48 protein-coding genes, 1 tRNA gene and 1 pseudogene (2 of these 50 running past the window's edge) are annotated in these 57,671 nt (G+C 71.3%); 41 read left to right on the top strand and 9 right to left on the bottom strand.

Translation table 11 applies throughout. The features are described from left to right. Window positions 1-259 carry the 3' portion of an NUDIX hydrolase gene (locus IE250_RS00745; protein ID WP_189667371.1) on the top strand. 215 nt of this gene lie to the left of the window's left edge, so the window shows 259 of its 474 coding nt (coding positions 216-474); the start codon falls outside the window, past its left edge; it ends in the stop codon at window positions 257-259. Here IE250_RS00745 and IE250_RS00740 read toward each other — a convergent pair. Together IE250_RS00740 and IE250_RS00735 are read right to left on the bottom strand one after the other, a co-directional pair. Then, complete coding sequence (locus tag IE250_RS00740) at window positions 252-815, bottom strand: HD domain-containing protein (RefSeq protein ID WP_189667370.1); 564 nt, start codon at window positions 813-815, stop codon at window positions 252-254. The genes IE250_RS00745 and IE250_RS00740 overlap by 8 nt on opposite strands. Before the next feature lie 125 nt (window positions 816-940). Next, on the bottom strand, window positions 941-1,339 hold the full coding sequence (locus IE250_RS00735; protein ID WP_189667369.1) for a hypothetical protein: 399 nt from the start codon (window positions 1,337-1,339) through the stop codon (window positions 941-943). 221 nt (window positions 1,340-1,560) lie between these two features. Here IE250_RS00735 and IE250_RS00730 point away from each other — a divergent pair, with 221 nt between their 5' ends. Both IE250_RS00730 and IE250_RS00725 read left to right on the top strand, forming a co-directional pair. After that, a complete protein-coding gene (locus IE250_RS00730) occupies window positions 1,561-2,103 on the top strand; it encodes a hypothetical protein (RefSeq protein ID WP_189667368.1) in 543 nt (180 codons plus the stop codon). A 67-nt stretch (window positions 2,104-2,170) separates the two neighbouring features. After that, a complete protein-coding gene (locus tag IE250_RS00725) occupies window positions 2,171-2,860 on the top strand; it encodes an HAD family hydrolase (protein ID WP_229872026.1) in 690 nt (229 codons plus the stop codon). A 13-nt stretch (window positions 2,861-2,873) separates the two neighbouring features. Here IE250_RS00725 and IE250_RS00720 read toward each other — a convergent pair whose 3' ends face one another. Continuing rightward, window positions 2,874-3,791, bottom strand: coding sequence for a RecB family exonuclease (locus IE250_RS00720; protein ID WP_189667366.1), 918 nt, complete (start codon window positions 3,789-3,791; stop codon window positions 2,874-2,876). Window positions 3,792-3,884: 93 nt separating this feature from the next. Between IE250_RS00720 and IE250_RS00715 the strand changes: the two genes are divergently transcribed. The 26 genes and pseudogenes from IE250_RS00715 (at window position 3,885) to IE250_RS00590 (ending at window position 36,681) form a co-directional block, all read left to right on the top strand. Continuing rightward, window positions 3,885-5,078 carry a site-2 protease family protein gene (locus IE250_RS00715; RefSeq protein WP_189667365.1) on the top strand — a complete coding sequence of 398 codons (1,194 nt, stop codon included), beginning with the start codon at window positions 3,885-3,887 and terminating at the stop codon, window positions 5,076-5,078. Between the two features lie 59 nt (window positions 5,079-5,137). Beyond that, on the top strand, window positions 5,138-6,151 hold the full coding sequence (locus IE250_RS00710) for a tRNA (adenine-N1)-methyltransferase (RefSeq protein WP_229872025.1): 1,014 nt from the start codon (window positions 5,138-5,140) through the stop codon (window positions 6,149-6,151). Between the two features lie 141 nt (window positions 6,152-6,292). Then, window positions 6,293-7,954 (top strand): proteasome ATPase, encoded by a 1,662-nt coding sequence (gene arc / locus IE250_RS00705; protein ID WP_189667364.1) that lies wholly within the window; start codon window positions 6,293-6,295, stop codon window positions 7,952-7,954. A 100-nt stretch (window positions 7,955-8,054) separates the two neighbouring features. Then, on the top strand, window positions 8,055-9,716 hold the full coding sequence (dop, locus tag IE250_RS00700) for a depupylase/deamidase Dop (protein WP_189668255.1): 1,662 nt from the start codon (window positions 8,055-8,057) through the stop codon (window positions 9,714-9,716). 96 nt (window positions 9,717-9,812) lie between these two features. Then, window positions 9,813-10,010, top strand: a complete 198-nt coding sequence (locus IE250_RS00695; RefSeq protein ID WP_189667363.1) for a ubiquitin-like protein Pup — start codon at window positions 9,813-9,815, stop codon at window positions 10,008-10,010. Further along, window positions 10,000-10,845: a proteasome subunit beta gene (gene prcB / locus IE250_RS00690; protein ID WP_373301545.1), complete on the top strand. Its 846-nt coding sequence runs from the start codon at window positions 10,000-10,002 to the stop codon at window positions 10,843-10,845. The genes IE250_RS00695 and prcB overlap by 11 nt, the downstream gene beginning before the upstream one ends. Then, window positions 10,842-11,783 (top strand): proteasome subunit alpha, encoded by a 942-nt coding sequence (prcA, locus tag IE250_RS00685; protein WP_189667362.1) that lies wholly within the window; start codon window positions 10,842-10,844, stop codon window positions 11,781-11,783. The genes prcB and prcA overlap by 4 nt, the downstream gene beginning before the upstream one ends. Before the next feature lie 32 nt (window positions 11,784-11,815). Beyond that, a complete protein-coding gene (gene pafA / locus IE250_RS00680; protein WP_189667361.1) occupies window positions 11,816-13,177 on the top strand; it encodes a Pup--protein ligase in 1,362 nt (453 codons plus the stop codon). An 89-nt stretch (window positions 13,178-13,266) separates the two neighbouring features. Further along, on the top strand, window positions 13,267-14,208 hold the full coding sequence (locus IE250_RS00675) for an FKBP-type peptidyl-prolyl cis-trans isomerase (protein WP_229872024.1): 942 nt from the start codon (window positions 13,267-13,269) through the stop codon (window positions 14,206-14,208). Further along, window positions 14,208-14,978 carry an imidazole glycerol phosphate synthase subunit HisF gene (hisF, locus tag IE250_RS00670; protein ID WP_189667360.1) on the top strand — a complete coding sequence of 257 codons (771 nt, stop codon included), beginning with the start codon at window positions 14,208-14,210 and terminating at the stop codon, window positions 14,976-14,978. Before IE250_RS00675 ends, hisF begins: the two co-directional genes overlap by 1 nt. Before the next feature lie 228 nt (window positions 14,979-15,206). Then, window positions 15,207-17,177: an ABC transporter ATP-binding protein gene (locus tag IE250_RS00665; RefSeq protein ID WP_189668252.1), complete on the top strand. Its 1,971-nt coding sequence runs from the start codon at window positions 15,207-15,209 to the stop codon at window positions 17,175-17,177. After that, window positions 17,174-19,111 (top strand): ABC transporter ATP-binding protein, encoded by a 1,938-nt coding sequence (locus tag IE250_RS00660; RefSeq protein WP_229872023.1) that lies wholly within the window; start codon window positions 17,174-17,176, stop codon window positions 19,109-19,111. The genes IE250_RS00665 and IE250_RS00660 overlap by 4 nt, the downstream gene beginning before the upstream one ends. A 124-nt stretch (window positions 19,112-19,235) precedes the next feature. After that, window positions 19,236-19,652, top strand: a pseudogene (gene hisI / locus IE250_RS00655) (phosphoribosyl-AMP cyclohydrolase); the annotation flags it as partial. A 95-nt stretch (window positions 19,653-19,747) separates the two neighbouring features. Next, entirely contained in the window at window positions 19,748-21,355 is a 1,608-nt protein-coding gene (locus IE250_RS00650; protein ID WP_268247760.1) for an anthranilate synthase component I, read from the top strand. After that, window positions 21,352-22,011 carry a Trp biosynthesis-associated membrane protein gene (locus IE250_RS00645; protein WP_189667359.1) on the top strand — a complete coding sequence of 220 codons (660 nt, stop codon included), beginning with the start codon at window positions 21,352-21,354 and terminating at the stop codon, window positions 22,009-22,011. The genes IE250_RS00650 and IE250_RS00645 overlap by 4 nt, the downstream gene beginning before the upstream one ends. Window positions 22,012-22,072: 61 nt before the next feature. Continuing rightward, complete coding sequence (locus IE250_RS00640) at window positions 22,073-22,345, top strand: HGxxPAAW family protein (protein WP_189667358.1); 273 nt, start codon at window positions 22,073-22,075, stop codon at window positions 22,343-22,345. Then, entirely contained in the window at window positions 22,342-22,497 is a 156-nt protein-coding gene (locus IE250_RS00635) for a hypothetical protein (protein ID WP_189667357.1), read from the top strand. The genes IE250_RS00640 and IE250_RS00635 overlap by 4 nt, the downstream gene beginning before the upstream one ends. A 1-nt stretch (window position 22,498) precedes the next feature. After that, on the top strand, window positions 22,499-22,915 hold the full coding sequence (locus tag IE250_RS00630) for a DUF2752 domain-containing protein (protein WP_229872022.1): 417 nt from the start codon (window positions 22,499-22,501) through the stop codon (window positions 22,913-22,915). A 206-nt stretch (window positions 22,916-23,121) separates the two neighbouring features. After that, window positions 23,122-23,937 carry an indole-3-glycerol phosphate synthase TrpC gene (trpC, locus tag IE250_RS00625; protein ID WP_189667355.1) on the top strand — a complete coding sequence of 272 codons (816 nt, stop codon included), beginning with the start codon at window positions 23,122-23,124 and terminating at the stop codon, window positions 23,935-23,937. A gap of 11 nt (window positions 23,938-23,948) precedes the next feature. Next, the gene (trpB, locus tag IE250_RS00620) at window positions 23,949-25,223 is read left to right on the top strand and encodes a tryptophan synthase subunit beta (protein ID WP_189667354.1); all 1,275 of its coding nucleotides are present in this window, start codon (window positions 23,949-23,951) and stop codon (window positions 25,221-25,223) included. Continuing rightward, a complete protein-coding gene (gene trpA / locus IE250_RS00615) occupies window positions 25,220-26,152 on the top strand; it encodes a tryptophan synthase subunit alpha (RefSeq protein ID WP_189667353.1) in 933 nt (310 codons plus the stop codon). Before trpB ends, trpA begins: the two co-directional genes overlap by 4 nt. Further along, complete coding sequence (gene lgt, locus IE250_RS00610; RefSeq protein WP_189667352.1) at window positions 26,149-27,210, top strand: prolipoprotein diacylglyceryl transferase; 1,062 nt, start codon at window positions 26,149-26,151, stop codon at window positions 27,208-27,210. The genes trpA and lgt overlap by 4 nt, the downstream gene beginning before the upstream one ends. A 114-nt stretch (window positions 27,211-27,324) precedes the next feature. Then, a complete protein-coding gene (gene gltB / locus IE250_RS00605) occupies window positions 27,325-31,896 on the top strand; it encodes a glutamate synthase large subunit (RefSeq protein ID WP_189667351.1) in 4,572 nt (1,523 codons plus the stop codon). Further along, window positions 31,889-33,367, top strand: coding sequence for a glutamate synthase subunit beta (locus IE250_RS00600; RefSeq protein WP_189667350.1), 1,479 nt, complete (start codon window positions 31,889-31,891; stop codon window positions 33,365-33,367). Before gltB ends, IE250_RS00600 begins: the two co-directional genes overlap by 8 nt. Window positions 33,368-33,438: 71 nt before the next feature. Next, on the top strand, window positions 33,439-34,875 hold the full coding sequence (pyk, locus tag IE250_RS00595) for a pyruvate kinase (protein WP_189667349.1): 1,437 nt from the start codon (window positions 33,439-33,441) through the stop codon (window positions 34,873-34,875). Between the two features lie 132 nt (window positions 34,876-35,007). Next, window positions 35,008-36,681, top strand: coding sequence for a RyR domain-containing protein (locus IE250_RS00590; protein WP_189667348.1), 1,674 nt, complete (start codon window positions 35,008-35,010; stop codon window positions 36,679-36,681). 28 nt (window positions 36,682-36,709) lie between these two features. Here the strand turns inward: IE250_RS00590 and IE250_RS00585 are convergent. Next, window positions 36,710-36,793: transfer RNA gene (locus tag IE250_RS00585), tRNA-Leu, on the bottom strand. Window positions 36,794-36,927: 134 nt separating this feature from the next. Here IE250_RS00585 and IE250_RS00580 point away from each other — a divergent pair. Further along, window positions 36,928-37,536 (top strand): ANTAR domain-containing response regulator, encoded by a 609-nt coding sequence (locus IE250_RS00580; protein WP_229872167.1) that lies wholly within the window; start codon window positions 36,928-36,930, stop codon window positions 37,534-37,536. Between the two features lie 126 nt (window positions 37,537-37,662). Beyond that, on the top strand, window positions 37,663-38,313 hold the full coding sequence (locus tag IE250_RS00575) for a GNAT family N-acetyltransferase (protein WP_189667346.1): 651 nt from the start codon (window positions 37,663-37,665) through the stop codon (window positions 38,311-38,313). Window positions 38,314-38,406: 93 nt separating this feature from the next. Here the strand turns inward: IE250_RS00575 and IE250_RS00570 are convergent, their stop codons facing one another. Continuing rightward, window positions 38,407-38,844, bottom strand: a complete 438-nt coding sequence (locus IE250_RS00570; RefSeq protein WP_373301542.1) for a PaaI family thioesterase — start codon at window positions 38,842-38,844, stop codon at window positions 38,407-38,409. Between the two features lie 7 nt (window positions 38,845-38,851). Between IE250_RS00570 and polA the strand changes: the two genes are divergently transcribed. Then, entirely contained in the window at window positions 38,852-41,581 is a 2,730-nt protein-coding gene (polA, locus tag IE250_RS00565; RefSeq protein WP_268247759.1) for a DNA polymerase I, read from the top strand. Between the two features lie 9 nt (window positions 41,582-41,590). Here the strand turns inward: polA and IE250_RS00560 are convergent, their stop codons facing one another. Further along, window positions 41,591-42,394: a class I SAM-dependent methyltransferase gene (locus IE250_RS00560; protein WP_189667345.1), complete on the bottom strand. Its 804-nt coding sequence runs from the start codon at window positions 42,392-42,394 to the stop codon at window positions 41,591-41,593. A 205-nt stretch (window positions 42,395-42,599) separates the two neighbouring features. On the opposite strand from IE250_RS00560, the gene IE250_RS00555 reads away from it, so the two are divergent. From IE250_RS00555 to rpsA, 5 genes are all read left to right on the top strand, one after another. Further along, the gene (locus IE250_RS00555; RefSeq protein ID WP_189667344.1) at window positions 42,600-44,243 is read left to right on the top strand and encodes an ABC transporter substrate-binding protein; all 1,644 of its coding nucleotides are present in this window, start codon (window positions 42,600-42,602) and stop codon (window positions 44,241-44,243) included. 123 nt (window positions 44,244-44,366) lie between these two features. After that, window positions 44,367-45,374, top strand: coding sequence for an ABC transporter permease (locus IE250_RS00550; protein ID WP_189667343.1), 1,008 nt, complete (start codon window positions 44,367-44,369; stop codon window positions 45,372-45,374). A gap of 56 nt (window positions 45,375-45,430) precedes the next feature. Next, entirely contained in the window at window positions 45,431-46,333 is a 903-nt protein-coding gene (locus IE250_RS00545; protein WP_229872164.1) for an ABC transporter permease, read from the top strand. Continuing rightward, window positions 46,330-48,096: a dipeptide ABC transporter ATP-binding protein gene (locus IE250_RS00540; protein WP_229872021.1), complete on the top strand. Its 1,767-nt coding sequence runs from the start codon at window positions 46,330-46,332 to the stop codon at window positions 48,094-48,096. Before IE250_RS00545 ends, IE250_RS00540 begins: the two co-directional genes overlap by 4 nt. Before the next feature lie 237 nt (window positions 48,097-48,333). After that, complete coding sequence (gene rpsA / locus IE250_RS00535) at window positions 48,334-49,806, top strand: 30S ribosomal protein S1 (protein WP_189667342.1); 1,473 nt, start codon at window positions 48,334-48,336, stop codon at window positions 49,804-49,806. Window positions 49,807-49,865: 59 nt separating this feature from the next. Here rpsA and IE250_RS00530 read toward each other — a convergent pair whose 3' ends face one another. The 3 genes from IE250_RS00530 to IE250_RS00520 form a co-directional block, all read right to left on the bottom strand. Then, window positions 49,866-50,786, bottom strand: a complete 921-nt coding sequence (locus IE250_RS00530; RefSeq protein WP_189667341.1) for a cation diffusion facilitator family transporter — start codon at window positions 50,784-50,786, stop codon at window positions 49,866-49,868. 201 nt (window positions 50,787-50,987) lie between these two features. Then, a complete protein-coding gene (locus IE250_RS00525; protein WP_189667340.1) occupies window positions 50,988-51,167 on the bottom strand; it encodes a hypothetical protein in 180 nt (59 codons plus the stop codon). Between the two features lie 96 nt (window positions 51,168-51,263). After that, window positions 51,264-53,153 (bottom strand): ABC transporter ATP-binding protein, encoded by a 1,890-nt coding sequence (locus IE250_RS00520; protein WP_229872163.1) that lies wholly within the window; start codon window positions 53,151-53,153, stop codon window positions 51,264-51,266. Window positions 53,154-53,419: 266 nt separating this feature from the next. On the opposite strand from IE250_RS00520, the gene IE250_RS00515 reads away from it, so the two are divergent. The 4 genes from IE250_RS00515 to uvrB all read left to right on the top strand — a co-directional run. Then, window positions 53,420-54,616, top strand: a complete 1,197-nt coding sequence (locus IE250_RS00515; RefSeq protein ID WP_229872020.1) for a cytochrome P450 — start codon at window positions 53,420-53,422, stop codon at window positions 54,614-54,616. Window positions 54,617-54,683: 67 nt separating this feature from the next. Beyond that, complete coding sequence (gene coaE / locus IE250_RS00510) at window positions 54,684-55,313, top strand: dephospho-CoA kinase (RefSeq protein ID WP_189667338.1); 630 nt, start codon at window positions 54,684-54,686, stop codon at window positions 55,311-55,313. Window positions 55,314-55,356: 43 nt separating this feature from the next. Continuing rightward, window positions 55,357-56,043 (top strand): pyroglutamyl-peptidase I, encoded by a 687-nt coding sequence (pcp, locus tag IE250_RS00505; RefSeq protein ID WP_189667337.1) that lies wholly within the window; start codon window positions 55,357-55,359, stop codon window positions 56,041-56,043. A gap of 48 nt (window positions 56,044-56,091) precedes the next feature. Then, a protein-coding gene (uvrB, locus tag IE250_RS00500; protein ID WP_189667336.1) for an excinuclease ABC subunit UvrB crosses the window boundary here: on the top strand, window positions 56,092-57,671 show its 5' portion. 535 nt of this gene lie beyond the right edge of the window; the window shows 1,580 of its 2,115 coding nt (coding positions 1-1,580); the start codon lies at window positions 56,092-56,094; the stop codon falls past the right edge of the window.

Raw genomic sequence — 57,671 nt, 5'->3', positions numbered from 1 at the left:
CGTGGGGATCACGGGCCTGGTCGGGATCTACACCGATCCCCGGCACGTGATCGTGTACTCGGACGGCGAGGTCCGGGCGCAGTTCTCCATCTGCATGCGCGGCGTGGTCACCGGCGGAACCGCGCGGACCTCGGGTGAGTCGAGCGAGGTCGTCTGGCAGCCGGTAGACCGGCTCGACGAGCTGGACATCCACCCCTCGATGCGGCTGCGCATCGATCATGCGGTGGACTCGTCGAGGACCCAGCCCTATCTCACGTGAGCTTGAGCCGCTCCTCGACGGCGGACACGACCCGCCGCAGGTGCGGCTCGGCGCGGCGCATGCTGCGTGACACGAGGTGGCCGGGCGGGTAGCGGTCGTAGATGCAGCCGAACCGCTCGTCCACGGTGACGGGCTTGCCCTGGGACGAGGTGGTCATGTCGCAGTAGGTGAGCAGGTCCAGCAGCTCGCTGTCCGACGGCGGAGCGAACTCGCCCCGCAGCTGCGCGTCGAGACCCCGGGCCGCGGCCTCGACGATCGCCTCCGTGTGGTGCGCGACGAGGCTCGTCAGGTCGTCCGGAGCGCCGAGGAGGCGCAGGTAGCGCGCGCCGTCGAGCTGGTGCAGCCCGGTGTCGCATGCGGGCGCTGCGTAGCCGACGTCGTGCAGGTACGCGGCGGAGACGAGCAGGCCTGGCCGGTCCAGCGCCTTCGCTACGTACTCCGCTCGCTGCCCGACGCCGAGCGAGTGGGCGAGACGGTCGGCGCCGGGCTCGAAGAGCTCGGTCAGCAGTGCCTGCGCGCCCGCGGGTTCGAGTTCCCGCGGGGTGATTTCGTACATCGGTTCACCGTAGAGCGCCGGGGCGTGTGTGGCGCGGCGGGCCGGATGAGGAGCGGTCAGAGAAGGTGTGCTGGTCTGCATCCTGGCTCTCCGTCGTCGTCAGAGCTGTCGTCTAAGAGGCGTCGTCAGAGCTCCGGGCGGCCGTTGACTATCCACTCGCGGACCATCGCTGTCGCGCGGTTGTGGCCGGCCAGCGCGGCCTCCCGCGTGGCGTGCATCTCCGCGTACTGCTCGGTGCAGTCGAGGCGGTCGTCCGCGGAGAGCACGCCGTCCGGGTCGAGTCGCTCGACGAAGACCATGGTCTCGTAGATCAGCGGCGTGTGGTCGCGGTCGTCCTCGCGCGGGGTGGTGTCGGTCCCGGTCCAGATGGTGGACACGTGGTAGATCCCGATGTGGTCGCGCGCGACGTGAGCGCCGCCGGCCCCGAGACGCAGCACCGACCACTGGTCCTGACTGATCGGGTTGCCGTCGAGGTCGTAGTACGTCCGCTGCGAGAGTCGCTCGAAGAAATCGGGTCCGAACACGGTCTGTTTCCCTTCGGTCGGTGCTGCGAGGGGCTGGCGAGGCCGGCCGAGGGCCAGCATCGCGCAGTACGTCGCGGCGCGCGCGGCGGGGCTGTGGGTTGCGCCGGGCCGGGGCGACCAGCCTGCTTCGAGCCCGAAATAAGCGCATATGCCCGATAGCTCCCCCACGGATCACACCATTCGCCATGCCGAGCACCCCTGGTTCGGGTGACTATGAACCAATGCTCAACCTGCGAAATCGCCAGGCCATGCTCTCCGTCGTCGGAGCGTTCCTCGTCGCCGGCGCCGGCAGCGGCATCGCCTGGTCCCAGGCCGAGCGCGCCGGCGAGCCCGCTGACGTGCTGCTCGACGCCGTGGAGGACAGCGAGTCGACGATGCGCGACTACATCGACGAGGTCAGCGGCCGGTTCGACGAGATCGAGGCCACGTCCGACGCCGAGGCGAAGGAAGAGCTCGCCGCGGCGCTCATGACGGACGTGCCCGACCTCGCCGAAGAGGCACGCACCGGAGTCCTTGCCGCCAAGGACAACGCCAACGCGGTGCCGCTGTCCGACGGCGACGCGCTCGACCAGGCACGCGACGCCTACGTGGCGCACATCGACGCCTGGATCGCCGAGTACGAGCAGGCCATCCTCGCCCCTGAGGGTGTCGTCGACATCGAGCCGACGGTAAACCGGACGTTCGACAAGGCTGTTGCCGCGTTCGACCGGCTCGACCTGGACGCCGACCAGAAGGACCGCGCGGAGGAGCTCCTTGCCGACTAGGTCGACGTGCAGCAAGGGTGCACCCGCTCGTTACCGGCGGTACAACGTCGGCACCTAGCATGTGCGGGTGCCCCGCGACTCATCCGCTGCCCTGCCCGCCGCCGTCCTGTTCGACATGGACGGCACCCTCGTGGACTCCGAGCCCTACTGGATGCGCGCCGAGCGCGAGATCGTCGCAGAGCACGGGGCGACGTGGACGCACGAGGACGAGCTCGGCGCGGTCGGGCAGGCCCTCCTCACCACCGGCAGCATGCTGCGCGACGCCGGCGTCCCGCTGGAGCCCGCCGAGATCGTGACCTGGCTCGTGTCCCGGGTGAACGAGCAGCTGCGCGAGACGGTGCCGTGGCGTCCCGGCGTACTGGAGCTGCTCGAGGACCTGCGCGCGGCGAGCATCCCGTGCGCGATCGTGACCATGTCGTACCGCAGCCAGGCCCAGGTCGTCGCCGACGGCGCCCCCGCCGGCACCTTCGTCCACCTCGTCACCGGCGACGAGGTGGTGCACGGCAAGCCGCACCCCGAGCCGTACCTGGTGGCCGCCGGCCTGCTGGGCGTGCCGCCCGAGCAGTGCGTGGCGATCGAGGACTCCGGTCCCGGCATCACGTCCGCGCTCGCGTCCGGGGCGCGCACGCTCGGCGTGCCCGCGGAGGTGCCGGTGCCGCCCCGTCCCGGCCTGAGCCGGGCGGCGTCGCTCAAGCAGATCGACCTCGAGGTACTCGGGCAGATCGCGTCGGGCGAGGTCGTGGACCTGCTCGCCTGATGCCCTGACCGGCTCAGACGGCGATGCCCAGCCGCAGCGGGATGGCGCCGTCCGGGATCTCCGGGGGTGTGCCGCCGAACTCCGGGCACATCGCCTGGTGGGCGCACCAGCCACACAGCTTGGACTTGCGGGGCTTCCACTCGCCGGTCCGGGCCGCGTCCTCGATGGCCGACCAGATGGCGCGGATCTTCTGCTCCGTGTGCTCCAGATGGCCGGTCGTCGGCTCGCCGCGCAGCACCTGGCCGTCGCCCAGGTACACGAGCTGCAGCATCTTCGGCAGCACCCCGCGCTCGCGCCACAGCACCAGCCCGTAGAAGCGCATCTGGAACACCGCTGACGACTCGTACCCCGGTCGCGGGGAGCGGCCCGTCTTGTAGTCGACCACGCGCACGGCGCCGTCGGGCGCGACGTCAAGCCGGTCCACGATGCCGCGCAACAACGGACCACCCTCGAGCTGCGACTCGACGAGCAGCTCGCGTTCGGCCGGCTCCAGCCGGTTCGGGTCCTCCAGCGTGAAGTACGTGCCCAGCAGCGCACTTGCGCCACCAAGCCAGCCCGCGCGGTCCTGCCCGTCCGGGCCGATGCCGTCGGTGAACAGCGACGTGTACCGGTCGTCCGCCTCCAGCAGACGGTCCCACTCGCCAGGCAGCAGGTCGTGCGCCGCGGCCAGCGTCCGCTCGCCCAGCGGGGCGTCGTACAGCCGCTCCAGCACCGCGTGCACGAGGGTGCCGCGCGCCGCTGCGGCCGACGGCGGCTCCGGCAGCCGGTCCACCGTGCGGAACCGGAACAGCAGGGGGCACTGCATGAAGTCGTTCGCACGCGACGGCGACAGGGCGGGCGGCCGTGAGGACGCGCGCAGGGCCGACACTGCGTCATCAGCAGCCTCCGCCACGTCCAGCACCGGCTCCTCGGCAGTCTCCGTCGTTGTCATGTCCTCAACCCTAGGGGCGGCCACTGACATCCCCCGGGAGTTGTCCACAGCGCGCCGTGACCCCCGGACCGACAGGCCGGATAGGTTGGTCCGGTGACCACCTCGGAGCCCGCCTCCACGCCCGCACCCCCGTCCCCACCGGCCCCGCCGCTCTCGAAGGGGTTCGTGGTCGGGCGTGTAGCCGGAGCGCCCGTCATCATCACGCGGTCCTGGTTCCTCGCCGCCGTCGTGCTGACGATCCTGTTCGTACCCAACGTGCAGGCGATCGCACCGCACCTCGGCGCGAGCGCCTACCTCGTCGCGTTCGCGTTCGTGCTGCTCCTGTTCGGGTCCGTGTTCCTGCACGAGACCGCGCACGCCCTCGTCGCAAGGGCGCGCGGCCAGCAGGTGACCGAGCTCGCCGTCACGCTCTGGGGCGGTCACACCGCCTACACCGGCGGCCTGGGCCGGCCGCTCGACGGCTTCCTCGTCGCTGTCGTCGGGCCCCTGACGAACCTGGTGCTCGCCGCCGTGTTCTGGTTCGCGTACGTTGCTGCGCCGGTGCAGAACGTGCCCACGCTGCTGCTCTACGCGGCTGCGGTCTCGAACGCGTTCGTAGGCGCGTTCAACCTGCTCCCGGGCCTGCCGCTCGACGGAGGCCAGATTCTCGAGTCCCTGGTCTGGGCCGTCACGGGGAAGCGCACGACCGGCACCGTCGTGGCCGGCTGGGTGGGCCGCGTCGTCGCCGTCGGCGTCCTGGTCTGGGCCCTTGTGGTTCCGCTGCTCGAGGGCACCTCACCGAGCATCACCACCGTCCTCTGGTCGGCGCTGATCGGCGCGTTCCTCTGGGCAGGCGCCGGGGCGGCGATCACCAACGGCCGACGCCGCGAGAGGATCGCGGGGCTGTCCGTGAGCGGGCTCGCGGCCCCCGCGCTCCCGGTACCGCTAGGCTCCACGGTCGCCGAGGCGCTGAGCGCCAGGGTGACGGCGGTCGCCGACGACGCGCCGCCGTCGGCGTCGTACCGCCTGGTCGTGGTGGGGCCCGACGGCGTACCGGTCGCCGTGCTCGACGACGACGCCGTCGCCGCGGTGCCCGCCGCCGCCCAGCACCTGACCCAGGTCGACGCCGTGGCCTTGCCGTTCGTGCCGGGATCCGAGGTCGACCCGGGCATGTCGGGCTCGGATCTGCTCAAGCACCTGGCCCAGACGTCGCGCGGTTCCCGGCTGGTCCCGGTGGTCTTCGCCGGCCGCGTCACCGGCGTGCTCGACCTCGCCGACGTCGCCCGGGCGGTCCGCGCCAGGGCGTGACCTCCTTCCGCCCCGCAGGCGCACGCGAGGCACCGGCGCTGCACCTAGACTGGTCGGTCGTGACCACTCCCACCAGTACCCCGACCGCCACCGGCGCCGAGCTGCGCCGCGGCCCGTTCCGCGTGGGCGACAAGGTCCAGCTGACCGACCCCAAGGGTCGCCTGCACACGATCACGCTGCAGCCCGGCGGGACCTTCCACACGCACAAGGGCTACTTCAAGCACGAGCAGATCATCGGGCAGCCCGAGGGCTCGGTGATCGTCAACACCGCCGAGATCGAGTACCTGGCACTGCGCCCCCTGCTGGCCGACTATGTCCTGTCGATGCCGCGGGGCGCCGCCGTCGTCTACCCGAAGGACGCCGCACAGATCGTCGCCATGGCCGACATCTACCCGGGTGCCCGGGTCGTCGAGGCCGGCGTCGGCTCCGGCGCGCTGACCATGTCTTTGCTCCGCGCCGTCGGCGACGCCGGCCACGTGCACTCGATCGAGCGGCGCGAGGACTTCGCCGCGATCGCGCAGGGCAACGTGGAGACCTTCTTCGGCGGACCGCACCCGGCCTGGGACCTGTCGGTGGGCGATCTCGCCGATGTCCTGCCAGTGGTCATGGAGCCGGGCTCGGTCGACCGGGTGGTCCTGGACATGCTCGCGCCGTGGGAGAACGTCGACGCGGTCGGATCCGCGCTCGCACCCGGCGGGGTCCTCATCTGCTACGTGGCCACCACGACACAGCTTTCGCGCACAGCAGAAGATCTCCGCGCCGACGGACGGTTCGCCGAGCCGTCCGCCTTCGAGACGATGATCCGCGGGTGGCACCTGGAGGGCCTCGCGGTCCGTCCTGAGCACCGGATGATCGGCCACACGGGCTTCCTCATCACCACCCGCCGGCTGGCCGACGGCGTCACCCCGCCCGAGCGGAAACGGCGTCCTGCCAAGGGTGCGTACCCCGTGACCCCCGAAGCGGAGTGGACGCCGGAGGAGCTCGGGGAGCGAGCCGTGTCGGACAAGAAGGTCCGCAAGGTGCGACGTGACCTAGGCGTTGCGCCGGAGGCCGGTAACACCCCCCTCGCGTGAACGGGCTGTAACGATCGGGTACCCCGCACGTCTCAAACTGGTGTTCTTACTCCCGGTATGTCAGTGACTGTGCTTAGAGTGCTGTTCTCGGAGGCGATTGCGTCGTAGGGTCGCCTCCCGGGCCCTAAGAGAGGGGATGTCATGACCGAGAACACGTCAGGATACAACCATCCCGAGCACGAGCCTTTGCCAAGTCGCGACTACGAGCGCCAGATTGCCCTCCTCTCAGCAAAGAACGAGCGCCTCGCAGAGGCGCTCCGTGCGGCGCGCGATCAGATAGTCGAGCTGAAGAAACAGCTCGACGACCTGGCCAAGCCGCCGGGCACGTACGCCGTCTTCCTGGGGGCGCACGCCGACGGATCGGTGGACATCTCGTCCGCCGGCCGCAAGATGCACGTGTCCGCGAGCCCGAGCCTGGACGTCACCCGGCTGAGCCCCGGCCAGGAGGTCAAGCTCAACGAGGCCATGACGGTGGTCGGCGCCGGTGAGTACGAGCGCACGGGCGAGCTGGTGACCGTCAAGGAGATGCTGGGTGGTGACCGCGTGCTCGTGGTCGGCCGCGCGGACGAGGAGCGCGTGGTGCGCCTCGCCGGCTCGGTGATGGACGTCCCGCTCCGGGTCGGGGACTCGCTCACGGTCGACACACGCAGCGGGTTCGTGTTCGAGATCGTGCCCAAGTCCGAGGTCGAGGAGCTGGTCCTCGAAGAGGTCCCGGACATCGAGTACGAGGACATCGGTGGGCTCGGCCCGCAGATCGAGGCGATCCGGGACGCGGTGGAGCTGCCGTTCGCGCACCCCGACCTGTTCCGCGAGCACGGGCTGCGTCCGCCCAAGGGCGTGCTCCTGTACGGCCCGCCCGGCTGTGGCAAGACGCTCATCGCCAAGGCGGTGGCCCACTCCCTCGCCGGGATGGTGGCCCGCGCCAACGGGGGCAACCCCGAGGTGAAGAGCTTCTTCCTCAACGTCAAGGGTCCGGAGCTGCTCAACAAGTACGTCGGCGAGACGGAACGGCACATCCGCCTGATCTTCGCCCGGGCCCGGGAGAAGGCCAGCCAGGGCATGCCCGTCGTCGTGTTCTTCGACGAGATGGAGTCGCTGTTCCGCACCCGCGGCACCGGCCTCTCCTCGGACGTCGAGACCACGATCGTGCCGCAGCTCCTCGCGGAGATCGACGGCGTGGAGCGGCTCGACAACGTCATCGTCATCGGTGCCTCCAACCGCGAGGACATGATCGACCCGGCCATCCTGCGCCCGGGGCGTCTCGACGTGAAGATCAAGATCGAGCGTCCCGACGCCGAGGGTGCCAAGGAGATCTTCGGCAAGTACCTCACCAAGGACCTGCCGATCCACTCGGACGACCTGGACGAGTACGGGAACAACATGGCCGAGGCCCTCGACGGCATGATCACCTCGGTGGTCGAGCGGATGTACTCGGAGGACGAGGAGAACCAGTTCCTCGAGGTCACGTACGCGTCCGGGGACAAGGAGACCCTCTTCTTCAAGGACTTCAACTCGGGCGCCATGATCCAGAACGTGGTGGACCGGGCCAAGAAGAACGCGATCAAGGACTTCCTGGCCTCGGGGCAGAAGGGCATCCGCGTGGAGCACCTGCTGACCGCGTGCGTCGACGAGTTCAAGGAGAACGAGGACCTCCCCAACACGACGAACCCGGACGACTGGGCCCGCATCAGTGGCAAGAAGGGCGAGCGCATCGTCTTCATCCGCACCATCGTCCAGAAGAAGGGCGAGGGCGCGACGCCCCGCACCATCGACACAGTCCAGAACACCGGCCAGTACCTCTGACCGCATACCAGGCAGGTCCGCGTCCGTCCAGCGGGCGCGGACCTGCCTGACCAACGGGACTACTCCGCATAGGGTGGTGAACGTGAGCGCGCGTCGTGTGATGGGCATCGAGACCGAGTACGGAGTGCTGCAGCCTGGCCGGCCGATGGCCAACCCCATGCTGCTGTCGAGCCAGGTGGTGACTACCTACCGGGCTATCTCCACGCGTGCCGAGGGTACGGGTGGCAAGGCCCGCTGGGACTACGACGACGAGGACCCGCTGCAGGACGCGCGCGGGTTCCACCTCGACCGCGCCTCGGCGCAGCCGTCGATGCTGACCGACGACCCGGCGCTGCCCGCGCCGGCCGGCCCGGTCACAGGGCAGGTGCCCGTCGTGGAGCCCGGCCTGCCGGGCCGCGGCCGGCGCCGGGCCGGGTCGACGCAGGAGGTCGAGCGGCCCGCCACCGAGGAGTACGACGACCCGAGCGCCGCCAACGTGATCCTCACGAACGGGGCCCGCCTGTACGTGGACCACGCCCACCCCGAGTACTCCTCGCCCGAGGTCATGACGCCCGAGGACCTCGTGCGCTGGGACGTCGCAGGCGAGCGGGTCATGCTCGCCGCCCTGCGGGAGCTGGCAAGCTTCCCCGGCAACGAGGTGGTGCTCTACAAGAACAACGTGGACGGCAAGGGCGCCAGCTACGGCACCCACGAGAACTACCTCGTGGACCGGGCGCTGCCGTTCACCACGCTCGCCGAGCTGATCACGCCTTTCCTCGTCACCCGGCAGGTCTTCACCGGCTCCGGCCGCGTGGGCCTGGGCGCGACCAGCGGCACGGCCGGGTACCAGATCTCACAGCGCGCCGACTACATCGAGGCCGAGATCGGCCTGGAGACCACGCTGCGGCGCCCGATCGTCAACACGCGCGACGAGCCGCACGCCGACCGGCAGCGGTGGCGCCGCCTGCACCTCATCCTCGGGGACGCCAACCTGATGGAGGTGCCCACCTACCTCAAGACGGGCACGACGTCGCTGGTGCTGTGGGTGCTGGAGCACCTGGACGAGCTGGCCGAGGCGGGGGTGGACGCCCGCACCGAGCTCGGCGCGCTCCGGCTGGCGGCCCCGGTGAGCGATGTGCAGAAGGTCTCGCGCGACCTCGACCTGACCGCACCGCTCGACCTCGCGGACGGCCGGACCATGACGGCGCTGGAGGTCCAGGGCGAGGTGGTCGACGTCGTGCGACGGTCCCTCAAGGTGCTCGGCACCGACCCGGAGTCGGACGCCGTGCTGGACCGCTGGTCCTCTCTCGTCGAGCGGCTCGGCACGGACCAGGCCGGCTGCGCGCGCGAGGTGGAGTGGATCGCCAAGCTGCGGCTGCTGGACCGCCTGCGCTCGCGCGACAACCTGGAGTGGGACCATCCGCGGCTGCACGCGATGGACCTGCAGTGGTCCGACGTGCGCCCCGAGCGCGGCATCTACCACCGGCTGCTCGCCAAGGGGGCCGTGGACCGCATAGTCGACGAGGAGAGCGTCGCCCGGGCGGTGCAGCACCCGCCGCAGGACACCCGCGCCTACTTCCGCGGCGAGGTGATGGCCCGCTACGGGAGTCAGATCTCCGCGGCGAGCTGGGACTCCGTGATCTTCGACGTCGACGGCGCCCAGGCGCTGCAGCGCGTTCCCATGCTCGACCCGACCCGCGGCACGCGCCGCCACATCGGCGCGCTGCTCGACGCGAGCCCCGACGCCGCGGCCCTGCTCGCGGGACTCTCCGGAAGGAGGTGACATTCGATGTCAGTGTCACCACCTAGGGTCAATGTCTAGGGTCAGGGCCTAGGCTTCGAGACCAGCAATACGTCAGAGAATCACCAGGAGGCGACCATGGCCGGTCAGGAACAAATCAACCCGTCTAACGAGGACCGCACTCCCGACGACGACGCCGAGACCCCGGCGCCCGCCGCTGCGGCAGCGCAGAAGGACGACGACGAGGTCGACGCCCTGCTCGAGGAGATCGACGAGGTGCTCGAGACAAACGCCGAGTCGTTCGTTCGTGGATTTGTCCAGAAGGGTGGGCAGTGATCTGAGCGCAGACCGCACCACAGGACGCCTCCCGGACGCCTTCCTGCGTCCGGGATCGTCGTCCTTCGTGGACTTCCTGGCCGAGCACGCCCCCGACCGGCTGCCCGGGAACCGGAGCATGCCCGCCGGCATGACCGACCCGGCGACCCTGTCCCCGCACGCCACCACGATCGTGGCGATGACGTTCGACGGCGGTGTGCTGATGGCGGGTGACCGCCGGGCCACCGCCGGGAACATGATCGCCAGCCGCAGCATCGAGAAGGTGTTCCCCGCGGACGAGTACTCGGCCGTCGGCTTCGCCGGCTCCGCTGGCATCGGGCTGGAGCTGGTGCGCCTCTTCCAGCTCGAGCTCGAGCACTACGAGAAGATCGAGGGCTCGCTGCTGTCGCTCAACGGCAAGGCGAACCGCCTGGCCACGATGCTGCGGGGCAACCTGCCGATGGCCATGCAGGGGCTTGCGGTCGTGCCGCTGTTCGCGGGCTACGACCTGGACAAGGACACCGGCCGCATCTTCAGCTACGACCCCACCGGTGGCCGGTACGAGGAGCACGAGCACCACGGTGTGGGCTCGGGCTCGGTGTTCGCGCGGGGCGCGATGAAGAAGCTGTGGCGGCGAGGGATGGACGCGGAGGCCGCGGTCCACGTCGCGGTCGAGGCGCTCTACGACGCCGCGGACGACGACTCGGCCACGGGCGGGCCTGACACCGTGCGGCGCATCTTCCCGGTGGTCGCCACCGTGTCGGTGGACGGCTATCAGCGGATCGAGAGTGCCGAGATCGCCCGCGTGGCGGAGCAGATCGCAGATGAGCGTCGCGAGAGGGGGTCGATCGCATGAACATGCCGTTCTACGTCTCGCCCGAGCAGCTGATGAAGGACCGGGCGGACTTCGCCCGGAAGGGCATCGCGCGCGGCCGGTCCGTGGTGGTGCTGGCCTACGACGGCGGTATCGCGTTCGCCACGGAGAACCCTTCGCGTGCACTGCACAAGATCTCGGAGATCTACGACCGCATAGCCTTCGCGGCCGTAGGCAAGTACAACGAGTTCGAGAACCTGCGGGTCGCCGGCGTGCGGTACGCCGACATGCGCGGGTACTCCTACGACCGGTCGGACGTGACGGCGCGCGGGCTTGCGAATGCGTACGCGCAGACGCTCGGTACCGTGTTCATCACGGAGTCCAAGCCGCTCGAGGTGGAGATCGTCGTCGCCGAGGTCGGCGCGGAGGCCGCGGACGACCAGATCTACCGGCTCACCTACGACGGGACCGTGGCGGACGAGCACAGCTTCGTCGTCATGGGCGGGCAGGCGGAGCAGCTCGGCCGGCGCGTCAAGGAGGGCTGGCGCGAGGACATGTCGCTGGGCGAGGCGCTGCGGCTCGCCGTGGCGGCGCTCGGTTCGGGCGAGGGCTCTTCGCCGCGCACGATCGAGGCGGCCCAGCTCGAGGTGGCGGTGCTGGAACGGGACCGGCCGCGGCGCGCGTTCCGGCGGCTGACGCGGCAGGTCCTCGCCGACCTGCTCGCCGAGGGTGGGGAGGGGCCGTCGGGCGCTGCGGCGCCCGCGGACGATCTCCCGCCTGCGGACGACCTTCCGGTCGGTCCGGCAACGCCGGGCATGGGAACGGCGGACACGGCCCCGCCGGACGGCGTCGACTCGACCGAGCCGGAGGCCGGACCGAAGTCCTCCGACGAATCCCCGACCGACGAGTCTCCGACGGAGGAGAAGCCTGACGCAGGGCCGGACAAGTCGTCCGGCACCACGCCCGGCGCCGACCACTAGCAGCAGGTACCGCGAACAGGGAGGGGAAGTCCATGGACCGCAGGATCTTCGGCCTTGAGACCGAGTACGGCGTGACGTGCGCGGCCGACGACGGGCGGGGCCTGTCTGCAGACGAGGTCGCCCGCTACCTGTTCCGGAAGGTGGTGGCGTGGGGCCGTTCTTCGAACGTGTTCCTGAGGAACGGCTCCCGTCTCTACCTCGACGTGGGCTCGCACCCCGAGTACGCGACGGCGGAGTGTGACGACGTGCGCCAGCTCGTCTCGTACGACCGGGGCGGGGAGCGCATCCTGGAAGGCCTGGTGGCGGACGCGCAGCAGCGCCTCGAGCACGAGGATCTGCCAGGCCGCATCCACTTGTTCAAGAACAACACCGACTCGGCGGGCAACTCCTACGGATGCCACGAGAACTACCTGGTGCGGCGGTCGGGCGACTTCTCTCGTCTGTCCGACGTGCTGGTGCCGTTCCTCATCACCCGGCAGATCCTGGTCGGCGCGGGCAAGGTGCTCTCGACCCCGCGGGGCGCGGTCTTCTGCCTCTCGCAGCGCGCGGACCACATCTGGGAGGCCGTCTCCAGCGCCACGACGCGGTCGCGTCCCATCATCAACACGCGCGACGAGCCGCACGCCGACGCCGAGCTGTACCGCCGGCTGCACGTCATCGTGGGCGACTCGTCCATGGCGGAGCCCACCACGATGCTCAAGGTGGGGACCACCGACCTGGTGCTGCGCCTCGTCGAGGCCGGCGTCCCGATGCGGGACCTCACGCTGGAGAACCCGATCCGCGCCATCCGTGAGATCAGCCACGACCGCACGGGCAAGCACGCCGTGACGCTGGCCAACGGCCGGACCATGACGGCCATCGAGATCCAGTCGGAGTACTACGAGCGCGCACGCGAGCTCGTCGAGGCCAACCTCGAGGTGACACCGGTGGTCAAGCAGGTGCTCGACCTGTGGGAGCGCGGACTGCGCGCCCTTCAGGCAGAGAACCTGTCGCTCGTGGACCGTGAGCTGGACTGGGTCATCAAGCACAAGCTCATCCGGCGGTACCAGGAGAAGCACGACCTCGGGCTCGACGACCCGCGGATCGCCCGGCTCGACCTCGCCTACCACGACATCTCCCGCACGGAGGGCCTCTACAACCTGCTCGCGGCGCGCGGCATGGTGGAGCGGGTCACGACGGACCTGGAGGTCTTCGAGTCCACGGCCCTGCCGCCGCAGACCACGCGGGCCAAGCTGCGCGGCGACTTCGTGCGCGCGGCCCAGGAGGCGCGGCGGGACTACACGGTCGACTGGGTGCACCTCAAGCTGAACGACCAGGCCCAGCGCACCGTGCTGTGCAAGGACCCGTTCAAGAGCGTGGACGACCGCGTGGAGCGCCTCATCGAGAGCATGTGACGTTCGGCGGTGCCCCGGAACCGGCCACCGGGTCGGTTCCGGGGCTTCGTCGTTCTGGGGGCGCTGCCGCGTCATGGCAGACTCTCCTGGTGAGTTCCTGGGTACGCGTCATCGTCGGTGCGCTGGCAGCGGCGGCGCTGATCGCTACCACGGCGTGCGCGCCGGCCTCGCTCCCGGTGGAGGTAGGCCCGGCGCCGACGTCGTCGGCGTCGCAGGCTCCGTTGCAGGTCACGGGCGCGAGCGGTCTCCCGCCCCGGCTCAAGTACGAGAAGCCGTTCGCCGTGGTGCAGCCCGGCTCGCACATGGTCTGGCCCGGTACGGGCGATGTGCTGGAGCGGGACGACGCGGTGCTGCTGAACCTCTACGCGCAGGACGGCCGCGACGGCACGGAGCTGCAGAACACGTTCCGCACGGCGCCCGCGGCGTACACGATGACCGAGCAGTCGCTCGGCAACCATCTCTTCGAGGCGCTCGAGGGCAGGCGGGTCGGCACGCGCCTTTCCCTCATGGAGGAGCAGGACGGCATCCCTGTGCTGCTGGTGGTGGACGTGCTGCCCGCGCGGGCGGCCGGCACGGTCGAGGAGCCTCCGGGCCACCCCCTGCCGCAGGTAAGCCTCGACGACCTCGGTGCACCGACCGTAAGCATCCCGCGGGGCGTCGATCCGCCGTCGGACCTGGCGGTGCATCCGCTGATCCGCGGGACGGGGCAGCAGGTGCGGGCCGGCCAGATCGTCACCGTGGAGTTCACCGCGGTGCGCTGGAGCGACGGTGCGGTGGTCGACACGACGTGGACGGAAGGCACACCGCCGCAGTCTGCGGAGATCGGGATCGGCAGACTCGTTGAGGGCTGGGACCGGGGCCTGCTGGAGCAGACCGTGGGATCCCAGGTGATGCTGGTGGTACCGCCGCAGAGCGGCCACGCGAACACCAAGAGCCGGCTGGCCGGCGAGACAATGGTGTACGTGGTCGACATCCTCGACGCGCACAAGGCGCTGGCCGAGGAAGAACCGAAGAAGAAGGAGGAGGGCTGATGTCCGTCGCGATCCGCGTGATCCCGTGCCTTGATGTCGACGCGGGTCGAGTGGTCAAGGGCGTCAACTTCGCCGACCTGCGCGACGCCGGGGACCCGGTCGAGCTCGCCGACCGGTACGACGCCGAGGGCGCCGACGAGCTCACGTTCCTTGACGTGTCCGCCTCCTCCGGCGACCGCGAGACCATGGTGGACGTCGTCCGCCGCACGGCGGAGCAGGTGTTCGTGCCGCTCACCGTGGGTGGCGGCGTGCGCTCGACGGACGACGTCGACCGGCTGCTGCGGGCCGGCGCCGACAAGGTGGGCGTGAACACGGCGGCCATCGCGCGCCCGGAGCTGATCTCCGAGATCGCGCAACGGTTCGGCTCGCAGGTGCTGACCCTGAGCGTCGACGCCCGCCGCGTCACCGGCGGCGTCACGACGCCGTCGGGCTACGAGGTCACCACGCACGGCGGACGGCGCGGCACCGGGCTCGACGCCGTGGAGTGGGCCGAGAAGGCCGCGGCGCTGGGCGCCGGGGAGATCCTGCTCAACTCGATGGACGCCGACGGCACCACCGCGGGGTTCGACCTGGAGATGCTCCGGGCCGTGCGCGAGCGGGTGCACGTGCCGCTCGTCGCATCCGGCGGGGCGGGCACGCCCCAGCACTTCGTCGAGGCGGCCCAGGCGGGGGCCGACGCCGTCCTCGCGGCGTCGGTGTTCCACTTCGGCGCGCTGACGGTGGGCGAGGTCAAGGACGCGATGCGGGCTGCTGGCGTCGAGGTCCGCTGAGGGTGTCGCCCAGCGAAAACCGGGGCTAGGCGGCCGGAAGAAGAGCCTCGGCTTCCCGCTGGTCGACCCTTTCGAGACCCCTTGACCTCAACTTTGGTTGAGGTTCTAACGTCGTTGATGCCCTGGGCGAAAATCAGTCGAATCGATTCTCGTGCCATGAGAAAATTGCGGTGTCCCCGAAGGAAGCGAGGTCTTGCCGTGCCCTCAGATGCCCCGCGATCCGACCCGATGGCCCTGACCGGCTCTCGCGTACGCCGGTCGATGGCCGTGATGTGGCGCGGCATGCGCTCGCACCCCGGCACCTACGCCCTGGCCGTCGGCGCCTCGGGCCTCTTCGGCGCCCTGACCGTCGGCGTGAGCCGGGCGGTCGGCTGGGCCACGGACTCCGTGGTGGTCCCTGCGATCGCCGGTGACGCCGCGGCGCGCGACCGGATCTGGCTCGGCGGGCTCGTGCTCGCCGCCGTCGCCGTGACTCTCGCCCTGTCGGTTGCGGGCCGCCGGATCTGGGCGGGCTTCGGCTACGTTCACATCCAGGCCGACCACCGCACCGCCCTGACCCGCCAGTACCTGCGCCTGCCCGTGTCGTGGCACCGGGCGCACCCGGCCGGCCAGCTCCTGAACCACACCACCTCGGACACCGAGGCCGCCACCGGCGTCTTCAACCCGCTGCCGTTCGCGCTGGGCGTGGTGGTCATGATCGGCGTCTCCGTGGTGATGCTCCTGATGATCGACCCCTGGCTCGCGCTCGCCGCGCTCGCGATCATCCCCGTCACGGTGGCCGTGAACGCGGTCTACCAGCGGCACATGTCGCCGGCCGTCACCCGGGCGCAGCGCCTGCGCGGCGACGTGGCCGACGTCGCGCACGAGAGCTTCGAGGCCGCCCTGCTGGTCAAGGCGCTCGGAACCGAGGACCGCGAGGAGAGCCGGTTCGGCGGCCGCACCCAGGAGCTGCGGGCCGCGAACGTGCGCGTCGGCATCGTCCGCTCACTGTTCGACCCCGTGATCCAGACCCTGCCGGCCGTCGGCACCCTGCTGGTGCTCGGCATCGGCACGTGGCGCATCTCCACCGGCGACGTCGCCCCAGGCGACATAGTCACCGCCGCCTACCTGCTGACGATGATGACGGTGCCCGTGCAGGCGTTCGGCTGGGTGCTCGGCGAGCTGCCGCGCGCCCTGGTCGGCTACGAGCGGATCGCGCAGGTCGTCGACGCGACGGGCGCCCTCGCCTACGGCGACGCCCGCCTGCCGCGGACCCGGGGCCAGGCGGGGCTGTCCGTCCGCCTGGACGACGTCGGCGTCGACGTGCCGGCGATCAGCGGGGCGCTCGGCCGCTCGATCACGCTGCTCGACGGCGTGGACGTCGAGGTCGAGCCAGGCGCCACCGTGGCCGTCGTCGGCACCACCGGTTCAGGCAAGACCACCCTGGTGAGCCTCCTGGCGCGGCTGTCCGACCCGACGCGCGGGCGAGTCCTGCTCGACGGCGTCGACGCGCGCACGCTGGCCGACGGGGAGATCCCGGCGCAGGTCGCGCTGGTCACGCAGTCCACCTTCATCTTCGAGGACACGGTGCGGAGCAACGTGACGCTCGCCGACGCTGGTGCCGAGGGTGCGCCGTCTGACGACGAGGTGTGGGAGGCCCTGCGGCTCGCGCGCCTCGAGGAGACGGTGCGCGACCTGGCCGGCGGTCTCGACGCTCCCCTCGGTGAGCGCGGCGCCAACCTGTCCGGCGGGCAGCGGCAGCGCCTCGCGATCGCGCGCGCCCTCGTGCGCGGCCCTCGCCTGCTCGTGCTCGACGACGCGACCAGCGCCGTCGACCCGCGTGTGGAGCAGGAGATCCTGCGCGGCGTGGCCGACCGGGCCGACGAGAGGGCCGCCGACCAGGCCGACGACGACCGGGCAGACGACGACCGGGCAGACGGTGACCGGGCCGGCGACGGCGGGCGCGACCCCCGGCCCGGCACGACCGTGATCATGGTCGCCTACCGCATGTCGTCGGTGGCGCTCGCGGACCGAGTCATCCACGTCGAGGGCGGTCGCGTCGTCGACACCGGGACGCACGACGAGCTCATGGCGCGCGACCCCGGATATCGCGCGCTCGCCACGGCCTACGAGGCCGAGACCGAACGCCGGGAGAAGGAACGGGCCGATGAGGCCGCTGCCGGCGTCCTGGACGACGAGCTGGAGGAGGTGGCCCGATGACCGCGGTGACGGACGAGCCCGATGTGACGGACCTGCCCGAGGACCTGCTCGACGCCGATGGCGCCCGCATCCAGTCGACCAGCGGCCTCGGCGTGTTCGCGACACTGCGGCGCGGCATCGAGATCAGCCCCGAGATCACCAGGGGGCTGTGGGTCACTCTCGGCCTGGCGTCGCTCGCGGCCACCGGCCGCGTGGTGGTGCCGCTCGCGGTCCAGCAGACCATCGACGTCGGGATCCTGACCGAGGGCGGGCCGGACGCCGGACGTGTGGCGCTCCTGGCGTCCCTCGCGGCGGGCGCGCTGGTCCTGGCCGCGCTGTGTGCCGCACTGGTGAACGTGCGGTTGTTCCGCTCGGCCGAGGCCGGGCTCGCGACGCTGCGGATCAAGGCCTTCCGGCACGTGCACGACCTCTCGACCCTCACGCAGAACACCGAGCGCCGCGGCGCCCTGGTCTCGCGCGTGACCAACGACGTCGACACGGTGTCCCTGTTCGTGCAGTGGGGCGGCATCATGCTGCTCGTCAGCGTGCTGCAGGTGCTCGTGGCAACCGGCCTGATGCTCGTGTACTCGCCGATCCTGACCGCGGTGGTATGGATCAGCTTCGTGCCGATGTTCCTCGTGATCCGGTACGGGCAGAAGTACGTGAACCGCGCCTACACCCTGGTGCGCGAGCGGGTCGGCGCGATGCTCGGCGCAATCTCCGAGTCCGTCGTGGGCGCCGAGACGGTGCGCGCGTACGGCGTGGCGGAGCGCACTGGACGGCGCATCGGCGGCGCCGTCGAGGAGACGCGCAGCGCGCAGGCCCGGTCGCAGGTCCTGGTCGCGGCGACGTTCTCGTCGGGCGTGCTGATCTCCAACCTGGTGCTGGCCGTCGTGGTTGTCGTGGGATCGCTCCTCGGCGTGGGCGGCGGCCTGACCGCGGGACAGCTGGTGGCGTTCCTGTTCCTGGTGCAGCTGTTCACGGGTCCCGTACAGATGGCCACCGAGATCCTCAACGAGCTGCAGAACGCCGTGGCCGGCTGGCGCCGCGTGATCGCCGTCATCGAGACGCCGGTGCAGGTCGCCGAGAAGCCCGGCGCGGTGACCCAGCGGCGTGGTCCGGCGCACGTGACGCTGCGCGACGTCCGGTTCTCGTACCCCAGCGGGCCAGAGGTGCTGCACGGCGTGACGCTGGACCTGCCGCCCCGTACCAAGGTGGCGGTGGTGGGGCAGACGGGCTCCGGCAAGACCACCATCGCCAAGCTGGTCACGCGCCTCATGGACCCGACCTCGGGCGTCGTGGAATTGGACGGCGTGGACCTGCGCGACCTGGCGTTCGCGTCGCTGCGCGAACGGGTGGTGCTGGTGCCGCAGGAGGGCTTCCTGTTCGACGGGACCGTGCTGGACAACGCGGCGTACGGGCTGCGGGGGGTCTCGACGGGCCCGACCAGCGAAACGGGCTCGACCCGCCGCGACGCCTCGACCGGCGCCGAGGCCGAGACCCGCAGTGGCGCGTCGACCGGCCGCGAGGCCGAGACCCGGGCCGCCGTCGAGGCGGCGTTCGCCGAGCTCGGCCTGTCCGACTGGGTCGCCGACCTGCCCGACGGGCTCGAGACCGAGGTGGGCCAGCGCGGCGAGGCGCTTTCCGCGGGGGAGCGGCAGCTTGTAGCGATCGCGCGCGCCTACCTCGCCCAGCCGGACCTGCTGGTGCTCGACGAGGCGACGTCGGCGGTGGACCCCGCGACCGAGGTCCGCATCGCGCGAGCCCTGGACTCCCTGACGGCCGGCCGGTCCACGATCACGATCGCGCACCGGCTCTCCACCGCGGAGGCGTCCGACCTGGTGGTCGTGGTGGACCAGGGCCACGTGGCCGAGGTCGGCCCGCACGCAGAGCTCGCGGCGGCGGACGGGATCTACTCCCAGATGCACGCCAGCTGGATGGCCCAGACCCGGTAGGCGGACGCGAACGGCGCGCCGAACCGCAGGTTGAACGTCCACCAGGGGTGCCGAACCGAAGGGTGCGCGTCCGGCACCGGCGTTCGGCGCTCGATGGCGCGAGACCTTCGATCTCGCATCGGACATGCTCCGGCGGCGGACATCACACCGCTGGCGGCCCTCGACGTGGCAGGATTCTCAGGTGCCCGAAGTTCTCGATCCCACGATCTCCGCCCGCCTCAAGCGGGACGACGCCGGCCTGGTGGCCGCCGTCGTGCAGCAGCACGACACGGGCGAGGTGCTCATGATCGGCTGGATGGACGACGAGGCCCTGCGCCGCACGCTCACCGAGGGGCGCGTGACCTTCTGGTCCCGCAGCCGCAAGGAGTACTGGCGCAAGGGCGACACGTCGGGGCACGCCCAGTACGTCAAGGCCGCGAGCATCGACTGCGACGGCGACGCCCTGCTGGTCCAGGTGGACCAGGTCGGCGCCGCGTGCCACACCGGCACTCGCACGTGCTTCGAGGCCGGGGGCGACCTGGGCGCGGTGGTCGGAGAACGCGGCCAGCACAGCAACGAGCACGACGGCGACGAGCACGACAGCAACGAGCACGACCGCACTGAGCAGAACGGCAACCAGAGGAACGAGGAGAACCGGTGACCCAGCTCGACAGCCAGCTCGACACCCATGAGGCCCGCACGGCGACAGCACCCGCCGACCTGCCCTGGGGTCGCACCTGGCCGAGCCTCGGGGAGTTCCGGGACATGGCCGCCGACCGCCGGGTGATCCCCGTGGTCCGCCGCCTGCTCGCCGACGACGCCACGCCCGTCGGCCTCTACCGGACCCTGGCGCAGGGCAAGCCCGGCACGTTCATCCTGGAGTCCGCGGAGTCGGACGGCGTCTGGGCCCGCTGGTCGTTCGTCGGCGTCGCGTCCCGCGCGACGCTGACCAGCGACGCGGGCCAGGCCGTCTGGACCGGTGACGTGCCGGTCGGCGTCCCGACGGAGGGCGACGTCGTCGACGTCGTCGAGGCTGCCCTTGCCGCGCTCCACGCGCCCGGCGTGGCGAACCTGCCGCCGCTGACCGGTGGCCTGGCCGGGGTGCTCGGCTGGGACATCGTGCGGCACTGGGAGCCCACGCTCCCCGCGAACGCCCCCGACGAGACGGGCGCGCCCGAGCTCGCCCTCTGCCTCGCGACCGACCTCGCCGTGGTGGACCACCGGGAGGGCTCCGTGTGGCTCGTCGCGAACGCGATCAACGCGGACGCCACGAACGAGCGCGTCGACGAGGCCTTCGCCGACGCCGTGGCCCGGCTCGATGCCATGGAGGCGCAGCTCGCCGACGCCGGGCCGCGCGTCGCGTCCGTCGTCGTCGAGGACGCGCCCGAGCCGCAGCTCGAGTTCCGGTCCACCCGGGAGGAGTTCGAGAACGCGGTGCTCGCCGGCAAGGAGGCGATCCGCGACGGCGAGGTGTTCCAGGTGGTGGTGTCCCAGCGCCTGGACCTGGACTGCCCGGCAGACCCGCTGGACGTCTACCGTGCCCTGCGCACGGTGAACCCGAGCCCGTACATGTACTACTTCCACCTGGCCAAGCCGACCGGCGAGGAGTTCGCAGTGGTGGGGTCCAGCCCGGAGACCCTGGTGAAGGTCGACGACGGCCACGTCACGACCTACCCGATCGCCGGGTCCCGGCCACGTGGCGCGCACCCGGAGGAGGACGCGGAGCTCGGCGAGGAGCTCCTGGCCGACCCCAAGGAGCGGGCCGAGCACGTCATGCTCGTCGACCTGTCCCGCAACGACATGGTGAAGGTGTGCGCGCCCACCAGCGTCGAGGTGGTCGAGTTCATGACCGTGCGCCGGTTCAGCCACATCATGCACATCTGCTCCACCGTTGTGGGCCGCCTTCGCGCGGGCTACAGCGCCGTGGACGCCCTGAAGGCGACGTTCCCGGCAGGCACCCTCTCGGGCGCTCCCAAGCCCCGGGCGATCGCTCTGATCGACGAGCTGGAGCCGGCCTCCCGCGGCATCTACGGCGGGGTCTGCGGGTACTTCGACTTCGGCGGGAACATGGACATGGCCATCGCCATCCGCACCGCGTACATCGCGAACGGCCGCGCCAGCGTCCAAGCGGGCGGGGGCATCGTGGCCGACTCGGTGCCCGCCCTGGAGTACGCGGAGTCGCGGAACAAGGCCGCGGCGGCGGTGCGCGCCATCCAGCTCGCGTCACGCCTCGCGCCGCTGCGGACGGCGGGGGGCGGCGAGTGACCCGTACCCGCACGGTCCTCGCGCTGCTCGTGCTCGGCGCGCTGACGTTCGGCACGGGCTCGCCCACGTGGGTGACCACCACGGTGGCCACCGCGCTGGAGCCCGAGGTGGCGGTCGCCGCCTCGGGCACCTCGGCCGCGCCCGGCGTCGGGGCCGGGGCCCTCGTGCTCCTGGCGGCCGGGATCGCGTGTGCGCTCACCGGCCGCGTGGCCCGGTACGTGGCGCTCGTGATCGCGGCGGCGGCCGGCGTGCTGGTGGTGGTGAGCACGCTCGTCGTCGTCGGCGACCCCGTGCCGGCCGCTACCGCCGCCGCCTCCGCCTCGAGCGGCGTCACCGACCTGACCTCGCCCGTCGCGCTGACCGCGTGGCCGTGGGCAGCCGTCGCCACGGGTGTGCTCGCCGTGGTCGTCGCGGTCTGGGGCGTTTTCGCGGCCCGGGGCTGGACGGCGACGTCGGGCCGGCACGAGCGCGCGGACCAGGCCGGGGCGCCCGGCGCGGCGACCGCGGGCGGCGCGTCCGCCGCTGCCGCCGGGGGGTCCGCCGCTGGTCCCGACGACGGCTCCGACAACAGCTCCGACAACGGGGACGACGACGAGATCGACCCCCACGACGCCTGGGACGCGCTGTCCCGCGGCGACGACCCCACGGGCCGCTGACCTGACCCGAAGCGGGTTAGGCTGGGCGCGTACCGCACGACACGAGAGGCACCAACCTGCGATGACCGAGAACAAGCCCGAGATCGCCTACCTTCCGCCGGGCGTCCCGCCGCACAACCACGGCCACACGGTCGCCGCGTGGGTGACGATGTCCGGCATCACGCTGGGTGCGCTGCTCGCCGCGTGGGGTGTCCTGATCGCGCAGTCGTCGTCGGCCTGGCTGGTCCTGTTCCTGCTCGGCTTCGTCGTGATCGGCGCCTCGCTGATCGTTGGCCTGGTGCTGCGCAACATGGGCCTCGGCCAGAAGGAAGTCCAGCGGACGTCGGCGCGATGACCGCCCTGGCGATGCCCGCGCAGCCGGCCACGTACCCCCGGAACAGCCTTGGGGTCTGGTCACTCGTGCTGGGCCGGGCCTCGCTGGTGATCCTGGCGCTCGTGGCCGTCCTCGTCATCGTCCGTCTCCTGGCGGGTGGGTCCGGTTCCTGAGGTGGCCGCCCCGACCGCCGTGGCGCCCGCGCTGCGCGCGCCGCTGCTGGCGGGCGCGGCCGTCGGGGCGGCCACGCTGCTGGTGGCGCTGAGGGACCCGCACACACCCGGCTCCTACGGGTTCTGCCCGCTGCTGGAGCTGACCGGCCTGGCCTGCCCGCTGTGCGGGGGGCTGCGCGCGACGCACGACCTGGCCCACCTCGACCTCGCCGGCGCCTGGTCCGCCAACGCGCTGTGGACCGTCGCCGCGCCCGTAGTCGTGGTCCTCTGGCTGACCTGGCTCCTGGCGGCCGTGCGGGGCCGGCCCTTCCGCGGCCTGTCGAGCACGGCCGGGTGGGTAACGCTCGGGGTTGCCATCGCGTTTTTCGTAGCGCGAAACGTCCCCGCGCTGCAGCCCTATCTGACGCCGTGGATCTGATCAGGTGATCCCCGGGGAGCGCCCGTTCGACTCCCGGCCGGTATCTGACGAGACGTCGTCTCACGGTCCGGGAGTGGTCAGGACCACACCGTCGGTCCGCCTACGATGGCCATGGGGCGAACGGCCCCAGCAGGCGTACGAGGCGTAGTCAGGCCGCATGAGGCCGCATGACGAGGGCAGAGCAAAGGCACGGGGAGGCTCATTACATGTCGGTCCTGGAGGACATCGTCGCGGGGGTTCGTGAGGACCTCGCGGAGCGTGAGGCACGTGTGCCTCTCGACGCGCTCAAGGAGCGCGCCACCGCGGTGCCCGGGGCCCTCGAGTGCCTCGGTCGCCTGAAGCAGGCGGACGCCGTATCGGTGATCGCCGAGGTGAAGCGCTCGAGCCCCAGCAAGGGGTCGCTCGCCTCGATCGACGACCCGGCGGCGCTCGCGGTCGAGTACGAGACCGGCGGAGCCTCCGCGATCTCGGTGCTCACCGAGCAGCGCCGGTTCAACGGCTCGCTGGCGGACCTGGACGCGGTGCGCGGCAGGGTGGACGTCCCCGTGCTGCGCAAGGACTTCATCGTGACGCCGTACCAGGTGTGGGAGGCGCGGGCGCACGGGGCCGACCTGGTGCTGGTCATCGTGGCCGCCCTGGAGCAGACCGTGCTCGAGTCCCTCGTGGAGCGCGTGCACTCGCTCGGCATGACCGCGCTCGTCGAGGCGCACAACCTGGAAGAGGTCCGCCGGGCCGTCGACGCCGGCGCGCGGGTCGTGGGCGTCAACGCCCGCAACCTGAAGACGCTCGAGCTGGACCGCGGCCTGTTCCGGAGCCTCGCCGAGTACATCCCGGACGACGTGATCAAGATCGCGGAGTCCGGCATCCGGGGCCCGCACGACGTGATGGAGATGGCTCGCGCCGGCGCCGACGGCGTCCTGGTGGGCGAGGCGCTCGTGACCGACGGCGCCCCGCGCGCCTCGGTGGCCGACCTCGTCGCCGCGGGTTCGCACCCGTCGCTGCGGTCCGTCCGTCCGGCTTGAAGGGATTCGAGGTGACCGACGTGAAGCTTTCCGACGTCTCCGGCCCGTACTTCGGCCAGTACGGCGGGCGGTTCGTGCCCGAGGCACTCATCTCGGCCCTCGATGAGCTCGACACCGAGTTCCGCAAGGCGGCCGAAGACCCCGAGTTCGCGGCCGAGCTGCAGCGCCTGCACCGGGAGTACACGGGCCGGCCGAGCCCGCTGACCGAGGTGCCGCGGTTCGCCGCGCACGCTGGCGACGCGCGCGTGTTCCTCAAGCGTGAGGACCTCAACCACACCGGCTCGCACAAGATCAACAACGTGCTGGGGCAGGCCCTGCTGGTCAAGCGCATGGGCAAGAAGCGCCTCATCGCGGAGACGGGAGCGGGCCAGCACGGCGTCGCCACCGCCACCGCGGCCGCCCTGATGGACCTCGAGTGCGTGGTCTACATGGGCGAGGAGGACACCCGGCGGCAGGCACTGAACGTGGCGCGGATGCGCCTGCTCGGCGCTGAGGTGGTGCCGGTGAAGATCGGGTCGCGCACCCTCAAGGACGCGATCAACGAGGCCCTGCGCGACTGGGTGGCCAACGTCGAGACCACGCACTACCTGCTGGGCACCGTCACGGGCCCGCACCCGTTCCCCGAGATGGTGCGCCAGTTCCACCGCATCATCGGCGAGGAGGCGCGCGAGCAGATCCTGGAGCGCGCGGGCCGCCTGCCCGACGTCGTCGCGGCGTGCGTGGGCGGCGGGTCCAACGCGCTCGGCATCTTCAACGCGTTCCTCGACGACAAGGACGTCGACCTGTGCGGCTTCGAGGCCGGCGGCGAGGGTATCGAGTCGGGCCGGCACGCCGCCCGGTTCAGCGGCGGCGCGCTGGGCGTGCTGCACGGCGCCCGCTCCTACCTGCTGCAGGACGACGACGGCCAGACCCTGCCCAGCCACTCCGTGTCGGCGGGCCTGGACTACCCGAGCGTCGGCCCGGCACACGCCTGGCTGCACGACCTGGGCCGCGCCACCTACGAGCCGGTGACCGACGACGAGGCCATGGAGGCGTTCCGCCTCCTGTGCCGCACGGAGGGCATCATCCCGGCCATCGAGTCGGCCCACGCCCTCGCGGGCGCGATGCGCGTCGGCAAGGCGGCGGCGGCCCAGGGGCGCACCGGCCCCGACGGCGAGCCGCTCCTGATCCTCGTGAACCTCTCCGGTCGCGGTGACAAGGACGTGGCCACGGCGGCCAGGTGGTTCGGCCTGCTCGACCAAGGCGTCGCGTCGGAAGAGCTCGAACGGCAGGAGGGCCGGGGATGAGTGCTGTGACGGAGCCGGCCACCGGGCCGCAGACGGGTTCGAGCACGAGCGACCTGATCGCCCGCCTGCGCGAGCAGGAGAACCGGCCCGCCCTGGTGGGCTACCTGCCCGTCGGCTACCCGACGGTGGACCGGTCGATCGAGGCGCTGAAGACGCTCGTCGACCACGGCGCGGACATCATCGAGCTCGGCATCCCGTACACCGATCCCGTCCTGGACGGCCCGGTGATCCAGGCCGCCGCGCAGGCTGCGCTCGACGCGGGCGCCCGGGTGCGGGACGTGTTCCGCGTGCTGCGGGAGCTGACCGACTACGCGCCGCACGTCCCCGTGCTGGTCATGACCTACTGGAACCTGGTGCTCAAGTACGGCCCGGACGCGTTCGCGCGCGACCTGGCCGAAGCAGGCGGGGCCGGGCTGATCACCCCGGACCTCGTCCCGGACGAGGGCGCCGACTGGCTGGCCGCCAGCGAGGCGCACGGGCTGGACCGCGTGTTCCTCGTGGCCCCGAGCTCGACCGCGGACCGGCTGCGGCTCACGGTCCAGGCCACGCGCGGGTTCGTCTACGCGGCGTCGCTCATGGGCGTGACGGGGGAGCGGAGCGAGGTTGGCTCGCGCGCCGAGCAGCTCGTGGCCGACACGCGCGCCGCCGGCGCGGCGAACGTCTGCGTGGGCCTGGGCATCTCCACGGGCGCGCAGGCGGCCGAGACGGGCCGCTTCGCCGACGGCGTGATCGTCGGCTCGGCGCTGGTGCGGCCGCTGCTGTCGGACGGCCCGCTGACCGACGATGAGTGGGCCGCCCGTCTCACGAATCTGGCCGAGGTGACGGAGGACCTCGCCGCCGGGGTACGGTCTGCGCGCGCCAACGCGCTAACTGACGACACATCCGACGCCGCGCCTGCCGGCGCGACCATCTCCGGAGAGGCCCCGTGACGCTGCTGACCGCACTGCCGGCTTCCCTGCCTGCTCTGCTGCCGGCTGCTCTGGCCACCGAGATTCCCAGCCCGTCCGAGCACACCTGGTACCTCGGGATCTTCCCGCTGCGCGCCTACGCGCTCGCGATCCTCGTGGGTATCGTGATCGCCGTCTGGATGACCGCCAGGCGATGGAAGGCGCGCGGGGGCAACCCCGACGACGTGCTGGAGATCACGTTCTGGGCGGTGCCGTTCGGCATCGTCGGCGGCCGGATCTATCACGTGCTCTCCTCGCCCGACCGGTACTTCGGCGAGAACTTCTCGGGCGGGGGCGAGCCGATCAAGGCGCTCTACGTCTGGGAGGGTGGTCTCGGTATCTGGGGCGCCGTGGCGCTCGGCGCCGTCGGCGCATGGATCGGCTGCCGTCGGCAGGGCGTCAGGCTCTCGTCCTTCGCCGACGCAGTGGCGCCCGGCCTGCTGGTGGCGCAGGCCGTCGGCCGGCTCGGCAACTGGTTCAACCAGGAGCTGTACGGGCGGCCCACCGAGCTGCCCTGGGGCCTGCACATCGACGCCGGGTACCTGGTGTCGAACCCGGCCACCGGTGTGGCGTACCCCGAGGGCACGCTCTTCCACCCGACGTTCCTGTACGAGCTCCTGTGGAACCTGGCTATGGCAGGAGTTCTCCTGTTTGTCGACCGTCGGTTCAGGTTGGGTCATGCGCGGGTATTCTGGGCGTACGTCCTGCTCTACACTCTCGGACGGGTCTGGATCGAGATGCTCCGCATCGACGATGCGGAACTGGTGCTGGGGCTCCGCCTCAACGTCTGGACCTCGATCCTCCTGGGTCTCACGGCCCTGGTGGTCTCGATAGTGCTGGCTCGAAAGTTCCCCACCAGGGAAGAGTCGGTACGGCTGCGGCCGGAGGGCGACGATCCGTCGGCCGGGGCTGGGGCCGAACCAGAGCCCGACCCAGGAACTGAAGAAACTGGCGAGGCGGACACCGCGCCAGCGGAAAAGAAGGAAACGAAGACAGCAGCAGTGGAGGAGTCCGACGCGGACACCTCCGCGCGCACCTAGGGGCGCGTCCGCCGGGACCACCGGACGACGAGCCCCCTGACCGACCGGGCCGCCGTCGTCCCGGACCACCGCAAGGAACTGCGCCCGGCCACGGCCGGGTGCCTGTGAGGACCCATGACCAAGCCGTTGCCGACACAACAGGTGGGGATGCCCGCACAGGGCCTGTACGACCCGGCGGCCGAGCATGACGCGTGTGGCGTCGCCTTCGTAGCGACCCTCCGTGGCACGCCCGGGCGCGACATCGTCGATGCCGGACTGACCGCCCTGCTGAACCTCGACCACCGCGGCGCGGTGGGGGCTGAGGAGGACAGCGGTGACGGCGCAGGCATCCTGACGCAGATCCCCGACGCGTTCATCCGCGACGTGGTGGGCGTCGACCTTCCGCCCGCCGGGATGTACGCCATCGGTACGGCGTTCCTGCCCACCGACGACGCCGAGCGGGACGCCGTCGTGCGCCGCGTGGAGGCCCTGGCCGCCGAGGAGAAGCTCGACGTGCTGGCCTGGCGCGACGTCCCGGTGGACGCCGGGATCGTGGGCCCGACGGCGCGCGCGTCGATGCCGGTGTTCCGCCAGATCGTCGTGGCCGACCCCTCGCGGGGCCTGTCCGGGATCGACCTGGACCGCCGCTGCTACCGCCTGCGCAAGCGGGCGGAGAACGAGGTGGGGCTGTACTTCGCCTCGCTCAGCGCCCGCACCCTGACCTACAAGGGCATGCTGACCACCGCGCAGCTGGAGCCGTTCTTCCCGGACCTGTCCGACCCGCGGTACGCCACGGAGCTCGCCCTGGTCCACTCGCGGTTCTCCACGAACACGTTCCCGTCGTGGCCGCTGGCCCAGCCGTTCCGGCTGCTGGCCCACAACGGCGAGATCAACACCGTGCGCGGCAACCGCAACTGGGTGGCGGCGCGCGAGGGCACCATGGAGTCCGACCTGCTCGGCGACCTGAAGGCGCTCCAGCCGGTGTGCTCGCCGGGGGCGAGCGACTCGGCGAGCTTCGACGAGGTGCTGGAGCTGCTGCACCTGAGCGGCCGGTCCCTGCCCCACTCGGTGCTGATGATGGTGCCGGAGGCCTGGGAGAACAACCCGGGCATGGACCCCGCGCTGCGCTCGTTCTACGAGTACAACGCGAACCTCATCGAACCGTGGGACGGCCCCGCCTCCCTCACGTTCACCGACGGCACCCTGATCGGCGCCGTGCTGGACCGCAACGGCCTGCGCCCCGGGCGCTGGTGGGTCACGGAGGACGGGCTCGTCGTGCTGGCCTCAGAGGCCGGCGTGCTCGACATCGACCCCGCCACCGTGGTCCGCAAGGGTCGCCTCGAGCCCGGCAAGATGTTCCTGGTCGACACCGGCTCGGGCCGGATCGTCGAGGACGAGGAGGTCAAGTCCGGCCTCGCGGCGATGCACCCGTACGGGGACTGGATCCGCGAGCACTCGGTCCACCTCGACGAGCTGCCGGACCGCGAGCACGTGGCGCACAGCCCCGCGTCCGTCCGCCGTCGCCAGCGGGCCTTCGGGTACACCGAGGAAGAGCTCAAGATCATCCTGTCGCCGATGGCGACCACCGGCGGGGAGCCGCTCGGCGCCATGGGCTCCGACACGCCCGTGGCTGTGCTCTCGCAGCGCCCGCGGCTCCTGTTCGACTACTTCACGCAGATGTTCGCGCAGGTCACTAACCCGCCGCTGGACGCGATCCGCGAGGAGCTCGTCACCGCCATCGGCAGTGCCATCGGGCCGGAGCCGAACCTGCTCGCCGACGTGCCGGAGCACGCGCGAAAGCTCGTGCTCGGCTTCCCGGTGGTGGACAACGACCAGCTCGCCAAGATCGTGCACGTCGAGCGCGACCGCGAGCTCGAGGGCGTGTTCCAGGCCGAGACCGTCCATGGCCTGTACGAGGTCTCCGGCGGAGGCGCCGCGCTGCTGGCCCGCCTGGAGGCGATCTTCGCCGACGTCGACCGGTACGTGGAGGAGGGCGCCAGCTTCCTGGTGCTCTCGGACCGCGACGCCAACTCCGAGCTGGCGCCGATCCCGTCCCTGCTCCTGACCAGCGCCGTGCACCACCACCTGGTGCGCAACCACACCCGCAACCGGGTGTCGCTCGTGGTCGAGGCAGGCGACGTGCGCGAGGTGCACCACGTCGCGCTGCTCATCGGCTACGGCGCGGCCGCCGTCAACCCCTACCTCGCGATGGAGACGGTCGAGGACCTCGCCCGCCGCGGGTACCTGGACGTCACGCCGGAGAAGGCGGTCGCGAACCTGATCAAGGCGCTCGGCAAGGGCGTGCTCAAGGTGATGTCCAAGATGGGCATCTCCACGATCATGTCCTACCGCGGCGCCCAGATCTTCGAGGCGATCGGCCTGTCCCACGACCTGGTCGAGGACTACTTCACCGGCACCACCTCGCGGCTCGGCGGCATCGGCCTTGACGTCATCGCGGCCGAGGTCGCGGCGCGTCACGCCGAGGCGTACCCGCCGTCGGGCAACAAGAAGCCGGGCGAGCGCCTCACCACGGGCGGCGAGTACCAGTGGCGGCGCGACGGCGAGGACCACCTGTTCGACCCCGAGACCGTCTTCCGCCTGCAGCACGCCACCCGGTCCGGCCGGATGGACATCTTCCGGCAGTACACGCGGCGCGTGGACGAGCAGTCGAACCGCCTCATGACGCTGCGCGGCCTGCTGCGCTTCAGCCCCGACCGCGAGCCGGTGCCGATCGACGAGGTCCAGCCGGTCTCGGAGATCGTCAAGCTGTTCAACACGGGCGCCATGTCCTACGGGTCTATTTCTGCCGAGGCGCACGAGACCCTCGCGATAGCGATGAACCGCCTCGGCGGCCGTTCCAACACGGGCGAGGGCGGCGAGGACCCCGAGCGGCTGTACGACGACGAGCGGCGCTCGCGCGTCAAGCAGATCGCCTCGGGCCGGTTCGGCGTGACCTCTGAGTACCTGACGCACGCGACCGACATCCAGATCAAGCTCGCGCAGGGCGCCAAGCCCGGCGAGGGCGGGCAGCTGCCCGGGCCGAAGGTCTACCCGTGGGTGGCGCGCACCCGGCACTCGACGCCGGGCGTGGGGCTCATCTCGCCGCCGCCGCACCACGACATCTACTCGATCGAGGACCTGGCCCAGCTCATCCACGACGCGAAGAACGCCAACCCGGACGCGCGTGTGCACGTCAAGCTGGTCAGCGAGTTCGGCGTCGGAACGGTGGCCACGGGCGTGTCCAAGGCGCACGCGGACGTCGTCCTCATCTCGGGGCACGACGGCGGCACGGGCGCCTCGCCGCTCACGTCGCTCAAGCACGCCGGCACACCCTGGGAGATCGGCCTGGCCGAGACCCAGCAGACGCTCGTGCTCAACGACCTGCGCGACCGCATCGTGGTGCAGGTGGACGGCCAGATGAAGACGGGTCGCGACGTGATCGTCGCGGCGCTGCTCGGGGCCGAGGAGTTCGGCTTCGCGACGGCGCCGATGGTGGTGTCGGGTTGCGTCATGATGCGCGTCTGCCACCTGGACACGTGTCCCGTCGGCGTCGCCACGCAGAACCCCGAGCTGCGCGCCCGGTTCACGGGCAAGCCGGAGTTCGTCGTGAACTTCTTCGAGTTCATCGCCCAGGAGGTGCGCGAGCACCTCGCCGCGCTCGGCTTCCGCAGCCTCGAGGAGGCAGTGGGCCAGGTGCAGGTGCTCGACACCCGCAAGGCCGTGGACCACTGGAAGGCCGAGGGCCTCGACCTGACGCCGGTGCTCGCACGGCCGCAGCTCAAGGACGGCTCCTCGCTGCGCCACACCACGAAGCAGGACCACGGCCTCGCGAGGGCGCTGGACAACCAGCTCATCGCGGCGGCCGCCCCGGCGCTCGACCGGGCCGAGCCGGTCAAGATCGAGCTGCCCGTGCGGAACGTGAACCGCACGGTCGGCACGATGCTCGGCCACGAGGTGACCAAGCGCTACCGCGGCGAGGGCCTGCCGGACGACACGATCTCCGTCACTCTCACCGGTTCGGCCGGCCAGTCGCTCGGCGCGTTCCTGCCCCGCGGCATCACGCTGCGCCTCTTCGGCGACGCGAACGACTACGTCGGCAAGGGCCTGTCGGGCGGCCGCATCGCGGTGCGGCCGGACCGGTCGGCGGTGCTCGACGGCGCCAACGTCATCGCGGGCAACGTCATCGGCTACGGCGCCACCTCCGGCGAGGTCTACCTGCGCGGTCGCGTGGGGGAGCGGTTCGGCGTGCGCAACTCGGGCGCCACCCTCGTGGCGGAGGGCGTGGGCGACCACGCCTGCGAGTACATGACGGGCGGCACCGTGCTGGTGCTCGGCCCGACAGGCCGCAACGTCGGCGCCGGCATGTCCGGCGGCACGGCGTACTTCCTGGACCTGCGGGTCTCGCGTGTCAACCAGGCGGCGCTGGAGGCGGGCGAGCTCGCCGTCGGCGTCCTGGGCGACGCGGACTGGGAGACCGTGCGAGGGCTGCTGGAGCGGCACCTTGCCGAGACCGGCTCGACCGTGGCCGCCGAGCTGCTCGCGAACCCCGCCGCGGCACGGGAGCGGTTCAGCCGCTTGCTGCCGCCCGGGTGGGCGCGCGTGCGCCTGGCGCTCAGCGAGGCAGAGGCCGCCGGCGCCGACATCTCGGGCAGGTCCCACTGGGACCCGACCGTGTGGAACCAGATCATGGAGGTGGCACGTGGCTGACCCCCGAGGATTTCTCAAGGTCCGTGACCGGGAGCTCCCGCCGAACCGTCCCGTCGAGGTGCGGCTGCGGGACTGGCAGGACACGCACGCGCACCGCGCGGAGGGCCAGCCGTTCCTGAAGGAGCAGGCGGGCCGCTGCATGGACTGCGGCGTGCCGTTCTGCCACCAGGGCTGCCCGCTGGGCAACCTGATCCCCGACTGGAACGACCTGGTGTGGCGCGGCCAGTGGGCCGACGCGATCGACCGCCTGCACGCGACGAACAACTTCCCGGAGTTCACCGGCCGCGTCTGCCCTGCGCCGTGCGAGTCGTCCTGCGTCCTGAGCATCAACCAGCCCGCGGTGACCATCAAGAACGTCGAGGTGTCGATCATCGACGAGGCGTTCGCCCGAGGCCTGGTCACGCCGCACGTGCCGGAGCGGCTCACGGGCTCGACGGTCGCCGTCGTCGGCTCCGGCCCGGCGGGTCTCGCCGCGGCGCAGCAGCTGACGCGCGCGGGCCACACCGTCGTCGTCTACGAGCGGGACGACGCCATCGGCGGCCTCCTGCGCTACGGCATCCCCGACTTCAAGCTCGAGAAGCTGCACATCGACCGCCGTCTGGCGCAGATGGAGGCCGAGGGCACGCGCTTCCGCGCGGGCGTCACCATCGGCGAGGACATCAGCTGGGACGCCCTGCGTCGCCGGTTCGACGCCGTCGTGGTCGCCACGGGTGCCACCGTGCCGCGCGACCTGCCGCTGCCCGGCCGGGACCTGGCGGGCATCCACTTCGCCATGGACTACCTGACGCCCGCGAACCACGCGGTCGGGGCGGGCACGCCGGACATCCTGCCCGAGGGTGCGCCGTCGGCCGCTGGGAAGCACGTGATCATCATCGGTGGCGGCGACACCGGCTCGGACTGCCTCGGCACCGCGCTGCGCCAGGGCGCCGCCAGCGTCACCACCCTCGCGATCGGCAAGAAGCCGCCGCTCGAGCGCACGGCGAACCAGCCGTGGCCGACCGACCCGATCCTGTTCGAGGTCTCGACCTCGCACGAGGAGGGCGGCGAGCGCACGTACCTCGCCTCGACGGTGGAGTTCCTGCCGGACGCCGAGGGCAACGTGCGGGCGCTCAAGGTCGCCGAGACCCAGTACCTGCCCGGCGGCCGCCGCGCCGCCACGCCCGGTACGGAGCGCGAGATCCCCGCGGACCTCGTGCTCGTGGCCATGGGCTTCACCGGCCCCGAGACCGGTGTGCTCGAGGAGCAGACCGGTATCGAGATCACAGAGCGTGGCCTGGTCGGTCGCGGCGACGACTACGCTGCAAGCCTGCCGGGCGTGTTCGTCGCCGGCGATGCCGGCCGCGGACAGTCCCTCATCGTGTGGGCCATCGCGGAAGGCCGCGCCGCGGCTGCCGCGGCCGACACCTACCTGCAGGGCAGCACCGAGCTGCCCGCCCCGGTGCGTCCGCGCACGCTCGCTCTGCGATCGTGACCGGAGAACGCGACCGGGAGTTGTACACCCCCACAGGGCGCTATCGCGCCCCCCGTGCCTAGGCTGGAGACATGCGCAGAGCCAAGATCGTGTGCACCATCGGACCCGCCACAGAGAGCCCGGAGAAACTCCGCGAGCTCGTAGACGCCGGCATGAACGTGGCGCGGATCAACCGCAGCCACGGCGAGCAGGAGGCGCATGCGGCGGTCTACCGCAACGTGCGAGCGGCCGCCAAGGCGGCTGGAAAGTCGGTCGCCGTACTTGTCGACCTGCAGGGCCCCAAGATCCGGCTCGGCCGGTTCGCCGGGGACGAGAAGCACTTCCTCAACAAGGGTGACACCTTCACCATCACCACCGAGGACGTTCTCGGGACGCGCGAGCTGGTGTCGACCACCCACAAGGGGCTGGCCAACGACGCCAGGGTCGGCGACCCGCTGCTGATCGACGACGGCAAGGTGCGCGTGCGCGTCACCGCCGTCGACGGCCCGCGGGTCATCACCGAGGTCGAGGTCCCTGGCCCCGTCTCGAACAACAAGGGCATCAACCTGCCCGGCGTCGCCGTGTCCGTGCCGGCCCTGTCCGACAAGGACGAGTCCGACCTGCGCTGGGCGCTCCAGCTCGGCGCCGACTTCATCGCGCTGTCGTTCGTGCGGTCCGCCAAGGACTACGAGGACGTCCGCCGGGTGATGGAGGAGGAGGGTCGTACGGTCCCCGTCATCGCCAAGATCGAGAAGCCGCAGGCCGTGGAGAACCTCAGCGAGGTCATCGCCGCGTTCGACGGCGTCATGGTGGCCCGCGGCGACCTCGCGGTCGAGATGCCGCTGGAGCAGGTGCCGCTCGTGCAGAAGCGCATCGTCGAGATGGCGCGGCGCAACGCCAAGCCGGTCATCGTCGCAACGCAGGTGCTCGAGTCGATGACGACGTCGCCCACGCCGACCCGTGCCGAGGCGTCGGACTGCGCCAACGCCGTGCTCGACGGCGCCGACGCGGTGATGCTGTCCGGTGAGACCTCGGTGGGCGACTACCCGATCCTCACGGTGGAGACCATGGCCCGGATCATCGAGGCCACGGAGGAGGCAGGCCGGGAGCGCATCGCGCCGCTCGGCTCCACGCCGCACACCCGTGGTGGCGCCATCACGCGTGCCGCCGCCGAGATCGGCGAGACGCTCGGGGTCAAGTACCTCGTGACGTTCACGCAGTCCGGTGACTCCGCCCGCCGGATGTCTCGCCTGCGCTCGTCGATCCCGCTGCTCGCCTTCACGCCGGAGCAGCACGTCGCCAACACGCTCGCCCTGACGTGGGGTACCACCCAGTACCTGATGCCGAAGGTCGAGAACGTCGACGCGATGGTGCAGCAGGTGGACCAGACCCTGCAGGAGCAGGGCCTCGCCGAGAAGGGCGACCTGGTCGTGGTGGTCTCGGGCGCGCCGGTCGGCGTGCCGGGCACCACGAACTCGATCCTGGTGCACCGCGTCGGCTCGGGCGTGGACGGCCGCAGCGGATTCTGACGGTGGCTTCCGGCCGGTAGCACGGCCGGCACCGAACGGGCCCGGACCCCCTCGCGGGAGTCCGGGCCTTCTCGTGTCCGGGTTCTCTTCGAGTTGCGGGTCACTGGGGGAGATGTCGCTATTGTTCCGGTCGTGACCCGCACCTCCTTCCCCTGGACCCGCCTCGGCTTCGCCGCCCTCGTCGTGGTCTCGCTCGGACTCGGGTGGTGGGGCCTCGCGCTCGACACCAGCCACCTGCCCGGGCGCACCTGGTACGACGTCGTCTACCACGACCTGCAGCTCTTCGTGATGGGCGCCGACCCGGCCAGCGGGGGCGGGCCGCTGTCCTGGCAGCTCCAGGTGGCGCGGTTCCTCGCGCCCGGCACCGCCGTCTACGCGCTGTTCGAGGCGGCCCGCGCCCTGTTCACGGGCGAGATCCGCCGGTTCAGGCACCGGCGGGCCAAGGGGCACGCCGTCGTCGTCGGGCAGACCGACGCCGCCGACACCGTCACCGCCGCACTGGAGGCGGCAGGCCACCGGGTCCTGCGCACCCCGGACGCCGCCGGGCTCGCCGACGTCGGCCTCACCGGCGCGACCGTCCTGTACGCGTGCGGCGACGACACCACCGACGCGACCGCCAACGTGCTGACCGTGGCCGAGGCGGAGAACGCCGTCCGCCGGGCGGGCAGCGGACCCGACCGGCTCTACGCCCACGTCAGCGACCCCGACCTCGGCGTCGCGCTCCAGGCGCGGCACCTGAGCTGCGCCGAGCCGGGCGTCGACTTCTTCACGCTCGACGTGATCGCCGCCCAGGCGCTCGCGGTGCGCGAGGTGCGGCGGATCGTGGACGGTCCGGCCGCGCCCGCGCCGGTGACCCACGTGGTGGTGGTCGGCTCGGGCGAGTTCGCCAAGGCCCTCGTGGTGGGGCTCGCCCGCGAGTGGGAGCTCGCGGGGGACGGCGTGCGCCTCGTGGTCGACCTGATGGCCGACGACGCCGGCCGGGTCGTCGAGGAGCTGCGTGGCCGGTGGTCACCGGTGGCCGAGAAGATCGACCTGCGGGCGGCCCCGGCGCTCGGCACGGGGAGCACCGCCGTTCCGGACACGGTGTACGTGTGCCATGCCTCAGAGGGCACCTCACTGCGGATCGCCCTCACGGCAACGAAGCTGTGGCACGGTGGCCCCGGCTCGCTGGTGCTCCTGCTCGACGGCCTGGCGGGGCTCACGGGCGCCTTCGGCACGGAGGCCTCGCGCGTCCTCGACAACCTCGACGGCCGGCTGCGCACCGTGACGATGCGCGACCTGCTCGCCGACGTCGAACGGGCGGAGGCCCGCGCCCACGCCGACATGTACGAGCGGATCGCGCGGTCCGTGCACCACGTGTACCTGCGCAACCAGCGGGAGCGCGGCGTCGCCTGGGGCGCGGTCCCCGCGATGGTGCGCTGGGAGGACCTCTCCCAGGACCTGCGGGCCTCCAACCGGGGCTGGGTGGTGGGCCTGCCCGCGCGCCTCGCGCGGATGGGCGCGACGATCGCGCCGCGCGACGGCGCTCCCGAGGTGGTGTTCGAGGGGGCCGAGCTGGACAAGCTCGCCGAGGCGGAGCACGAGCTGTGGGAGTCCGTGCGCGTGGCGCAGGGCTGGCGCAGCGGGCCGGTGCGGGACGACGAGGCCCGCGTGCACCCCATGATCGGCGTGCCGTGGTCCGAGCTGCCCGAGGAGAACCGGGAGAAGGACCGCGACGTGGTGCGCCTGCTGCCCGAGATCCTCGCGGAGTTCGGGCTGGAGGTCGTGCGGTACGCCGAGAGCCCGGTGCCCGCGGCGATGAGCTGACCGTGCGCTCGGTCCGGTGAGTCTGGTGTGCCGGGTGTGGGACTCGAACCCACATGTCCTTTCGGACAGCGCTTTTTGAGAGCGCCGCGTCTGCCTGTTCCGCCAACCCGGCCTGCCGGGACACGAACTGTGTCCCGGCGGACATCGAACCATACCGCTGGCCTGGGACCCAAGCCCGGGCACGCGACGTAGGATGTCCCCGTGACCGACGAGAACACCGAGAAGCTTTCCCTGGATCTGCCCCCGATGGTCGATGCCGAGCCGGAGGCCGCTCCCGCCCGCCCGTCCCGCCGCGCCGTCGTGGCGGAGGACGAGGCGCTCATCCGCATGGACGTGGTTGAGACTCTGCGCGAGGCAGGTTTCGACGTGGTCGGTGAGGCCGGCGACGGCGAGACCGCCGTCAACCTGGCGATCGAGCTGAAGCCCGACGTCGTCGTGATGGACGTCAAGATGCCCGAGCTGGACGGCATCTCCGCCGCCGAGCGCATCGGCAAGGCTCACGCTGCCCCTGTGGTGTTGCTCACCGCGTTCTCGCAGACGGAGCTCGTCGAGCGTGCCCGCGACGCCGGCGCCATGGCCTACGTGGTCAAGCCTTTCACCCCGGCCGACCTGCTGCCCGCGGTGGAGATCGCGATCTCGCGCTACTCGCAGATCGGCGCGCTGGAGGCCGAGGTCGCTGACCTCACCGAACGCTTCGAGACCCGCAAGCGCGTGGACCGCGCCAAGGGCCTGCTGATGACGAAGATGGGCCTGTCGGAGCCCGAGTCGTTCCGCTGGATCCAGAAGACCTCGATGGACCGCCGCCTCACCATGCGCGAGGTCGCGGACGCCGTCATCGAGCAGGTCGGCGCCTGACCCTGACGGCCGCCTAGAGCGGGTGAAAGTGGGGTTTGCGTGTTTTCTGCCGGGCCGGGTCGGGTCTAGTGTCTGCGCTTAGCTGCCCTTGAACCTCGGACCTCAGATCCCCGGGAGGAGATAAGCGTGCGCCCTGTGCTCGATATTCATCCCGCTCGCGAAGACGACCTGCCTGCCATCGCCGCCCTCGCCGCCGAGGCGCGTGACGACTCGCCCACCGGGGCGCAGCTCGGAGCGCAGGAGACCGACCGCCTGCTGGAGCACCTCAGCGTGCTGCTCTCGGCCGGAGGGCACGTGCTGGTCGCGGAGCAGGACGGGCAGGTCGTCGGCGTCGTTCTCGGTCGCGTCGTCGCGGCCTATCTCTTCGCGCAGCACGCAAGCCTGTACCTCGACATGCTCTTCGTCGCGCCCCGGGCGCGCCGCCACGGCGTCGGCCACGCGCTGCTCCGTGCGGCCGCGGATCTCGCGGCGGAGCACGAGTGTCACGACATCTACTCCGCGCCGGTGCCCGGCAACCGCGGAGTGCAGCGTTTCCTTGCCCGGCTCGGGTTCGCCCCGGCCGCGGGGCACCGCGTGGCGTCCGTCGCTGCGCTCCAGCGTCGCCTTGGGATCGATCCCACGGCGCGCGACGCCGGGCGCCGGTTCGGCCGCGGCGGCCTCGAGGACCTCATCGCCCGACGCCGTCGCGCCCGGTCCGTCATGGAGTCCGGGCCCATCGACATGCGGACGGTGGGCGGCGGCGCGCCGTCACGCCGCCACCCGGCGAAGGCCGGCTGAGGCTCAGCTCAGCTTGTTGTCGGCTGAGTGCGACGTTCCGCTTCGGGCGAGTGCCTCGCAAGCTCGGCCCTCACCCTGCGCTGCACTCTGCCCTCAGCCGAGGATCAGGCAGGTCAGGCGAGCCGTGCACACCCGCTTGCCGGCGTCGTCGGTGATGACTATCTCGTACGACGCCGTCGTGCGGCCCAGGTGGATCGCCGTCGCGGTGCCGGTGACGTAGCCCTCGCGGGCCCCGCGGTGGTGCGTGGCGCTCACCTCGATGCCGACGGTCTTCTTGTCCGGTCCGGCGTGCGCCTGCGCGGCGAGCGAGCCGAGCGTCTCGGCGAGCACGACGGAGGCGCCCCCGTGCAGCAGGCCCGCGGGCTGCGTGTTGCCCTTCACCGGGATGCGCCCGACCGCGCGGTCCGGCGCGAGCTCCAGGAGCTCCATCTCCATGCGCTCGAACAGCGTGCCCGTCGTGTCGACTCCGTACAGGGCTTTCCAGTCGATGGCGGGCCCGGAGGGCGTCGCGGAGGCGCTCGTGTCAGTCATGCGGGCTATGTTGTCAGGCGTGACCTCCACTGCGCCAAGCCGTACTCCGGGCAAGCCTCTACCGGGCCGCCCCCGTCTCCTGCTGATCGATGGCCACTCCATGGCCTATCGGGCGTTCTACGCGCTGCCCGACACCCTCGCGACCAGCTCAGGACAGATCACCAACGCCGTCTACGGCTTCACGTCGATGCTGACGAACCTCCTGCGGGACGAGCAGCCCACCCACATGGCGGTGGCGTTCGACGCCGGTCGTGTCACGTTCCGCACCGAGCGGTTCCCCGAGTACAAGGGCACGCGGGACGCCACGCCGGACGCGTTCAAGGGCCAGGTGCCGCTCATCAAGGAGGTGCTGGACGCCCTGCACGTCTCCTCGATCGAGCTCGCGGGCATCGAGGCGGACGACATCCTCGCGACCCTGGCGCTGGAGGCCAAGACGGCCGGCATGGAGGTGCTGGTGTGTTCCGGCGACCGCGACACGCTGCAGCTCGTGAACGGCGACGTCACCGTCCTGTACCCGAAGAAGGGCGTGTCCGAGCTGGCCCGCATGGACCCGGCTGCCGTCGAGGCGAAGTACGGCGTACCACCGGAGCGCTACCCGGACCTCGCGGCGCTCGTGGGCGAGACGAGCGACAACCTGCCGGGTGTACCCGGCGTCGGGCCCAAGACCGCCGCCAAGTGGATCACCGCGCACGGCGGCCTCGCCGCGCTGCTGGACGCCGCCGAGGAGATCAAGGGCAAGGCCGGCGAGAGCCTGCGCGAGCACCTCGAGCAGGTGCGGATCAACCGCGAGCTCAACCACCTGCTGACCGACGTCGAGCTCCCGCTCGGCGTGGCCGACCTCGCCCTGACGGGCTTCGACCGCGAGGCCGTGCACCTCGTGTCCGACACCCTGCAGTTCGGCCAGCTGCGCGACCGGCTGCTCGCCGTCGACCCGGCGGGTGCGGCCGCCGAGGAGACGACCGCCGGTTCCGACGCCAGCCTCGACCTGGCCGACGTCGCCCCGGGGACCCTCGGCGCCTGGCTCGCCGCCCGCACGGGGCGCGTGGGCGTCGAGGTGGCCGGCAAGGCCGTACCCGGCGGCGGGGACGCCTGGGCAGTGGCCGTGGCCGAGCCGGCGGGTGAGGCCGTCTACGTCGACCTCACACAGCTGGGGGCCGACGACGAGAAGGCGCTCGCGACCTGGCTCGGCGACGCGAGCGCGCCCAAGGTCCTGCACGGGGCGAAGGCGGCGGCCCACATGCTCGCCGCGCGCGGCATGGACCTCGAGGGCGTCGTGTTCGACACCGAGCTCGCGGCCTACCTGTGCCACCCGGACCAGCGTGGCTACGACCTGGGCGACCTCGCCGTGCGGCACCTCGGCCGGGAGCTCAAGGTCGCGGAGCCGGAGGGCGCACAGGGCGCGCTGGACCTGTCGCTCGAGGGTGAGGCCGAGGGGCAGGCGGAGGCGGTGCGCGCGCACGGCGTGGCCGAGCTGGCGACGGCCCTGGAGGGCGAGCTCGCCGACCGCGGCGCCACCCACCTGCTGGACGATGTGGAGCTGCCGCTGTCGGGCGTGCTGGCGCGGATGGAGCGCATCGGCATCGCGGCCGACACCGAGTACCTGACCAGCCTGGAGCAGCAGTTCGCGCAGGGGGTCGCGGACGCCGCGGGCGAGGCGTACGACGTGATCGGCCGTGAGGTGAACCTCGGCAGCCCCAAGCAGCTGCAGGAGGTCCTGTTCGACCAGCTCGGCATGCCCAAGACCAAGAAGATCAAGACGGGATACACCACCGACGCCGCGAGCCTGCAGGACCTGTTCGTCAAGACCGAGCACCCGTTCCTCGCCCACCTGCTGGCGCACCGCGACGTGTCCCGCCTGCGGGTGACGGTCGAGGGGCTCCTGAAGTCCGTGGCGCCCGACGGCCGCATCCACACGACGTTCCAGCAGACCATCGCCGCCACGGGCCGCCTGAGCTCGACCGACCCGAACCTGCAGAACATCCCGATCCGCACGGAGGCGGGCCGGCAGATCCGCCGGGCGTTCCGGGTCGGCGAGGGCTACGAGTCGCTGCTGACGGCCGACTACAGCCAGATCGAGATGCGGATCATGGCCCACCTGTCCGGGGACGAGGGCCTGATCGAGGCGTTCAACTCGGGGGAGGACCTGCACCGGTACGTGGGTTCGCGCGTGTTCGAGGTCGCGCCCGCCGACGTGACCGCCGAGATGCGGTCCAAGATCAAGGCCATGTCGTACGGCCTGGCATACGGCCTGAGCGCGTTCGGGCTGTCGCAGCAACTCAACATCGCCACGGGCGAGGCGCAGACCCTCATGAACGAATACTTCGAGCGGTTCGGCGGCGTGCGGGACTACCTCTCGGGCGTGGTCGAGGAGGCGCGCCCCACCGGGTACACCGCAACGATCCTCGGCCGGCGCCGCTACCTGCCGGACCTCACGAGCGACAACCGGCAGCGCCGGCAGATGGCGGAGCGCATGGCGCTCAACGCGCCCATCCAGGGCAGCGCCGCCGACATCATCAAGCTCGCCATGCTCAAGGTGCAGCACGAGCTCGACGACCGTGGGCTCAGCTCGCGCCTGCTGCTGCAGGTGCACGACGAGCTCGTGATCGAGGTCGCGCCGGGGGAGCGGGCCGCCGCCGAGGAGGTGCTGCGCAGCCAGATGGGCGCGGCATTCGTGCTCAACGTGCCGCTGGACGTCTCCGTGGGCACGGGATCGACCTGGCACGAGGCAGGTCACTGACGTGGCGCCCTACGTCGGCGTCTCCGTCACGAAGACCGCCGTACCCGGCAGGTAGCGGCCGCGTTCCGGGCCCCAGCCGCCCCAGACCTGGTCGTTCCAGTCCGGCCACTCAGGCTCGACCAGGTCGGTCAGGCGCAGCCCGGCAGCGGCGAGGTCCCGCACGTGGTCGCCGACGGTGCGGTGGTACTCCGCGTACTGGACGCGGCCCGCGGCGTCGGCCTCCACGTAGGGGCGCCGGTCGAAGTACGAGCGGGTAGCCGTCAGGCCGCGCCGCGTCGGGTCGTCCGGGAACGCCCACCGCAGGGGGTGGGTCACCGAGAACACCCACCGGCCGCCGGGCCGCAGCACGCGGGCGGCCTCGCGGTGCACGCGGACGGCGTCGGGCACGAACGGGATGGCGCCGAACGACGTGAAGGCGACGTCGAACGAGCCGTCGGCGAACGGCAGCGCCCGCGCGTCGGCCTGGACCCGCGGCACGACGACGCCGGTGGCGGCGTCGAGGGGGCCAGCGCCGGCCAGCATGCCGGCCGAATAGTCGGTGGCCACCGCCCGAGCCCCGCGCGAGATGAGCCAGCGCGAGCAGTGCGCGGCGCCGGCCCCGACCTCGAGCACGTCGCGGCCGGCGACGTCGCCCAGCAGGCCAGCCTCGGCCTCGGTCAGGCCCTCCGGGCCCCAGCGGAAACCGGCATCGCCGAGAAAGTCCCGGTGCTCCTCGAGGTACTCGTCGGCGTTGGCGTCCCACCAGGTCCGTGCGGCGCGGCCGTCGTCCGGCAGATCGCGGTAGCCGTAGGTCACGGGTTCGTTGTCGCTCACAGGGCCATCATCCCCGCCCGCACGTGCCGGTGAACCGCAGGCCAATTACCACATTCATAGCGGTAACAAAAGCATCACAATTGGATTGCGAGTGCCGACCGAAATACGGAAGCAACCAAACGACTCCTAAGGTCAAACGCAAACGTCTGCGCTTCGTCGTGTCCGAACCCGGACCCCGACGGAGCGCCCGAGGAAGGAGAGTGCCATGCGTCGACGCGCTACGCGCCTCGCGGGCGGCGTCACCTTGGTGACCACGCTCGCAGTAGCGCTGAGTGGTTGTGTCGCGAGCGAGCGGGACGCCGAGGGCGGCGAGGAGAGCGGCAAGGACACGTTCGTGTTCGCCGCCTCCGCTGACCCCGGTTCGCTCGACCCGGCGTTCGCCAGTGACGGCGAGTCGTTCCGGGTCGCACGCCAGATGTTCGAGGGTCTCGTCGGGGTCGAGCCCGGCACGGCCGACCCGGCCCCGCTGCTGGCGGAGACCTGGGACATCAGCGAGGACGGCCTGGAGTACACCTTCCACCTGAAGGAGGGCGTCAAGTTCCACGACGACACGGACTTCGACGCCGAGGCCGTGTGCTTCAACTTCGACCGCTGGGCGAACTGGACCGGCCTGGCCGCGTCCGAGTCGCTGTCGTACTACTACACGCACGTGTTCGGTGGTCAGGGCGAGAACGGCAAGTACGAGTCGTGCGAGGCCTCCGACGCCGCGACCGCCGTCGTCAAGCTGAAGAGCCCCCTGCCCGAGCTGGTCCCGGCTCTCTCGCTGCCGTCGTTCTCCATGCAGTCGCCCGCGGCGCTGGAGGAGTTCAAGGCGGACGAGGTCGGCGGCGCCGAGGACGCCCCCGAGCTCTCGGCGTACGCCACGGAGCACCCGGTCGGCACCGGCCCGTACACGTTCGAGGAGTGGAAGACCGGCGAGTCGATCACCCTCAACGCATTCGACGGGTACTGGGGCGAGATCGCCGACGTCAAGTCGATCGTCTTCACGGTGATCGCCGAGCCCACCGCCCGCCGTCAGGCGCTCGAGGCCGGTGACATCGACGGGTACGACCTGGTCGCCCCGGCCGACGTCGACGCGCTCGAGCAGGCCGGCTTCCAGATCCTGGACCGCGACCCGTTCAACATCCTGTACCTGGGCATGAACCAGAAGGCCAAGCCGCTGGACGACCCGCTGGTGCGCCAGGCGATCGCCCACGCGATCGACAAGGAGGCGCTGGTCGCGGCCGCGCTGCCGGAGGGCACCGAGGTCGCCACGCAGTTCGTCCCCTCGATCGTCTCGGGCTACAGCGAGGACGTCCCGACGTACGAGTTCGACCAGGACAAGGCGCGGGATCTTCTGGCGGAGGCCGGGCAGGAGAACCTCGAGCTCGAGTTCAACTACCCGACCGACATCTCGCGGCCGTACATGCCGGACCCCGCGGCGATCTTCGAGGCCATCTCGGCCGACCTCGAGGAGGTCGGCATCACGGTGACGGCGACGCCGGAGCCGTGGAGCCCCACCTACCTCGACACCATCCAGGGCAGCGAGAAGCACGGCCTGCACCTGCTGGGCTGGACTGGTGACTACAACGACACCTACAACTTCATCGGCACGTTCTTCGGTGCGGAGTCGTCCGAGTGGGGCTTCAACGACCCCGACCTCTTCAAGAGCCTCGCCGACGCCCGCTACGCCGACGTCGACCAGCAGGAGGAGCTGTACAAGGCCGCGAACGAGGCCGTCATGGAGTTCCTGCCGGGCGTGCCGCTGGCCAGCCCGGTGCCTTCGCTCGCGTTCACGGACGTCGTCCAGGGCTACCCGGTCTCGCCGGTCCAGGACGAGGTCTACAACGTCATCACGTTCTCGGAGTGAGAGAAGGCTGATGACATGCCTAGGGCGCATCACGTCTTAGGGTGAAGTGCTCAGGTCGGGGCGCGGCGCCTGCCGCGCCCCGACCGCTGTCCGTGACATTCGAGGAACCCACCGAGGATAGGTATGATCCGCCTCATCGTGCAGCGGCTGCTGCTCTTGATACCGCTGCTCCTAGGGCTGTCGGTCCTGTTGTTCGCCTGGGTCCGGGCGCTGCCCGGCGGCCCCGCGACCGCCCTGCTGGGCGAGCGGGCCACGCCGGAGGCAATCGCCCGGATCAACACCCTGTACGGGTTCGACCAGCCGCTGTACATCCAGTACTTCAAGTACCTGACCCGCCTGCTGCAGGGCGACTTCGGCGTCTCCACGCGGACCGCCCGTCCGGTGCTCGACGAGTTCATCACGCGGTTCCCCGCGACGATCGAGCTGACCGTGGTGGCCCTGATCATCGCGATCGGCATCGGCATCCCGCTCGGCTACGTCGCGGCCCGCCGCGCCGGATCGATCATCGACCACTCGTCGGTGGTCGTGTCGCTGATCGGCGTGACCGTGCCCGTGTTCTTCCTCGCGTTCATCCTGAAGTACGTGTTCGCCGTGGAGCTGGGCTGGTTCCCGTCCACCGGGCGTCAGGACCCGACGATCAACGCGACGCACCCGACGAACTTCTACGTGCTGGACGGGATACTCACCGGTGAGTGGGACGCCGCGTGGGACGCGCTGATGCACCTGGTCCTGCCGGGTATCGCGCTCGGCACCATCCCGCTAGCGATCGTGGCGCGCATGACGCGCGCAGCAGTGTCCGAGGTGCAGAACGCCGACTACGTCCGCACCGCCCGCGCCAAGGGCATCAAGCCCGCGCGGCTGCGCGGTGACCACATCCTGAAGAACTCGATGCTCCCGGTGCTGACGACGATCGGCCTGCAGGTCGGTCTGCTGCTCTCGGGCGCCGTCCTGACCGAGACGGTGTTCGCGTTCGCCGGCATCGGCTCGTTCCTCGCCGAGGCCGTGTTCAACGCGGACTACCCGGTGATGCAGGGCTTCGTCCTGCTGATCGCGGTCGTCTACGCCCTCGTAAACCTGTTCGTCGACGTGTCGTACGGGCTGATCGACCCCCGGCTGAGGAGGCAACAGTGAGTGCCAACGAGCTTCCGCTGACCGACGGTGCGGCCGCCGCGCCGCTCCACACCAGCATCCACGGCGACGGTCCCGGCGGTGAGGACCACGCCGGCGAGGGTGTCTGGGGACGCGCCTGGCGCACGCTCCGCAAGAACCCAGTGGCCATCACCGGCTTCATCATCGTCGCGGCCTTCGTGCTGGTGGCGCTGTTCGCGCCGTGGCTGGCCCCCTACGGCCCCCACGAGCTGCCGGGCCGCGACGAGGTACGCCCGACGATGATCCCCGGCCCGTCGGCCGAGTACCCGCTGGGCCTGGACCGCTACGGCGGCGACGTGCTGAGCAAGCTGATCTGGGGCGCCCGCGCGTCGCTCCTCGTCGGCGTCCTGTCCACGCTGTTCGGCCTGGCCGGCGGCATGGCCCTCGGCCTGCTCGCGGGCTGGTTCGGCAAGTGGGTCGACTTCGGCGCGATGCGTCTGGTCGACCTCATGCTGTCCGTGCCGTCGCTGCTCCTGGCTGTGTCGATCGCCGCGATCGCCGGTCAGTCGTCGATGTCGGTGATCGTCGCGATCGGCGTCGTGCAGATACCGATCTTCGCCCGGCTGCTGCGCGGCTCGATGCTCGCGCAGCGCGGCCAGGACTACGTGCTGGCCGCGTCGGCACTGGGCCTGAGCCGGCGGTCGGTGACGATGAGCCACGTGCTGCCCAACAGCGTCGGCCCGGTCATCGTGCAGGCCACGCTGACCCTCGCCACGGCCGTGATCGAGGCCGCGGCGCTCTCCTTCCTGGGCCTGGGCGGCGGCGAGCCGTCCACCGCGGAATGGGGGCGCATGCTCACCGCGGCGCAGCAGGAGCTGGCGGTCGCACCACGCCTGGCGATCCTGCCCGGCATCTGCATCGCCGTGACGGCCCTCGGCTTCACCCTCGTGGGCGAGAGCCTGCGCGAGGCCCTCGACCCCCGGAACAGGACCCGACGATGAGCGACACCCCTGAGAAGACCCCCGCCACCTTGCCCGGCTCGATTGCCGACGACAGGGCCGACGACAGGGCCGACGACGTCGTCCTGCGCGTCGAGGACCTGTGCGTCGACTTCCGGACGGAGAACGGCGCCGCACGCGCCGTGTCGAACGCGAGCCTGACCGTCCGGCGCGGCCAGACCGTCGCGATCGTGGGGGAGTCCGGCTCCGGCAAGACCACCCTCGCCATGGCGGTGCTGGGCTTGCTGGCGAGCAACGGCTCGGTGGCCGAGGGGCACATCTGGTTCAAGGACGAGGACCTGGGCCGTGTATCAACGCAGCGCATGGCGCACCTGCGGGGCACGGAGCTGGGCCTCGTGCCGCAGGACCCGATGACCAACCTCAACCCGATCATGCGGATCGGGCAGCAGATCGACGAGGGCCTGATCGACAACGGCCTGCGGTCCCGCCGGGACGCGCGGACCCGCACGGTCGAGCTGCTCGACGAGGTGGGCCTGCCCGACGCGGGCCGTCGGGCCAGCCAGTACCCGCACGAGTTCTCCGGCGGCATGCGCCAGCGCGCGCTCATCGCCATGGGCCTGTCGGCCCGGCCGGCGCTGCTGGTCGCGGACGAGCCGACGTCGGCCCTCGACGTGACCGTGCAGCGGGGCATCCTGGACCAGCTCGCGGGCCTTACCGAGGACCTGGGTACCGCGGTGCTGCTCATCACGCACGACCTCGGCCTCGCGGCCGAGCGGGCCGACACCGTGGTGGTCATGTACCAGGGCGAGATCGTGGAGCAGGGCCCGGCCCGCCGGGTGCTCACCGCGCCGCAGCACGACTACACCAAGCGCCTCATGGCGGCGGCCCCGTCGCTCGCCTCCCGCCGCATCGAGATCGCGCGCGAGCGCGGCCTGGACGACGTGCTGGACGACGCCCTGCTGGCTCCCGGCGAGGACGGGGCGGCCGACGGCACGGCCGCGGCCGACTTCCTCGTGTCCGTCAAGGACGTGAGCAAGGTCTTCTCGATCCGCGGCAGCGGCCTGCTGTCCCGCAGCAGGGACTTCACGGCCGTGGACGGCGTGAGCCTCGACATCCCGCGCGGTTCCACCGTGGCGGTGGTGGGGGAGTCGGGCTCGGGCAAGTCGACCCTGGCGCGGATGATCCTCGACATCGAGAAGCCCACCACGGGCACGATCACGTTCGACGGCGTCCTCGTGGGCGCCGGGGGGCACCGGGACCAGATCGCCTACCGGCGCCGGGTACAGCCCGTGTTCCAGGACCCGTACTCGTCGCTGGACCCGCTCTACTCGGTGTTCCGCGCCATCGAGGAGCCGCTGCGCGCGCACAACTACGGCGACGCCGCGGCTCGGCGGGCCCGCGTGGAGGAGCTCGCCGAGCAGGTGGCGCTGAGCAAGGGCCAGCTACGGCGGTTCCCCGCCGAGCTGTCGGGCGGCCAGCGGCAGCGGGTGGCGATCGCGCGCGCCCTGGCGCTGTCGCCCGAGCTCGTGGTGTGCGACGAGGCGGTCTCGGCGCTCGACGTGGTGGTCCAGGCACAGATCCTGCAGCTGCTCGCCGGCCTGCAGGAGGAGCTCGGCCTCACCTACCTCTTCATCACCCACGACCTCGCCGTCGTGCGGCAGATCGCCGACCGCGTGCTGGTGATGCAGGAGGGCCGCGTGGTCGAGGAGGGGACCGTCGACGAGGTCTTCGACTCGCCGGCCACCGACTACACGCGGGCGCTGCTCGACGCCATCCCAGGCAAGGATCTGGAGCTGGCGCTCTGAACCCCGCTACCTGGGCGGACACCCGCCGAACCGTTGCCTCGAACCGTTCCGCAGGCCGGAATTCTGAGGCTCGTGCCACTCTCGCTCGCGTTGACCGGGGCACTGCGACGCCACTAGGATGACTGGCGGTGCCGTGCGCCTTTTGGCGACCATCGGTACCTCACGAGCACAGCACAAGCAGAGCTCAAACAGACCCTGTCCGTACTACGCCATGTCCGCATCGGAGCATCGAACTCAATGACCATCTCCACCCCTGCGAAGTCCGCACCCCAGGTTGCCATCAACGACATCGGCACCGAGGAGGACTTCCTTGCTGCCATCGACGCCACCATCAAGTACTTCAACGATGGTGACATCGTCGAAGGCACGATCGTCAAGGTGGACCGCGACGAGGTCCTTCTCGACATCGGCTACAAGACCGAGGGTGTGATCCCGTCCCGGGAGCTCTCGATCAAGCACGACGTCGACCCTGGCGAGGTTGTCGCCGTCGGTGACGCTGTCGAGGCCCTGGTCCTCCAGAAGGAGGACAAGGAAGGCCGCCTGATCCTGTCCAAGAAGCGCGCACAGTACGAGCGCGCCTGGGGCACGATCGAGAAGATCAAGGAAGAGGACGGCGTCGTCACCGGCACCGTCATCGAGGTCGTCAAGGGCGGCCTCATCCTCGACATCGGCCTGCGCGGCTTCCTCCCCGCCTCTCTCGTGGAGATGCGTCGTGTCCGCGACCTCCAGCCGTACGTCGGCAAGGAGATCGAGGCCAAGATCATCGAGCTCGACAAGAACCGGAACAACGTCGTGCTCTCGCGCCGTGCCTGGCTCGAGCAGACGCAGTCCGAGGTTCGCTCCACCTTCCTGCAGACGCTGCAGAAGGGCCAGGTGCGCCCGGGTGTCGTCTCCTCGATCGTCAACTTCGGTGCGTTCGTGGACCTCGGCGGCGTCGACGGTCTGGTGCACGTCTCCGAGCTGTCCTGGAAGCACATCGACCACCCGTCCGAGGTCGTCGAGGTGGGCCAGGAGGTCACCGTCGAGGTGCTCGACGTCGACTTCGACCGCGAGCGTGTCTCCCTGTCGCTGAAGGCGACGCAGGAGGACCCGTGGCAGACCTTCGCCCGCACGCACGCCATCGGTCAGGTCGTGCCGGGTAAGGTCACCAAGCTGGTTCCGTTCGGCGCGTTCGTCCGCGTCGAGGACGGCATCGAGGGCCTGGTCCACATCTCGGAGCTGGCCGTGCGCCACGTCGAGCTGCCGGAGCAGGTCGTCACCGTCGGTGCCGAGGTGTTCGTCAAGGTCATCGACATCGACCTGGAGCGCCGCCGCATCTCGCTGTCGCTCAAGCAGGCCAACGAGGGCGTGGACCCGGAGTCCGAGGACTTCGACCCCGCGCTGTACGGCATGGCCGCCGAGTACGACGACGCCGGGAACTACAAGTACCCGGACGGCTTCGACCCGGAGACCAACGAGTGGCTCGAGGGCTTCGAGGCGCAGCGCGAGGCGTGGGAGGCGGAGTACGCCAAGGCGCACGAGCGCTGGACCGCGCACCGCAAGCAGGTCGCCGAGGCGCTCACCGCGGACACCGAGGCGACGACCGACGCCCCGGCCGCCGCTCCGGCCGGTGGCAGCACGACCTACTCCTCGGCTCCGGTCGAGGAGGTCGGGACCCTGGCTTCGGACGAGGCGCTCGCTGCGCTCCGCGAGAAGCTCACGGGCAACTGACCTGAGCTGTCCGACGGCCCGTCGCCCCTTCGGGGGCGGCGGGCCGTCGTCGTGTTCTCTCAGGCGTGCTGCGGGTGCTCGTGGGCTGAGTGCGTGCGCGGCTCGACCTGGAACGTGGAGTGCTCCACCGCGATGTCGAAGTGCTCGGCGACGCACTCCTGCAGCTGGTCCAGGATGCGGGCCGCGTGGCCGTCGGTGAAGCAGTCGGTGCCGACCACCACGTGGGCGCTGATCACCGGCAGCCCGGTGGCGATCAGGGACGCGTGCATATCGTGCACGTCCTCGACGTGGTCCAGCTTCAGCAGGTGCGCACGGACCTCGTCGAGGTCCAGGCCGGGCGGTGAGGACTCCAGGAGCACCGAGACCGTCTCGCGCAGCAGCCTGAGCGCCCGCGGGAGGATCAGGGCGCCGATGAGCAGCCCCGCGAGGACGTCGGCCCGCTGCCAGCCCGTCAGCGTGATGACGACTGCCGCAACCACCACCGCGAGCGATCCCAGCGCGTCGTTCGCCACCTCGAGGAACGCGGCGCGCAGGTTCAGGTTCGCGGACCGCCGCCCGGCGAGGACGGCCATCGCGGCGATGTTGCCGGCCAGACCGATCACCCCGAAGACGACAAGCTCGGGGCCGGGCACGTCGGGCGGCGACGCCAGCCGCGCGATGCCCTCCACCAGGACGTACACACCCACGACCAGCAGCACGCCGGCCTGGGCGAGCGCCGCGATCACCTCTGCCCGGCGGTAGCCCCAGGTGCGCCGGGCCGACGGCGGACGCTGGGCAAGGTGTGCCGCGAACAGGGCCATCGCGAGGCCGGCGGCGTCCGTCAGCAGGTGAACCGTGTCGACCAGCAGAGCGAGGCTGCCCGTGAGCACGGCGCCGACGATCTGGGCGAGCAGCACCGCCGCGGTGATCGTGAACGCGGCGGTCAGGCGGCCGCGGTGGCCGTCCGGCAGGTGATGGTCGTGGAAGTCCACACGGCACATCCTCCCAGCCCCGGCCGCCGAGCACCCGCCCAGTTCTTTGCACGAAGAGCGGCGTGCTTTCCTTGTGCTCTTGCGGCACCGAGCGACTCGCTCTGGTGCCCACCGTCGTTCCGTTGTAGCGTTCTTCTTGCGAGGGGCAGTAGCCCCGAGAAGTGAGCCCGGGAGCCCGCCCTTTCGACGGGTAACCCGGGCTTCGCGCTGTCACGAACCATCGATCTCGATGACCTCCGTCACGGCGTCACGCACCTTGTCGCGCCATTCTCCGCCACGCTGCCAGCACCACGCGATGGCATCGGGAATCCACAGGAGCGCGTCGCTGTGTCGGTCTGCGTGGTCGTAGCGGATCGATGTCTTGACCAGTTCCTGGAAACGGGACGCCACCTTCGAGGTCTAGACGGCTAGGTTAGTGTCACCGGTGCTGGGATGCCTGCCGAGGTGGACCATCGCCTGGCTGCGCTCCGTGCCATCAGCTCCCGCTCATGCCGTCTCGGCGAACTGGGTGCGGTACAGGTCGGCGTACAGGCCCCCGGCGGCGATGAGCTGGGCGTGCGTGCCGGACTGGGCCACGCGGCCGTCGTCGAGCACCACTATGCGGTCCGCCGCGCGGACCGTGGACAGCCGGTGCGCGATGACCAGCGACGTCCGCCCGGCGAGCGCGTGGTCGAGTGCCATCTGCACGGCGGCCTCGGACTCCGAGTCGAGGTGCGCAGTGGCCTCGTCGAGCACCACCACGTCGGGCGCCTTCAGGAGCAGCCGCGCGATGGCGAGGCGCTGCCGCTCGCCGCCGGACAGCCGGTAGCCGCGGTCGCCGACCACGGTCTCCAGGCCCTCGGGCAGCCGGTCGACCAGGTCCCAGATGCGCGCCTGGCGCAGCACCCGCTCGAGGTCGGCGTCCGTCGCCTCCGGCCGGACGAACCGTAGGTTCGCCGCCATCGTGTCGTGGAACAGGTGCGCGTCCTGCGAGACGACGCCGACGGTCGCCCGCAGCGATGCGAACGTGACGTCCCGCAGGTCGGTCCCGGCGATGCGCACCGCGCCCGACGTCGGGTCGTACATGCGGCTGACCAGCTGTGACACCGTGGTCTTGCCCGCACCGGACGGGCCGACGAGCGCCACCATCGAACCCGCGGGAACCTCGAAGGAGACGTCGTGCAGCGTGTCCGTCGTCGGGTCCTTGCGCTGCCCCGCTACCGACTCCAGGGAGGCGAGCGACACCTCGTCGGCCCGCGGGTACCGGAATGTCACGCCCGTCAGGGAGACGGAGGCACCACGGGCGGCGACGGCGGCACGCAGGTCGACGGCGTCCGGCTTCTCGGCGACCGACGGCTCCAGGTCAAGCACCTCGAGCACCCGCTCGAACGAGACCAGCGCCGTCATCACGTCGACCTGGACGTTCGCCATGGCCGTCAGCGGGCCGTACAGGCGAGTGAGGTACGTGGCGAGGGCCACGACGGTGCCCACCGTGAGCTCGCCGGCGATCGCCTGCAGGCCGCCCATCCCGTACACGCCGGCCACGGCCAGGGACGCGATGGTGGACAGGCCCACCCGGAACCAGGTCCCGAACAGGGCGGTCCGGACGCCCACGTCGCGGCGCTCGCGGGCGGGCTCGGCGAACCGCTCGGACTCGGTGGCCGGGTCGCCGAAGACCTTCACGAGGTGGGCGCCGGCCACGTTGAAGCGCTCGTTCATGACCTGGCCCAGGTCGGCGTCGACCTCCATGCCGCGGCGGGTCAGGACGGCGAGCCGGCGGCCGAACCAGCGCGCCGGGAAAACGAACAGCGGCACCAGCACGAGGGCGCCGAGCGTGAGCTCCCACGACATCGTGAACATCGCCGCGAGCGTGAACGCGATGGTCAGGGTGTTGGAGACCACCGTCTGCAGGGTCGAGGTGAACGCGCGCTGGGCTCCGAGCACGTCCCCGTTGAGACGCTGCACGAGGGCCCCGGTGCGGGCCCGGGAGAAGAACGCGAGCGGCATGCGCTGGACGTGGTCGAACACGGCGATCCGCAGGTCGAGGATGAGCCCCTCGCCGACCTGGGACGAGACGAGCCGGTCCGCGACGGACAGCCCGGCGGCCACGATGGCGAGCAGCCCCGCGGCGCCGGCGAGCAGGACCACCAGGCGCGTGTCGCCGTCGACGATGCCGTGGTCGATGATCCGCTGGAAGAGCAGCGGAGTGGCGGCGCCTGCCGCGGCCTCCAGGGCCAGGATCAGCACGAACAGGATCAGCCGGCCCCGGTACGGCCGCGCGAAGCCGACGATGCGCCGCAGCGTGGCCCACCCCACACGCTGGTGCGTGACCGAACCGTCCTGTGTGAAGGACCGCATCGCGCGGCCGCCGCCCATGCTCCCGCCGCCTCCGTGCATGCTCACGCTCGCATCGTCCCACGGGGCCCGGCCACTGGAGACCATGGACGGCCTCGGGGACCAGGCGCGCACAGGCGCGACGACGATAGCGGGTGAACCGAGGGTGACCTGGACCACAGGGGTGTTACGCATTCGTCGCCGCTCGTGATAGAAACCCTCGATCGGGCGTCTACGCAGGTCGCCCCCCTATTTCGACGGATGATTCGATGAATCTCGACGGGTGGAGGGCCATGTCTGACCGGGAACCGCAGCGAAGCGGAGGTCGGGTGGCTCTGGTGGACCTGACCGGCACGGAGGACATGGCCGCGGCGCTGCGCGAGCTCCAGGACCACTGGGGGCCGGTGGCCCCGGTCGACCTGGAGCCGGGCGTGCCGGGCTGGCTCGTGCTCGGGCACGCAGAGGTCATGGAGGTGATGCGCACGGAGAGCGTCTTCGCCCGGAACCCCCGGCACTGGAAGGAGCAGCTGCCGCGGGAGTCCTCCCTGCACGCCATCCTCTCCCCGGCCGGGCGCCGGGCGCTCTACTACGCGGACGGACCGGACCACCGGCGGCTGCGCCTCCCCGTGGACGAGGCGTTCGCCGGGATCGATGAGGCGCGCACCGCCGCGCTCGTGCGCGGCGTCTGCAGCCGGCTCATCGACTCGTTCTCCGCCCAGGGCCAGGCCGACCTGATCGGCGGGTACGCGGCGGCGGTGTCGTTCCTGGCCGTGTCGGGCATGTTCGGGTTCGACGACAAGCAGGGGATCGCCCTGCTGCGCTGCGCGAGCGAGGTCTTCGGGCACGGGGGTGACCCCGTGGCCGCCCTGGCCACGATGGACCAGATCGTGCTGGACCACGTCCTCGCGACCAGAGAGGCGCCCGGGCAGGACCTGACCGCCAGCTTCGTCGCGCACCCGAACTTCCAGGACGACACGGAGATCGTGCACTCCATGGTGGTCGCGATCTGCGCGGCGAACGAGATGCTCGTGACCTGGATCGCGGCCACTCTGCGCCGCATGCTCACCGACCCCCGGTACACGGGCCGCGTCACGGGCGTGCGCCGCGGCCTGGACGACGCGATGGACGAGACGCTGTGGCGCGAGCCGCCCGTGGCGAACCTGCCGGCCCGGTATGCCGTGACGGACTGCACGCTCGGCTCGGCGCACATCCGGGCCGGGGACGCGATAGTGATGGGCTTGGCCGCCGCGAACAACGACCCGCGGGTTCGGCCCGCGGACGACCTGTTCGAGGCGGGCAACCGGTCGCACCTGTCGTTCGGCGTCGGGCCGCACGCGTGCCCAGCGCGGCGGCCGGGCCGGCTTGTCGTGAAGATCGCCGTGGAGAGCCTCATGGAGCGGCTGGACCTGCGGCTCAGCGACCCCGACGTGACGTGGGCGCCGTCGCCCTGGTCGCGCTACCCAGCGGTGCTGCCGGTGACGTTCACACCCGAGCGTCAGGTGGCCCGCACGCCGGCCCGGGCCTGACCCGCCGCTGACCTGCGCCCGCGACCCACGTCTGACAGGTGCGGGCCCGAGAGGGCAGGATGGGTCCATGTTTCGCATCGGACTCACCGGAGGGATCGCGGCCGGCAAATCGGTCGCGGCCAAGCGCCTCACCGAGCTCGGCGCCCTCGTGATCGACCACGACCTGCTGGCCCGGGAGGCGGTGGCACCCGGCTCGGTCGGCCTGGCCGAGGTCGTCGAGGCGTTCGGCGACGGCGTCCTCGCCGCGGACGGCAGCCTCGACCGGCCGGGCCTGGGCGCGCTCGTCTTCGCCGACGCCGCCGCCCTCAGCCGCCTGAACGGCATAGTGCATCCCGAGGTGCGCCGGCTGTCGGCGGAACGGGAGGCCAAGGCGGCGGCAGCGGACCCGGGCGCCGTCGTCGTGCACGACATCCCGCTGCTGGTGGAGACCGGGCAGGCCGACCACTTCCACCTGTTGGTGGTGGTGCATACCCCCGCCGAGCAGCGCGTGCGCCGCCTCGTGGAGGGGCGCGGGCTGAGCGAGGACGCCGCCCGCTCCCGCCTCGCCTCGCAGGCCACGGACGACGAACGGCTCGCCGCGGCGGACGTCACGCTCGACGGGTCGGGGAGCGAGGACGACCTGCGCGCCCAGGTGGATACTCTGTGGCAGCGTGTGGCCGGAGAGGTCGCGCAGGAGGCGGAGGCTGACTCCGTGTGATCGGCCGGCTCCGGTGATCCGGCCAAGGTGAGGAGCGTGCGCGATGAAGGTCTTGGTCACTGGGTTCGAGCCGTTCGGCGGTGACGCCGTCAACGCCTCCGCTGAGGCGGTCGAGGCCCTCGCCGCGAGCTGGGCCGGTCCGGACGAGCTGGTCACCGCAGTGCTTCCCGTGGCGTTCGACGAGGTCCGCGCCGTGGACGGCGCGCTGCTGCGGCTGCTGGACGAGCACGCCCCGGACGTCGTCGTCGCGGTGGGACTGGCCGACGGCATCACGAAGGTGCAGCTCGAGCAGGTGGCCATCAACCTCATGGACGCGCGAATCCCCGACAACAACGGCGCCCAGCCCGTCGACGCACCCGTGGCCGACGGCGGTCCCGCCGCCTGGTTCACCACCCTGCCGGTCAAGGCCGCTGCCGCCGCCGTGCGCGAGGCGGGCGTCCCCGCGGCCGTCAGCTACAGCGCCGGGACCTACGTCTGCAACGCCACCTTCTACGCCCTGCAGCACGCGCTGGCGGCGCGGCCGGGCGTGCTCTCCGGCTTCGTCCACGTGCCGCGCACCACTGAGGAGGTCGGGGGTAAGGCCGCGGCCTCGGCCCTGTCCGACGGCGGCGAGCCGCACCTGCCGCTCGCCGCGCTCGCCGGCGCCCTGGAGACAGTGGCCCGCACGGCGCTCGCGGCGGCACGCGGCGAGGTGGAGGAGCCTGCGGCGGCAGCGGGGACGCTGCACTGACCCGACCTCCCGCTCGGGAGTGTCAGTGGTCCGCCGTACCGTAGTCACATGCGACCCGTGACCGACCTGCAGCGCACGGTGGCCCCGTTCGAGGTCATCTCCGAGTACGAGCCCGCCGGCGACCAGCCGACGGCGATCGCCGACCTGACCGAACGCATCCAGGCCGGCGAGAAGGACGTGGTGCTGCTCGGCGCCACGGGTACGGGCAAGTCGGCGACGACGGCCTGGCTCGTCGAGAAGCTGCAGCGCCCGACCCTCGTGATGGCGCCCAACAAGACCCTCGCCGCGCAGCTCGCCACGGAGTTCCGGGAGCTGCTGCCGAACAACGCGGTCGAGTACTTCGTGTCGTACTACGACTACTACCAGCCCGAGGCGTACATCGCGCAGACGGACACCTACATCGAGAAGGACTCCTCCATCAACGACGAGGTGGAGCGGCTGCGGCACTCGGCCACCTCGTCGCTGCTGACGCGGCGCGACGTGATCGTGGTCGCCTCGGTCTCCTGCATCTACGGCCTGGGTACGCCGCAGGAGTACGTGGACCGTATGGTCCGGCTCGACGTGGGCGACGTGATCGACCGCGACCAGCTGCTGCGCCAGTTCGTGACCATGCAGTACACGCGCAACGACATGTCGTTCACCCGCGGCACCTTCCGGGTGCGCGGCGACACCGTCGAGATCATCCCGGTGTACGAGGAGCTGGCGATCCGCATCGAGATGTTCGGCGACGAGATCGAGTCGATCCAGACGCTGCACCCGCTCACCGGTGACGTGGTGCGCAACGAGCAGTCGATCTACGTGTTCCCGGCCACGCACTACGTGGCGGGCCCGGAGCGTATGGAACGCGCCATCGGCGGCATCGAGAAGGAGCTCGAGGACCGGCTGGCCGAGCTGGAGAAGCAGGGCAAGCTGCTGGAGGCGCAGCGGCTGCGCATGCGGACCACGTACGACATCGAGATGATGCGTTCGATCGGCACCTGCAGCGGCATCGAGAACTACTCGATGCACATCGACGGCCGCGAGCAGGGCACGGCGCCCAACACGCTGCTCGACTACTTCCCCGAGGACTTCCTGCTCGTCATCGACGAGTCCCACCAGACCGTGCCCCAGATCGGCGCGATGTACGAGGGTGACGCCTCCCGCAAGCGGGCGCTGGTGGACCACGGCTTCCGCCTGCCGAGCGCCATGGACAACCGCCCGCTGAAGTGGGAGGAGTTCACCGAGCGCATCGGGCAGACCGTGTACCTGTCGGCGACCCCTGGCGACTACGAGCGCTCGCTGTCCGACGGCGTGGTCGAGCAGGTCATCCGCCCGACCGGCCTGGTGGACCCCGAGATCGTCGTGAAGCCGACTACCGGCCAGATCGACGACCTGCTGGGCGAGATCCACGACCGGGTGGAGCGCAACGAGCGCGTGCTGGTCACGACGCTGACCAAGAAGATGGCCGAGGACCTCACCGACTACTTCCTGGAGCGCAACGTGCGGGTGCGCTATCTGCACTCCGACGTGGACACGCTGCGCCGTGTCGAGCTGCTGCGCGAGCTGCGGCTCGGCGAGTACGACGTGCTCGTGGGCATCAACCTGCTGCGCGAGGGCCTGGACCTGCCCGAGGTGTCGCTGGTGGCGAT

Source organism: Promicromonospora soli, assembly GCF_014653785.1.
GTDB classification, from domain to species: Bacteria; Actinomycetota; Actinomycetes; order Actinomycetales; family Cellulomonadaceae; genus Promicromonospora; species Promicromonospora soli.
This window is presented reverse-complemented; position numbering and strand designations above follow the sequence as displayed.

Bases quoted from the DNA above. Each gene is read 5' to 3' on its own strand.
- IE250_RS00740 (WP_189667370.1), bottom strand. From the start codon at position 815: ATGTACGAAATCACCCCGCGGGAACTCGAACCCGCGGGCGCGCAGGCA.
- IE250_RS00730 (WP_189667368.1), top strand. From the start codon at position 1,561: ATGCTCAACCTGCGAAATCGCCAGGCCATGCTCTCCGTCGTCGGAGCG.
- IE250_RS00720 (WP_189667366.1), bottom strand. From the start codon at position 3,791: ATGACAACGACGGAGACTGCCGAGGAGCCGGTGCTGGACGTGGCGGAG.
- arc (WP_189667364.1), top strand. From the start codon at position 6,293: ATGACCGAGAACACGTCAGGATACAACCATCCCGAGCACGAGCCTTTG.
- dop (WP_189668255.1), top strand. From the start codon at position 8,055: ATGGGCATCGAGACCGAGTACGGAGTGCTGCAGCCTGGCCGGCCGATG.
- IE250_RS00695 (WP_189667363.1), top strand. From the start codon at position 9,813: ATGGCCGGTCAGGAACAAATCAACCCGTCTAACGAGGACCGCACTCCC.
- prcA (WP_189667362.1), top strand. From the start codon at position 10,842: ATGAACATGCCGTTCTACGTCTCGCCCGAGCAGCTGATGAAGGACCGG.
- pafA (WP_189667361.1), top strand. From the start codon at position 11,816: ATGGACCGCAGGATCTTCGGCCTTGAGACCGAGTACGGCGTGACGTGC.
- hisF (WP_189667360.1), top strand. From the start codon at position 14,208: ATGTCCGTCGCGATCCGCGTGATCCCGTGCCTTGATGTCGACGCGGGT.
- IE250_RS00665 (WP_189668252.1), top strand. From the start codon at position 15,207: ATGGCCCTGACCGGCTCTCGCGTACGCCGGTCGATGGCCGTGATGTGG.
- IE250_RS00660 (WP_229872023.1), top strand. From the start codon at position 17,174: ATGACCGCGGTGACGGACGAGCCCGATGTGACGGACCTGCCCGAGGAC.
- IE250_RS00640 (WP_189667358.1), top strand. From the start codon at position 22,073: ATGACCGAGAACAAGCCCGAGATCGCCTACCTTCCGCCGGGCGTCCCG.
- IE250_RS00635 (WP_189667357.1), top strand. From the start codon at position 22,342: ATGACCGCCCTGGCGATGCCCGCGCAGCCGGCCACGTACCCCCGGAAC.
- trpC (WP_189667355.1), top strand. From the start codon at position 23,122: ATGTCGGTCCTGGAGGACATCGTCGCGGGGGTTCGTGAGGACCTCGCG.
- trpA (WP_189667353.1), top strand. From the start codon at position 25,220: ATGAGTGCTGTGACGGAGCCGGCCACCGGGCCGCAGACGGGTTCGAGC.
- gltB (WP_189667351.1), top strand. From the start codon at position 27,325: ATGACCAAGCCGTTGCCGACACAACAGGTGGGGATGCCCGCACAGGGC.
- pyk (WP_189667349.1), top strand. From the start codon at position 33,439: ATGCGCAGAGCCAAGATCGTGTGCACCATCGGACCCGCCACAGAGAGC.
- IE250_RS00580 (WP_229872167.1), top strand. From the start codon at position 36,928: ATGGTCGATGCCGAGCCGGAGGCCGCTCCCGCCCGCCCGTCCCGCCGC.
- IE250_RS00570 (WP_373301542.1), bottom strand. From the start codon at position 38,844: ATGACTGACACGAGCGCCTCCGCGACGCCCTCCGGGCCCGCCATCGAC.
- polA (WP_268247759.1), top strand. From the start codon at position 38,852: ATGTTGTCAGGCGTGACCTCCACTGCGCCAAGCCGTACTCCGGGCAAG.
- IE250_RS00555 (WP_189667344.1), top strand. From the start codon at position 42,600: ATGCGTCGACGCGCTACGCGCCTCGCGGGCGGCGTCACCTTGGTGACC.
- IE250_RS00550 (WP_189667343.1), top strand. From the start codon at position 44,367: ATGATCCGCCTCATCGTGCAGCGGCTGCTGCTCTTGATACCGCTGCTC.
- IE250_RS00540 (WP_229872021.1), top strand. From the start codon at position 46,330: ATGAGCGACACCCCTGAGAAGACCCCCGCCACCTTGCCCGGCTCGATT.
- rpsA (WP_189667342.1), top strand. From the start codon at position 48,334: ATGACCATCTCCACCCCTGCGAAGTCCGCACCCCAGGTTGCCATCAAC.
- IE250_RS00530 (WP_189667341.1), bottom strand. From the start codon at position 50,786: ATGTGCCGTGTGGACTTCCACGACCATCACCTGCCGGACGGCCACCGC.
- IE250_RS00520 (WP_229872163.1), bottom strand. From the start codon at position 53,153: ATGCACGGAGGCGGCGGGAGCATGGGCGGCGGCCGCGCGATGCGGTCC.
- coaE (WP_189667338.1), top strand. From the start codon at position 54,684: ATGTTTCGCATCGGACTCACCGGAGGGATCGCGGCCGGCAAATCGGTC.
- pcp (WP_189667337.1), top strand. From the start codon at position 55,357: ATGAAGGTCTTGGTCACTGGGTTCGAGCCGTTCGGCGGTGACGCCGTC.